Origin of the sequence: Arthrobacter sp. SAFR-044, assembly GCF_051965175.1 — a bacterium.
GTDB lineage: Bacteria > Actinomycetota > Actinomycetes > Actinomycetales > Micrococcaceae > Arthrobacter.
The window spans coordinates 396,459-450,124 of record NZ_JBQCMK010000003.1 but is presented as its reverse complement, the minus strand read 5'-3'; the positions used below and the strand labels follow the sequence as shown (position 1 = coordinate 450,124).

Below are 53,666 nucleotides of genomic sequence, written 5' to 3'. Positions count from 1 at the left end.
CGGCGCCAACCTGCCTTGCATCCTGCGGACTACCGCGCCTTTCGCCTACGTCCGCCTTCACGGGCCCGACCACGAGCACTTGTACGGCGGCTCCTACTCCGACGCGGATATGCACTGGTGGGCAGAGCGCATCCGCGAGTGGGACGGTGCGGGCATCGACGTGTACGCCTACTTCAACAACGACGGCGGCGGGAACGCTGTGCGGAACGCCGAGACCCTGCGCGGGATCCTGGGCGCCGGCTGATGCCCGCTGCCGCCCTGTGGCAGAGTTAGGGCATGGACACGGCTCCGCAGAACCCAGCCCAGGACACGGCACACGCACCGCGGCAGAACAAAAAAGGCCAGTACGCCCTGTCGGGAAGCCAGTTCTTCCGGCTGGCGCACCGACTCTCTGATGCGGTCAACGATGTCCGGATCACACTGGCCAAGCGGTGGAAGTTCTCGCCGCAGACCATCGCCTACCAGGGCTACGGTTCCACCACCCGGGTCCGGGTGCTGGGGAGGGTCCTTTTGACCCAGCAGCCGCTGCCGGGAAGCAAAGCCGAGCACGCAGCGAAGAACGGCAACCAGAACATCAGGGGCTGGCGTGCCTTCACCGGGGTGCCGCTGCAGTTTACCGACGTCGAAATCACCATCGGCGACGTGGTCACCCACGTCACGGCGGACCGGGGCGGCCTCATCGACACCGAGGTGGATGTGCAGCTGTCCCCCGGCTGGCACACCGCGGTGCTGCGCGCGGAAGGAACCGAGCCGGCAGAGGCGTTGATCCAGGTGATTGCCCCCGGCGTCGATTTCGGCATCGTCTCCGACATTGACGACACCGTCATGGTGACAGCCTTGCCCAGGCCCTTCCTGGCGCTGTGGAACACCTTTGTGCTCAGCGAACGGGCCCGCATGGCCACGCCGGGAATGGCAGTGCTGCTGGACCGGCTGACCATCGAGCACCCCGAGGCCCCCGTCATCTACCTGTCCACCGGCCCCTGGAACGCCGCCCCCACGCTGGGGCGCTTCCTGACCCGCAACATGTACCCCAAGGGCACCCTGCTGCTGACGGACTGGGGCCTCACCCAGGACCGCTGGTTCCGCAGCGGCCAGGACCACAAACACCGCAACCTGGAGCGGCTGGCGCAGGAATTCCCGGACATGCGGTGGCTCCTGATCGGCGACAACGGCCAGCATGACGAGGCCATCTACTCCGCCTTTGCCGCCGAAAACCCGGAAAAGGTGGCAGCGATCGCCATCCGGCAGCTGTCCGTCAGCGAGTCGGTGTTTGCCGGCGGCCACTCCGAGGACGGCGACCACACCACATCCAGGGTGCCGTGGATCTACTCCCCTGACGGCGCCGGCATCGCCAAGCAGCTGGCCATGCTGGACCTGCTCCGGGGCTGACCCTTCCGGGGCCAGCCCCTCACGTCCTACGCGCCGGCACCCAGTGATGCGCCGTCGTCGGGCGCTGCGTTGCCCACCAGGTCCTCACTGCCAGGGAGATCGTCGCTGCCGGCAAGGTCGTCACCTTCCAGCAGGTCCGGGACGACGGCCTGGGCGATGGCGGCGTCAGCAGCGGCCGCCAGGTCACGTTCCTCGATGAGCTCCTGGAACCAGAAGTAGGATGCCTTGGGCGTGCGCTCCAGCGTTTCAAAGTCCACGTGGAGCAGGCCGAAGGGCTGGTTGTAGCCGGCGGACCACTCGAAGTTGTCCAGGAAGGACCACACGTAATAACCGCGCAGGTCCACGGACTCTGCCACACCGCCGGGCGCGGTGGCGCGCAATGCCGTTTCCAGATGGTCGGAGAGGTACTTCAGCCGGCGCTCGTCCGGAATGAACCGGGTGTTGGTGGACTTGTCGCGGACGATGATGTCCTCGAAGCTCGCCCCGCCCTCTGTGATGATCACGGGTGGAAGGTTTGGATACCGCTCCGCCATCTCCTTCAGGGCCACGGCCATGTACTCCGGCTTGACCGGCCAACCGTAGGCGGTGATGTCCGCTTCCGGCCAGGCCTCCACGTGGAACGGCGTTGTACCGCTGCCCGTTGCGCTGAGGTCACTGCCCATGGCCTCCGCCATGCTTGACGGAACGGTACCGCCGCCGGGTCCCGCCGCCACCTTGGTGGGCATGTAGTAGTTCAGCCCGTAGAAGTCCAAGGGCTGGGAGATGACCTCCATGTCCTCTTCAGGGTGTTCGAAGGAACTGAAGAACTTGGCGGCACGGATCAGGTCAGGGTATTTGCCCGTGAGGACCGGGTCCGCGTACAACCGGTTCTGGCCCAAGTCCATGATCCCGGCGCTGATCTTGTCCAGCGGGTTGATCGAGTTCGGCACCATGGGTGAGTACACGTTGGTCATCCCGATCTCACCCGGCACCTTCGCGGCGCGAAGCGCCTGGACGGCGAGCCCGTGGCCCAGCAACTGGTGGTGGACGGTGGGAAAGGCGCCCAGGGCAAGTTCCTTGCCTGGCGAGTGCAGGCCAAATGCATAGCCGTTCGCGCTCACGGTTGCCGGTTCATTGATGGTGACCCAGCGGGCCACCCTGTCCCCGAACGCCCCGGCCAGCAGCGCGGCGTATTCGCCCAGCCGGTACGCGGTGTCCCGGTTCATCCAGCCGCCCTCGTCATCCAGCTCCAGGGGCGTGTCCCAGTGGTAGATGGTGGCCATGGGCGAGATCCCATTGGCCAGGAGCTCGTCCAGGAGCCGGTCATAGAACGCCAGTCCTGCACGGTTGGCAGGGCCGGTCCCGCCGGGCTGGATGCGGGGCCAGGAGAAGGAGAACCGGTAGGAATCGACGCCCAGCTGCTTCAAGAGGGCAACGTCCTGCGGCATCCGGTGGTAATGGTCCGTGGCCACCACAGGGCTGTGGTCCTCCACGATGGCTCCCGGCCTTGCGGCGAACCTGTCCCAGCCCGAGGGTCCGCGCCCATCCTCATCCAGGGCCCCTTCGATCTGGAACGCTGCGGTTGCCACGCCAAGCGTGAACCCCGGAGGGATGAGCGCTGCGAGGTCCTTGGCGGTGATGTGCATTGGGGTCCAGCCTTTTGGTCACGGTGGTTCGGGTACGTCCCAGAATGTCACAGGGCAGGACGGCTGACGAGCAGCAACTCCGTAGTGGCACCGGCATCTACTGTGAACCGAAAAGGAACTCCTTCGCGTGCGCCACTGCCTTGCGGAACGCGTCATTGCGCAGCGTCACCAGGTGCTCCGTGTCCCCGTCCGACGGTTCAAGGTATCCGGTGTAGCCGGGGCGCAGCACCCAGATGTCCCCCGCCGGCGGCAGGTAGAACACACCGAAGGAACGCTGCTGCCTCTCGTCCGCCGTCCAGACCGGGACTACCGCCAGGGCAGCACCGGTGGCCGGGTTGAGCCACTGCGCCCGCGGCAGCGGCTGTTCGTGCGCCTCGGGGTCCAGGAAGGGCGCGGTTCCCGGACCCCAACGCTGCTCAAAGCGCTCATGGAATGCGGGAATGAGGTGTGAATCGTAGCGCCGCCAGTCGCTCATGCAGCTTTCCGCCTCCTTTGATTAATGGCACGGCCATGGTCTACTTCCCCGGCTTCACGGCCGGCGGGACTCCAAGGCAGAATCCGGCTTCAGGACCGGGGCCGCTTTCAGGCCCACGGCCCGCTTTCCCACCGCACCGGGGTAACACGGATGGCAGGCCCGGACGGTCCGCCGGTGCTGCGGACTCTCCGGACCGGAATGATGGTGGGCGCACCTGCCGCCAGCCGCCTGTCATAGTCGGCACGGCGCCCGGGGTCGCACAGCACGTTGAACGCCTGCATGATCCGCAGGAGTTCGTCACGCTGCCCGGGGTTGCCCGTCGAAGCGGATTGGTTCCCCCTTGCCTGGTTGTCCCCATCCGCCTGCCCGCCGTCCATGTCCGGATGATGGCTGCGCATGAGGGCCCGGTACGCGTGGGAAATCTGCTGCCGGGTGGCATCCCGGCCCACCCCCAGGATGGTGTAGTAATCGGGGACATCCGTCATCCCAGCCTCCCGTTCCGCCGGTGCCCCTGCCGCGGCCGGCAGGGGCACACGCAGGAAAGCCCTAAGTGCTGATCTGCTGCATCCCGCCCTGCTGGGTCTGGATCTCGATCTTGCGCGGCTTGGCCTGCTCGGCAACCGGAATCCGCAGGGTCAGGACGCCCTGGTCGTAGCTGGCCTTGATCTTCTCGGTATCCAGCGTGTCACCCAGGATCAACTGGCGGCTGAACACGCCACGGGGACGCTCCGAGGCCACGAGCTCCACATTGGGCTGCGTGGGGTCCTGCCGCTCAGCCCTGACAGTCAGGACGTTCCGTTCGACATTCAGTTCCAGCGAGTCCACCTTCACGCCGGGAAGGTCGAACGCCACCACGAACTCGCCGTCCTCCTGCCAGGCATCCATGGGCATGGCTGCCGGCCGGGCGGCGGTTCCAAAGACCTGCTGCGTGAGCCGGTCCAGCTCACGGAACGGGTCAGTACGCATCAACATCATTTCCCACTCCTTCAGCTTCCACGTGTTGGATCTGCGCATTTCCACCACCATTAATCTATGGTGGTGGATATAGATTTTTTATAGCACCCGTGGGACACTGAAGCAAGACACCGGGCAAAGTAATTTTTGGGAGCAGACATGGCAGAACCTGTTGCGGGACGGCCCCCGCGTTCCCCCGGTTCACGTGCCCTTTACGCCATCTCCGTGGCCGCGGAACTCACGGGAACCGGGCAGCAGAACATCAGGCTCTACGAAACCAGGGGGCTGGTGACACCTTCCCGGACGGCAGGCGGTACGCGCCAGTACAGCGATGATGACATCGCCGTGCTGCAGCGGATCGGCGAACTCCTTGAGGAGGGGCTGAACCTGGCAGGCGTGGCCAAGGTCCTTGAGCTCGAGGCAGCGAACGTCAAACTGCACCGGGCCTTGAAGCGCGCCAGGTCCCGGCCGCAGTGAAGCAGCTTCCCGCCCGGGAAGGTTCCTACTCCCGGGCGGATTCTTCCTTCGACAATTCTCCGGTGATCGGTTCGCCAGGGATCCTCGCGGTCCGCCAGGTGTCCAGCGCGATGACTGCGCCCAGGATGAGCAGCGACAGCGAGAACGACGCAAGGGTATCGGTGGGCCAGTGGTAGCCCAGGTAGAGGCGGCTGGCGATGGCGAGGACAATCCCGATCCCGGCCCCGATGAATCCGAAGACCGCTGCCCGCGGGTTCCGGCGCCGGGAGAAGATCAGGTAGGCCCCCACCAGCAGGAAGTCGCAGGCCCCCAGGACGTGCCCGGACGGGAACGAAAAGGTCTGGTCCGCACCGAACAGCATCTGGTCCACGGGGGGCCGCGAACGCTGCACGATGTGCAGGATGATCTGCGAAATGATCACCCCCGTCAGCATCGCGGACGCCAGCAGGATGGGGCGCCAGGCGTGTTTGGCGGCGAATCCCCAGATGAGGATCACCACCAGCACGATGATTGGCAGGGCAATGGGACCGAAGAACACGGCCAGGAAAATCATGATGGCAGTGACTGCTGCTGAACGCGTTGTGAGCAGCCAGTCATGCACAGGATGGTCTGCGACCGAAAAACCGTCGGCCTGCACCACGCTGACCAGCGTGGCGATGAAGAGTGCCAGCCCCACGACGGCCAGGATGACCGACGCACGGTAAAGGCGCCTCCGGTCGGCAGGGTCGATGTAGCGCTCCTCCACCACGAACTTTTCGTGGAAGGTGTGCCACCTGCCGGAGTTCCGTTCCGTGACTGCGGAACCTGCTGATTTTTGTGCCAATCTGCCCGTCCCTGCGCCCTGTTCAATGCACGCCGCATATGCGTGCCGTGTGGAATGCCTAGGCTGAAGATTATCCCCGTGAAATGCCATTCACTCCATCGCGGGGCCGGTTTCGGCGGCTAGAACGAGCCGGTGGTGAACTGCCAGCTCAGTCCGGTGAGGGTGTTGCCCGCTGTGTCGCGGATTCCGGCAGCCCCTCCCGTCAGCGTCACGGTGTACCGGGTCTTTGCCGCCAGGGTGCCCTGGGGGTCGAGGATCCACTGGTTGGTGGTGCCGTTGCGGTAGGCGGAAGCTGCCACTACAGCCCCCGTGGAAGCGTTTTTCAGCGTGAAGGTCGCTGTGCTGACGCCTTGGACCGCTTCGCTGAAGGTCGCGCTGACGTTGCTGCTCCTGCGGACCAGGAGCGCGTTGCTGCCTGGGCTGTAGCTGCTGACGGTGGGCGCAGGCCCGGTAGTGAAGGTCCAGCTGGTGGTGGCCAGCGGCGTGCCTGCGGCGTCCCGGATGGCCGAGGGTCCGCCCACCAGGGTGGCCGTGTAGGTGGCGTCGGCAGCGAGGTTCGCGGCCGGGTCAAGGGTGGCGGTCCTGGTGGTGGAGTTGTAGGTGACAGTGGCGGCAACGGTGGCCCCTGCAGCGTTCTTGAGCACGAAGGTCCCGGTGGAGACGCCCTGGACAGCGGCACTGAAGACTGCGGTCACGTTCGTGCCCATGGCTACTGCCGTGGCCTTGGCGGCCGGCGAGACCGAGGTGAGGGTGGGCGCAGGAGCGGGAGCCGGGGTGGGAGCCGCAACGTCTGTTCCCGTGTACAGCAGGCGGTTCGGGGTCCCCGTGGTGGCCCCGGCAATCACTCCGGGCGTGGCATTGGCTACCAAGGCAGCGGCGACGTCGGCCGGTGCCAATGCAGGGTTCTGCGAGAGAAGCAGGGCGGCAGCGCCGGCAGTGTGCGGGGCGGCCATGGAGGTTCCGGACATGGATGCCGTGGCCGTGGCGGAGGTGTAGTAGTCGGAGGTGATGCCGACGCCGGGAGCGTACAGGTCGACGCAGGATCCAAAGTTGGAAAACGATGCCTGCTTGTCGGCGGAGTCGCTCGCTGCCACGGTGACGGCTCCGGGGACGCGGGCAGGTGAACCGGTGCAGGCGTCCACGGCGGAGTTGCCTGCGGCAACCACGGTGGTGACGCCGTCGTTCAGGACTGCCTGGATGGCGTTGTCCACGGTGCTGCTTGCGGCTCCGCCCAGGCTGAGGTTGGCCACAGCGGGCGTTCCCGCGGCATGGTTCGCGGCGATCCAGTCCAAGCCGGCCACCACGTCAGAGTTGTAGCCCGAGCCGCTGCAGTCCAGCACCCTGACCGGCACCAGGGTTGCACTCTTGGCGACGCCGTACGTTGACCCGGCCACGGTTCCGGCCACGTGGGTGCCGTGACCGTTGCAGTCGGTGGTGCCGTTGCCGTCTGCCACGGCGGTCCAGCCCGCTGCCACCCTGCCGCCGAAGTCGGTGTGGGAGGCCAGGATGCCGGTGTCCACGACGTAAGCGGTCACGCCGGCGCCGGCCCCGGTCCACGAGTAGCTGCCGGAGAGCGGCAGGGCCCGCTGGTCGGCGCGGTCCAGGCCCCAGGGGGCGGGCTGCTCGGTCCCGGAAACCTTGACGGCGGCGTCCGGCTCCACTGACAGCACCTTCCCCGACCTGGCAAGTGCTGCCGCCTGGGCGGAGGTGGCGGTGACAACGGCGCCGCGGATTGCGTGCTCAAAGGTGCGGCCGACGGCGAGGCCCTGGCCGCGCAGCCCGGACACCTCCGCGGCGACGTCGGCAGAGGGCACGTACTGGACGATGTAGCGGCCGGCTTCGCTGCCGGCGCCGGCGGGCGGGCCAGCGGCGGGAGCAGCGGCAGCGGGCAGGGACGCCGTGGAAAGGGCGACGGCTGAGAGCAGAGCCGTGAGGGCAGGCAGCACGAAGTGTCGGGTACGAATTTGGGGGTCCTTTTGGTGGTGGAGCGGGCCCACTCCCGGGACGCGGAATCCGCCGCGGGAACAGGCAAAGGATGGCTGTACCAAAAGGATAGGAGCCGGAAGCGTATGGCTTCCGGCTCCTTGGATGATCCTGTGCCAACCCTTGGCGATTGCTGCGGACCGGGTTAATGCAAACCCGGCCTTACCCCTGGCTTCCTCCAGTGGTGGAGCCGGCTGCTGCGTGGTTCCGCCAGCTGTGTTCGGGCTCGTATCCCAGCAGGCGCCGTGCCTTGTCGATGGAGAGCATCGTTTCATGCTCTTCCAGTTCCTTGGTTACCTTGACGCCGGGGAACACCTCGGCGGCGAGGCTGGCGCTTGACCGGCTCATGACAGTGTCGGCGTTGGCGATGATGAAGGCCTCAAATCCCGGTTTGGCATTCTCCAGCGCCCGCGCCACGGCCTGCGCGCCGTCCCTGCCGTCGATGTATCCCCACAGGTTCCACTTCCGCAGCGTCGCATCCCCGTCGAAGGAGGGGAACTTCGCGTAATCGGCTTCGTCCATCACGTTCGAGAAGCGGAGCCCGGTGATGCTCAGTTCCGGGTCCCACCGCGTCATCTCCACGGCCATCTGCTCCTCCAGGGTCTTCACCAGGGAGTAGGTGCTTTCCGGCCGCGGCGGGTATTCCTCGTCCACGGGAATGTAGGGAGGGTCGACGTCGAACGGCAGCCCCAGCACCGTCTCGCTGGACGCGTACACCACCTTCTTGATGCCGGCGCGCCGCGCGGCCTGGAAGACGTTATAGGTGGACAGCATGTTGTTCTCGAAGGTGGCTGCGTCCGGAAGGATGCCCGGGGCGGGAATGGCACCCAGGTGCACCACGGCGTCGAACCCGTCATGCCGGTCATCGACTCCCAGCAGCGCGTCCACAACCTGCCCGTAGTTGCGCAGGTCCACCATCAGGAGCCCCGGGCTGCGTTCACCCGCACGGTCCAGCGTGAGGACCTGGTGGCCGTCGTCGGTGAGCCGGCGCACCACGTGCCGCCCCAGTTTTCCGTTTCCGCCTGTAACGGCAATTCTCATCAGGGTTTCCTTCTGTTCGAGTGCTTCTCCGTGCGGTGTTCCGGTCAGGACGGGGGTCGGGGGCTGCGAGGAACTGTTCGACGGCGGCGATCGCCACGGCGGTAATTCCGCCCGGATCGCCGCTGCCGTTGACGGACACCAGGATGCCCCGGCCCGCGTACACCGAGACTACTTCATGCGTCTGCCGGTGGTAGAGGTCCAGCCGGCGCCGGAAGACGTCCACGGTGTCGTCGGTGCGCCCCTGTTCCACAGCACGCAGCTGCATCCGTTCCTCCAGTTCCGCGTCCGGCGCCTGCAGTTCTATGACGGCGTCCAGCGCGTGGCCCTGGGCTGCGAGCATCCTGTCCAGTTCCGTCGCCTGCGGCGCCGTGCGCGGGTAGCCGTCCATCAGGAACCCGTGCATGGCATCGCTCTCCAGGAGCCGGTCCTTCACCAGTGCATTGGTGAGGTGGTCCGGTACGAAATGTCCGCCGTCCAGGTACTGGGCAGCCTGGTTCCCCAGATGCGTCTTCCGGGTGACGTTGCTCCGGAAGATGTCGCCGGTGGAAACGGCGGGGACCCGGAAGTGCCGCGCCAGGTGTTCGGCCTGCGTTCCCTTGCCGGAGCCCGGTGGGCCGATGATGAGAAGCCTGGTCATGTTCGTGTCCTTCCGCGGCGGGACCACAGTGAATGGGGCGGCGGAGGCAGCAGCACCGGATCCCCGCTTCATTGTGCCGGTTGCTCCTTGTCCGGCGCCAGCAAACCGCGTTACGGCCGGGGCCGGGATGGGCATCGCCCGGCCCTGCAATGTATATACTCTGGATATCGGTTTAGCAGCAGGCCGTTGGAAAGTTCGTCGATCCAGCGACCATCACCGGCTCCCCGCCACTCCCGGGGCGCCTATGTGTTGCAGGCTCGTTTTGACCTGAACGAATGGCACCAAGAAACCGTGGCCGGCGAGTCAACAGCAAAAACCGATACATCCATAACCGAGCACCTGCATGAACTGGTCCTCAACAGCTCCGACGTTGAGGACTTCCTCAACGAACTGGCACAGGTGTCCGCCCGTAACCTCTCCGAACCCGGCGACGAGATGCTGTGCGCCATCACCCTGCTCAGGCAACGGAAAACAGCGACGATTGCCAGCAGCAGCCGGGAAGCAAAGTCCATCGGACGCCTTGAGCACGGGTTCTCCGAAACACCCAGCCTGACGGCATTCACGGTGCAGGAGACTGTCCACGCTCCGGACCTCGAAGGGGACGGCCGCTGGCCGGAATACTCCACGGCAGTTGTAGCACAGGGAGTGAGGTCGGTCGCGGCACTTCCCTTCCGGCTTGAAGGGGAAACCAAGGCTGCGCTGCTGCTGTACTCCCGCCGGGCCCACCGGTTCGAGGAGCGGGTGCTCAAGTTTGCCGAAGACTTTGTCAGCCAGACCTCACTGGCGCTCCGCCTTGCAGTGCGCTTTGCGCATTACAGCGAAACAGCGGCAAACCTCCGCGCCACGCTGGAGTCCCGCACGGTCATCGATATGGCGGTGGGCATCATCATGGCACAGAACCGGTGCAGCCAGCAGGACGCTTTCGACATCCTGAAGGCCGCCTCAAGCACCCGTAACACCAAGCTGCACGATGTGGCCGCTGCGGTGGTGAATGCGCTGGGGCAGGGACCTGTGCGTACCCATTACGACGGGTAGGGCGGCCGTCAGCGGCAACGCATCCGCCACCAGTAGACTGGTGCCAACTTTTCGCCGGGGGGCTCAAATGGAACAGCAGCGTGTTTGCCTTGTCGTGGAGGATGACGACGATATCCGGGGCCTGATCTCCGTGGTCCTGTCGCATGCGGGATTCGAGGTCAGGGCGGTGGGAACAGGTGCCGAGGGCATCGCCGCAGCGGCTGACCCCGCCATTGCGTTGGTCACCCTGGACATTGGGCTTCCCGACATGGACGGGCACGTGGTGGCCCATGCCATCCGCGCCCTCACCACCGCACCCCTGCTGTTCCTGACGGCCCGCTCCGAGGAAGACGACGTGCTGGCCGGCATGGCGTCGGGGGCTGCCGGCTACCTCACCAAGCCTTTCCATCCGAAGGAACTGAAAGAGCTTGCCGGGCAGCTGTGCCCGGCAGCGGATGTTTCACAGGAGCCACACATACCGGGCAAATCCCACTGCTAAGTTCGCCGCCTAGAAATGAGGCATGACTCCTCAGCAGCGATCACTACGCAAACCCGGACGCTTCCGCCGGGCCGTCACGGCAGGGGCGGTGGCGTTAACGCTGTCCGCGGGAGGGGCGGCCGCCTGGGCAGTTGACCGTTATGTGGTCCCGCACGTCGAGATCTCCGACGTCTCCGCCTACCAGGCCGGCCAGGCAGGCACGACGGCGAACACCTCCGAAGCTTCCAGCGGCACTACCGGCGCGGTCACCACCGCCACCTCTTACGTCTCCGGCTCATCCACCATCTCGATCTCCAAGGTGACCACGGGCAGCGGCGACAGCACCGTCACCTACTATGCTGCCGACGTCGAACTCTCGGACGCCACGGCCCTGAAGTCCGCATTCGCCAACGACAGCTTCGGTGCGAACATCACCGAAACCACCTCCGCGATCGCAGCCGACAACAACGCCGTCTTTGCCGTCAACGGGGACTACTACGGCTTCCGGGACACCGGGATCGTGATCCGCAACGGTGTGGTGTTCCGCGACGCCGGTGCCCGCCAGGGGCTGGCGTTCTACCGGGACGGAACCGTGAAGGTCTATGACGAAACCACCACTACGGCCGCGCAGCTTGTAGCCGACGGCGTCTGGAACACCCTCTCCTTTGGTCCGTCCCTCCTGGACGGCGGCCAGGTTGCCGCGGGCATCGAGGGCGTGGAAGTGGACACCAACTTCGGCAACCACTCCATCCAGGGCGACCAGCCGCGCACCGCCGTCGGAATCATCGACGAAAACCACCTGGTGTTCGTGGTGGTGGACGGCCGCAGCCCCGGCTACAGCGCCGGCGTCACCATGACCGGGCTCGCCGAAATCATGCAGGGCCTGGGCGCCACCACGGCCTACAACATCGACGGCGGCGGCTCGTCCACCATGTACTTCAACGGATCGCTGGTCAACAACCCGCTGGGCCAGAACAAGGAACGCGGCACCTCCGACATCCTTTACATCGGGCAGTAGGACGCCATGGTCATCCTGATCCCCGCCTATGAGCCCGACGGGCAGCTTCCCGCCCTTATCCGTTCCATCCGGAACGTCCGGCCACGGGCCTCCATCGTGGTGGTTGACGATGGCAGCGGACCCGCCTTCCGGGACGTGTTCGACGACGTCAGGTCCCTTGGGTGCCATCTGGTCAGCTACGCCCGCAACCGTGGGAAGGGCTTCGCGCTCAGGGCCGGATTCGGTTTCATCGCGGACAAGCTTCCGGGCCGGGACGTAGTGTGTGCGGACAGTGACGGCCAGCATACTGTGGCGGACATCCTTCGCGTGGCGGACCGCCTGCGGGAGAACCGGGTCCTGCCGTGGGGGCAGGCCACGATGGTGCTGGGCAGCAGGAGCTTCGCCGGGAACGTCCCCGCGCGGAGCCGGCTGGGCAACGCTGCCACCGGGCTGCTCTTCACCCTGGCCACCGGCGAGCGCATCCCGGATACCCAGACGGGGCTTCGTGGCTACCCGGCCGACCTGCTTCCCTGGCTCCGCTCTGTGCGCGGGGACCGCTACGAATTTGAGCTGAACCTGCTGCTTGAGGCAAAGACCAACGGCTATGCCATCGACCCCGTGGATATCGCCACCGTCTACCTGGACCACAACTCCGGCTCCCACTTCCGGCCGCTGGCTGACTCAGCCCGGATTTATGCCCCGCTGCTGAAGTTCCTTGCGTCCTCCTTCACGGCCTTCCTCGTGGACACCTTGGTGTTCGTCCTGCTCACCGTGGCCATCGACTCCCTGCTGCTGGCAGTGGTCGGTGCCCGGGCCGTGAGCTCGGCGGTGAACTTCCTGGTCAACCGGCACCTGGTGTTCGCCCATGGCAGGGAGCAGCCAGCCCATGCGACCGGAATACGCTACTTCGCCCTGGTTGCCGTGCTGCTGGCCGCCAACTTCGGGTTTGTCTGGGCCCTCCAAGCCATGGCAGTGCCGGCTCTGCCTGCCAAGCTCCTCGCAGAGATCGCGCTGCTTGCCATCAGCTTTGCCGTACAGCAGCGCTTCCTGTTCACCGGTGGAGCCACCATGCACGCCACCGGCGGTCCACGGCGGACCCGCACTCATATTCGGGCCTAGGGAACAGCACAGCGCCGGCACAGTTTGGCCCGGCATTGTCTTTCCCAGACCACCAGAACCATCCGGAGAAATCACATGAACACACTTCTTTTCATCGTCGCTGACCTTGCGGCCATCAGCCTCCTCACCTTCGCCCTGTACCTGCGTCGGCACCGGCGGCGCGACCTGGTGGTGTCCTACCTGGGCATGAACGTGGGCGTACTGGCCGTGGCCACGGCACTGTCGGATTCGGCAGCGGGCCTGGGACTGGGACTGGGCCTGTTCGGTGTCCTGTCCATCATCCGGCTCCGCTCCACCGAACTGTCCCAGCACGAGGTGGCCTACTACTTCTCCGCCCTCGCCCTTGGCCTCATCGCCGGGTTGGGCATCGAGCCGGTGTGGCTGACCGTTTCCCTGATGGGGCTCATCCTGCTGGTGATGTTCGTGGGCGACCACCCGCGGGTGCTGCCGTCCTACCGGCACCAGACCGTGATTCTTGACCGTGCCATCTCCGAGGACCGCGAGCTCTGCGCCCGCCTGGAAGAGGTTCTCCACGGCAAGGTCCATTCCGCCACCATCTCGGAACTGGACCTGGTCAATGACAAGACCGTTGTGGACGTCCGGTTCGCCTACATCCCCGCCGGACACGCTGCCGTACCCGCCGCGCATGATGTACCGGCAGTAACCGCGACGGAACGCATCCACGCAGGTGCGGCATGACCGCCGCTGCGGACGCCGCCGTCGGCCAGCTCCGCCTCCTGCCGCCCGTGAGCCTGGACGAACTCAATGCAGAAGTTGCCCTGCAGACCCGGATTGACCGCAAGTACATTGTGCCGCTGGAGCTCGCCGGCAGGCTCCTGGCCTCGGCCGGCACCAGCATGCGCGTCCTGGACATGGACGGATCCCGCCGCTTCGCCTACGACTCGGTCTACTTCGACACCGCGGACCTGGACAGCTACCTGCTGGCCGCCCACGGCAGGCGCCGGCGGTACAAGATCCGCACCCGGACCTACGTCGACAGCGCCGTGAGCTTCCTGGAGGTGAAGACGGAAGGATCGCGCGAGGCGACGGTGAAGGAGCGCATCCCGTACCGGCTGGAAGACCGGGCCCGGCTCACTCCGGAAGGCCTGGCCTACGTCCGGGAAACCCTCAGCGCCTCGGGAAGCAACGTACCGGCCCTGCCTTTGGAGCCCGTGCTGGAAACCCGCTACGGGCGGACCACTCTCTACCTCCCCGAGTCCGGCAGCCGCGCCACGATTGACACCGACGTAACCTGGCAGCGCCCCGGCCACCAGCCCTGGGTCCTGCACGGTGCCGTCATCCTTGAAACCAAGTCCGGGTCCACGGCCGGCCCGCTGGACCGGCACCTCTGGGCAGCGGGCGTCAGGCCGTCCCGCATCTCGAAGTTCGCCACCGGGATGGCGGCCCTCCGTCCGGGGCTCCCCGCCAACCGCTGGAACCGGACACTGCGCCGCATGGCACTCCGGCCTGTTCCGCTTGCTGCGTAGCCGCCGGCCCGCTGACCACCCCCCAAACTCCAAGGAAACCTCATGAAAAAGCTCCGTTCCTATCTTTCCGTGGCCGCCCTGGCCCTCTCCCTCGGCCTGGCAGGCTGCGCCACCGCAGGAACCACCACGGGTGTTTCGGCGGTCACCGGATCGTCATCCACGGCGACCACCGGGACCACGGCCGCTGTCGCCGTGGACACCTTGGCGGAGGACACCCATTTCGATTCCAATGACCTCACGTGGGATGCCGCCAGTGAAGTGGCCGTGACCCTGGCCGACGGTGCCAGCACCGTTGCCCCGGGCTCTGACAGCCTGAAGGTGGACGGCGACACCGTCACCATCAGCGCCGCCGGGACCTACCGCCTCAGCGGCTCCCTCACCAATGGCCGCCTTGTGGTAGCTGCCGGAGAGAAGGACACCGTCCGCATCATCCTGGATGGAGCCCGCGTCTCGAACTCCAGCGGCTCCCCCTTCATGGTCCAGAGTGCCGATGAAGCCATCGTGTACCTCGCGGACGGCACCACGAATTCGCTCAGTGACGCCTCCAGCTACGCCGACCAGGGCACCGACGCCCCCAACGCGGCGCTGTATTCCAAGGCGGACCTGACCATTGCCGGCACCGGGTCCCTTGCCGTGGACGGCAACTTCAAGGACGGCATTTCCGCCAAGGACGGCCTGGTCCTCGCTTCAGGCCACGTCACCGTCAAGGCCGCGGATGACGGCATCGTAGGCAAGGACTACGCCGTGCTGCTGGACGGGGCCTACCAGGTGACAGCCGGGGATGACGGCTTCAAGTCGGACAACGACACGGATGAAGGCCGGGGCTGGGTGCTCCTCAACGGCGGCACCCTGAATGTTTCGGCGGCCGATGACGGGGTCAAGGCCTACAACACGCTGACCATTGCCGGCGGCACGGCCACTGTGGCCAAGTCGGAGGAGGGCCTGGAGGCCCAGCACATCGTGGTCTCCGGCGGCACCACCACCGTCACGTCGAACGACGACGGCGTGAACGCCTCGGGTGCCTCATCCTCCTCCGGCGGGGGCGGCATGGACGGGGGCGGCATGGAAGTGGGCGATTACAGCGTTGACGTCACCGGCGGCGCCCTGACCATCAATGCCCAGGGCGACGGCCTGGATTCCAACGGCAACGCCAGCATTTCCGGCGGGACCGTGGTGGTGAACGGCCCCACCGCCAGCAACAACGGCGCCCTGGACGTCAATGGCAAGCTGAAGGTGACAGGCGGCACCGTCGCGGCGGCCGGCAGCTCGGGCATGGTGGTGACCCCGGGCGACTCCTCCACCCAGTCAGGGGTGCAGGTGGCGCTGGGTTCGTCGGTTCCGGCCGGGACCGTCATCCAGGTGGCTGATTCCTCGGGCAAGGTGGTGGCCGCTTTCACCACTACCAAGGCGGCGGCTTCGCTGGTGTTCTCCTCACCGGACATCGCCAAGGGCCAGCAGTACACCGTCTACACCGGCGGCACGGCAACCACCACTGCGAGACTCGGCGGTGGAAGCCTGGACGGCGCCAAGCAGGTGGGAACGGTGACGGCGGGCCAGTACACCGCGGCGCAGGGGCCGGGCGGCGGCGGACCCCGCTGGTGACCGCCGCTTTTCCTGCCGCGTCCGACGGCGGCGCGTGCCGCCGTCGGACGCGTGCTTTTCCTACTTCCGCAGGAAGCCGAGCAGTGCCTCGTTGACTTCCGCGGCGTGCGTCCACAGCAGGCCGTGCGGTGCACCCTCGATCTCCACGTACTCGGCGCTGGGCAGGGCCTTGGCGAAGAGGCGGCCGGTGGAGTCGATGGGCAGGATGTTGTCGGCGGTGCCGTGCACGATCAGGGCCGGGACATCGATCTTGGGGATGTCCTGGCGGAAGTCCGTGAGCCAGGTGGGCTGGGCGGCAACAGAAGCCGTGGCACCGGCGCCGGAGGCCAGGTTCCAGCCGGCGTTCATGACTTCCTGGCTGAGGCGCGGGGTGCCAAGGAACGTGTTTGAGTTGTAGAAGTTCTTGAAGAACCCGGTGAAGAAGGCGTAGCGGTCCGCGGTGACTGCTTCCATGAGGCCGTCGAACACCTCCTGCGGGACGCCGTCCGGGTTGTCGTCGGTCTTGAGCAGGTAGGGCTCAAGGGATCCGAGGAACGCGGCGCGGGCCACCCGGGCGGAGCCGTAGGTGCCAAGGTAGCGGCCCACTTCCCCGGTGCCCATGGAGAAGCCCACCAGCACCACGTCGTTCAGGTCCAGGGTGGTCAGCAGGGTGTTGAGGTCCGCCGCGAAGGTGTCGTAGTCGTAGCCCTCGGTGGGCTTGCTGGACTTGCCGAAGCCGCGGCGGTCGTAGGTAATCACGCGGTAACCGGCATCCAGGAGGGCCGCGGTCTGCTTCTCCCAGGATGACCCGTCCAAGGGGTAGCCGTGGATCAGCACCACGGGCTGGCCCGAGCCGTGATCCTCGTAGTAGAGCTCGATATCAGTGCTGTTCTCAGTACCTACGGTGATGAAGGCCATCGGGGTAAATTCCTTTCGAGACTGACCAGGCGGCAGGCAGAGCGCCGTGCCCGTGCACCTCCCACTCTAGGGTGCGCGGCCGTACCCCAGCAGTCTGCCAGCAACGACGGATTCAACGTGCACGGACCCTGAAGCTATGACACTATATGCGCATGAATGCAGATAAGAACACTTGCTCGCTGGGAACGGACAGCCAGTACGTGGAGTTGGCCGTGGAGGTGTTCGCCATGCTGGCTGACGCCACCAGGGTCCGGATTATTTTGGCGCTCCGGGACGGCGAGATGGCGGTGGGCGCCCTGGCGGACGTTGTGGGCAAGTCACCCGCCGCCGTGTCCCAGCACCTGGCGAAAATGCGCCTGGCCCGGATGGTGTCCACGCGGCAGGACGGGACGCGTGTGCTCTACCGGCTGGAAAACGAGCATGCACGGCAGCTGGTGGCGGATGCGATCTTCCAGGCCGAACACGCCCTTGGCGGAGAGCCGGCACACCACCGCATCACCAACCATTCTGCGCAAAGGAGTGCCTCATGAGCGGGCCGCACCAGGAGTCAACGCATACCCACAGCCACGCCCATGCGGAGGGGCACGGCGGGCACGACCACGGTCATGAGCACCCCACCGAGCATGACCACGACCACGGGCACCACCACGACCACGACCACGGGCACGGTCATGACCACGGCCACCATCACCATTCCGGGTTCAAGGGCTGGCTGACCGAGCTGTTCGTCCCGCACACGCACGATGCCGCAGATTCCATTGACGACGCCATGGAGGCCAGCACCGAGGGCATCAGGGCGCTGAAGATCAGCATGTTCGTCCTGCTGGCCACCACCGTGCTGCAGTTCCTGGTGGTCCTGTTCAGCAGCTCGGTGGCACTGCTGGCGGACACCATCCACAACTTTTCCGACGCCCTGACCGCGGTCCCCCTGTGGGTTGCCTTCATCCTGGGACGCAGGGCCGCCAACCGCCGGTACACCTACGGCTACGGCAGGGCGGAGGACCTGGCAGGCCTGTTCATCGTGGCCGTGGTGGCCCTTTCCGCCGTCGTTGCCGGCTGGCAGTCAGTGGACCGGCTGATCCATCCCCAGCCGCTGCAGAACCTGGGCTGGGTCATGGCAGCGGGCCTGATCGGCTTCGCAGGAAATGAAGCCGTGGCGATTTACCGCATCCGGGTGGGCCGCAGGATCGGTTCCGCGGCGCTGGTGGCTGACGGCGTGCACGCCCGGACCGACGGCTTCACCTCGTTGGCTGTGGTGATCGGCGCCGTCGGCGTCATGCTCGGGTTTCCGCTGGCGGACCCCATTGTCGGCTTGGTCATCTCCGCAGCCATCATGGTGCTGCTCTGGGGCACTGTGCGGAGCATCGGCCGGCGGCTCATGGACGGCATCGAACCAGACTTGGTCGCTCGCGCACAGGTGGCGCTGGAGGAGACGCCGGGCGTCCTCGCGGTAGGAAACCTGCAGCTGCGGTGGTCCGGCCACCGGCTCCAGGGATCGGCACGGATCGAACTCGCTGACACGGAGTTGTCGCAGGCGGAAGAGATCCTTGACCGCGCCGGGCACAGGCTTCGGCACGCACTGCCCAAGCTTGACCACATGCTCTTGGCTCCCGCCACCCGGCGGTAGCAGGCACCAAACGCAGAAGTGGCCCTGCCAGCCGGCGGGCCACTTCTGTGTTGATGGATTTCCGGCTCCTAGCCCGTGGCGGCCTTGCCGGGCAGGGCCAGCTTGAAGACCTTGGCCCAGGACGAACCAACCTGCTTCAGCAGCGGCCCGGTGGTGTACTTCAGGCCGTAGCGCTGGCAGATCTCGCGGACCCTGGGCGCCACCTCTGCGTACCGGTTGGAGGGCAGGTCCGGGAAGAGGTGGTGCTCAATCTGGTGGGAGAGGTTGCCGGTCATCAGGTGCATGAACTTGGAGCCTGAGATGTTGGCGGACCCGATCATCTGGCGCACGTACCAGTCGCCGCGGGTTTCGCCGTCCACCATTTCCTCCGTGAAGGTGTCCGTTCCTTCGGGGAAATGGCCGCAGAAGATGACCGCGTGGGCCCAGACGTTGCGGATGGCGTTGGCTGCGATGGTGCCGAACAGGGCCTGCTTGGCGGAGCCCGTCAGCATGGCCAGCGCGGGCGTGGCGGCATAGTCCTTGGTGAACTGCGTGATGACCTTCTTGCCCAGGGCCTTGAGGTCCTTGAGCAGGGCTTCCTTGGACTTGGTGCCTTCCTTGTACTCGGTCAGTTCGAGGTCGTAGATGGCAATGCCCCACTCGAAGACGGGCGCCAGGATTGCGTTGAACAGCGGATTGGCCAGGTTGATGGGCTTCCACGGCTGCTGCTCATCCATGCGCAGGAGGTTGTATCCGACGTCGTTGTCCTTGCCCACCACGTTGGTCCAGCGGTGGTGCAGGTCATTGTGGGTGTGCTGCCACGACCGCGATGGCGTGACGAAGTCCCATTCCCAGGTGGTGGAGTGGATGTCCGGGTCCCGCATCCAGTCCCACTGGCCGTGCAGGATGTTGTGTCCCAGTTCCATGTTTTCGAGGATCTTGGCCAGGCTCAGCAGCGTGGTGCCCGTGACCCAGGCGGCCTTGTTCTTGCTGACCAGCAGCGCAGCACGGCCGGAAAGTTCCAGGCCGCGCTGGATCTTGATCATGCGGCGGATGTAGGCGGCGTCTTCCGCGCCGCGTTTGCCCAGGATCTCGTCCCGGATGGCGTCGAGTTCGCGGCCCAGCTCAGCCACCTGTTCGTCGGTGAGGTGGGCGGCGGCCGGTGGCCGGACGCTGGGGCTGCCCGATTCGGCCAGCTTTCCGGGGCGCGTCCTGGAGGTGCCGGCGTTGGCGCCTGCTGCGGCGGTGGTTTTCGTGGGTGAGATGACAGTCATGCGGTACTGCTCCTCAGAGTTCGAGGTTGACGGGTCCGGCGGCTGCCGAAACACACGTTTGGATCAATTGGCCGGGTTCGCCGTGGATTTCCCCGGTGCGGAGGTCCCGGACCTGCCCTGCCAGCAGAGGCGTAAGGCAGCTGTGGCAGATTCCCATGCGGCAGCCGCTGGGCATCAGCACCCCGGCGTCCTCGCCGATGTCCAGGATGGGGGTGTCGCCGTCGGCCTCCACCTCGCGGTCGGAGGCTTCGAAGGTGACCAGGCCGCCGTCGTGCCCCACCCCGGCGTTGAACGTAGTGTTAAAGCGTTCAATCATCAGGTTGCCGGCGTCTCCGGCCACGGCGACATCGGTTCCGGGCGCGCGGGTGGTCAGGGCCGCGCGCTTCCACAATGCCTCGGCGTCGTCCAGGAAGCTGTCCGGACCGCAGGCGTAGGCTGCCCGTTCCTTCCAGTCGGGGCAGATGGTGTCCAGCTCCTTGGTGCTGGAGAAGTCCATACGGCCTTGCTCGCCGGTGTACCAGTGCGCCAGCCGGAAGTTGGGGAACTGGTCCGCCAGCTCCGCGAGCTCCTCGCGGAACAGGCTGTCGCCGGGGGTGCGGGCCGAGTGGACCAGCACGACGTCGGCATCGGGACGCCGCGGCACAAGGGTACGGATCATGGACATCACCGGAGTGATGCCGCTGCCGGCGGTGACCATGAGGAGGGGGCGTGGATGCTCCGGAAGCACGAAGTCCCCCTGCGGCGGGGCCAGGAACAGGACATCGCCGGGCTTGGTGGTGCGCACCAGGGTGCCGGAGACGGCACCGACGTCAGTGACGGTGATGGCCGGGTCTTTGCCGGCGGGGGCGCTGAGCGAGTATGAGCGCCAGTGGCGTACCCCGTCGAGTTCGACGCCGATGCGGGCCCACTGCCCTGCAAGGTGCGCCTTCCAGCCGCGGCCGGGACGGAAGAAGATGGTTGCCGACTGGGCAGTCTCCTGGACCACGCGGGTGACAACGCCGCGCAGCTGACGGGCCGAGTAGACAGGGTTGAACAGAGCCAGGACGTCCTCAGGCGTCAAAGGCGTGGTGAGGACCGAGGCCGCTTGGGCCAGCTGCCGTAGCCGGATCATACGGTTAAGCCTAGGGCGGCGCGAGCCATATTTCTCTCTCTCCGTCATATGACCGTTCCGCAGTCACACACTTGCTTGATAGGGCGCGAAGTCCCCACGCCGCACTTTAAGAGTAACGGTTCGGTCTCACAAAAGGTTCCCAGCGTCCTATCGGCTCCATCCCAGGGGCGGGGCCACGAATTGCGCGACGTTGCCCAGGAGCTTGGCGTTGAAGTCCACGCCCAGCTGGTTGGGAACGGTGAGCAGCAGGGTATCCGCGGCCTGCACCGCAGTGTCGGCGGCGAGCTGCTCGGCCAGGAGGTCCGGCGGGCCCACGTAGCTCTTGCCGAAACGTGAGGTCAGTCCGTCGATGACGCCTACCTGGTCGCGGCCGTCGCGGAGGGCACTTCCCGCGAAGTAGTAGTTGTCCTCCTCGTCCACGATGGGAAGCACGCTGCGGCTGACAGAGACCCTTGGCTGATGGGGGTGGCCGGCCGCCGCCCATGCGTCCCTGAACAGCTGGATTTGTTCGGCCTGGAGTTCATGGAACGGCACGCCGGTGTCCTCGGTGAGCAGCGTGGAGCTCATCAGGTTCATGCCAAGTTCTGCAGCCCATACCGCAGTCTTCCTGCTGCCGGCGCCCCACCAGATCCGTTCTGCCAGTCCCGGGGACTGCGGCTGGACGGGGAGGAGGCCGGTGGCAGCCCCGGCGTACCGCGGGTCTGCCTGGGCCATTCCGGCGCCGGTAATGGCCTTGCGGAAGACGGCGGTGTGGCGGCGGGCCATGTCAGCGTCGGTCTCGCCCGGTTGCGGGCGGTAGCCAAATTCCGACGCCCCCTCCCTGGCCGGTTCGGGTGAGCCGCGGCTGATCCCCAGCTGCAGCCTGCCGCCGCTGATCAGGTCAGTCGCTGCAGCCTCCTCTGCCATGTACAGCGGGTTCTCGTAGCGCATGTCGATGACGCCGGTGCCGATTTCGATGCGGCTGGTGCGGGCGGCAATGGCTGACAGGAGGGGGAAGGGCGATGCCTGCTGCCGGGCGAAGTGATGGACGCGGAAGAACGCACCGTCCACTCCGAGCTCTTCGGCGGCAACCGCCAGTTCGATGCCCTGGAGCAGGGCGTCCGCCGCTGTCCTGGTGCGGGAACCCTGGCCAGGGCCCCAGTGGCCGAATGAAAGGAATCCGATGCGCTCCATACCTCCCCCAACTGTCCAGCCAGCAGCTGCATTCCCGGCTGGGATGATGGCTGCGTGGGTATTCCGGATGAAACTGTCGCTGTCGCCAAGACCATCGTGCTCTTCGTGCTGGCCGCTGCCGCCGAAATCGGGGGTGCGTGGCTGGTGTGGCAGGCCGTCCGCGAGGGCAGGGACTGGTGGTGGGCCGGACTCGGCGTGATCGCCCTGGGTGCTTACGGCTTCGTGGCCACGCTCCAACCCGACGCGCATTTCGGCCGGATCCTTGCCGCCTACGGCGGAGTGTTCGTAGCCGGCTCCCTGGCGTGGGGCATGGCCTTTGACGGCTTCCGCCCGGACCGCTGGGACATCGCCGGGTCCCTGGTCTGCCTGCTGGGCGTGGCCGTGATCATGTTTGCACCCCGCAGCGGAGGATAAAGCAGCGGGAGGGTGGCTAAAATCTAGCCACGACGAAAGGCGGGACCTGTGGAGCGGGTGGACTACTGCGTTATTGGCGGCGGGATCGTGGGCCTGGCAACGGCCTATCAGTTGCTGCAGAAGCAGCCGGGAGCCTCCCTGGTTCTGCTCGAGGCCGCGGATTCCCTGGCTTCACACCAGACCGGACACAACAGCGGCGTCATCCACTCGGGGATCTACTACGCCCCCGACAGCCTCAAGGCGCGGTTCAGCAAGGCCGGCGCACAACAGACCAAGGAGTTCTGCCGGGAGCACGGCATCAGGTACGCCGAGCCGGGGAAGCTGCTGGTGGCCACCTCGGCCGTGGAGCTGGACCGGCTGGGCCGCCTTGAGGAACGCGCGGCCGTCCATGGGCTGGACTGCGAGCGCATCGATCAGACCGAACTCAACCGGCGCGAGCCCAACGTTTCAGGCCTGGGCGCGTTGTTCATTCCCAGCACCGGAATCGTGGACTACCGGGAGGTGGCGCGGAAGCTGGCCGATCTCATATCCGCTGCGGGCGGACGGGTCATCACCGGAGCCAAAGTGGGCTCGATCGTGGAGCATTCGGACGGCGTGGACGTTGGCACGGACCATGCCCTGTACTCCTGCCGCCGCCTGGTGGCCTGTGCGGGCCTGCAGTCGGACCGCTTGGCGGAACTTGCCGGAATGAAAATCGACGTCCAGATCATCCCCTTCCGTGGGGAGTATTTCGAGCTGCCGGACACCAAGTCGGATTACGTCACCCACCTCATCTACCCCGTACCGGACCCCGAGCTGCCTTTCCTGGGGGTGCATCTCACGCCCACCATCTACGGCCGCATCACCGTGGGGCCCAATGCCGTGCTGGGCCTTGCCCGGGAGGGCTACCCCAAGTTCTCCGTGGACCTCAAGGACGTGGGCCGCTATGTGCGCTTTCCCGGCCTGTGGCACGTGGCAAGGTCCAATGCTGCCACCGCGGTGCGTGAAGTCCGGAACTCGCTGTTCAAGGGAAGCTACCTGCAGGAATGCCGCAAATACGCCCCCGGCCTGGTCAAAGCAGACCTGCTGCCGTACGAGGCAGGCATCCGGGCACAGGCTGTCCGCCGGGATGGAACGCTGCTCCATGATTTCCTGCTCGCGGAGACGGACAGGATGATCCATGTCCTGAATGCCCCCTCCCCCGCCGCAACTGCAGCCCTTCCCATCGGCGAACACCTGGCCGCCAAAGCCGCGCTCCGCCACGCTTCCTGACGGTCAGGCCGGCAACCGGCCGCGGCTAAACTGGCCCGGTGACCAACAGTGAGCAGCCGCACAAGCCGATGGTGCCGCCGTCGCGCGGAAGAATGGCCGAACGGCTGCTGCCCGGCGGGGAGGAACCGGACCCGCGCTTCACGCTGGCGAACGAACGCACCTTCCTTGCCTGGATCCGGACCTCGCTTGCGCTGCTGGCGGGTGGCATTGCCATCGAGGCGTTCACCTCCGGCCTTTTCATTGAACCTGTCCGGAAAGGCCTGGCCGTCCTGTTGCTTCTGCTGGGCATGATGCTCAGCGGTGGTGCCGCGGTACGGTGGCTCCGGGTGGAGCGCAGCATGCGCAACAAGGGCCCGCTGCCGCTGCCGCTCTTTGTGCCCCTGTTGGCCGGGGCAGGCGCGCTGGCTGCCGCCGTCGTCCTGGTCTTCATCCTCTGGCGCTGATCCGGTGGCATCCCGCGCCCCCAAGCCCCACGGCGATCCCGGCCTCCAGCCCGAGCGGACTGCCCTCGCATGGGGCCGGACCATGCTGGCGCTGGTGACAGCGAGCGCGTTCTTCCTCCGCTGGCTCCCTACCTACGGGCCGCCCATCCTGGTCCTGCCGGTGGTTTCCGGCGGGGCCGCGCTTGCCATCTACCTCACCCAGCGCCGCCGCTACCAGGCCAGGTCGCACGGCCTGGCAGGCGAAAGCATCGAAGCCGACCTTCCCGCCGTGCTCTGGACCGCGTTTGCTGGAGTCGCCCTGGGGTGCCTGGGCATTGTGGTGGTCTTGGTCAGCTGAACTGTTTTGGCGAGCTAGAACATGGGCAGGACGAAGCCGGCCAGCAGTGCCACCGCGCCGATCGCCGTCAGGCAGCGGCCCAGGACCGAGGCCGTCCTCCCGGCCTCCTCCGGCGTGGTGGTTTGCCACTGTGTTGGGCGTTTGGGGTGGTAGTAGATGGGCAGGGTGTCTCCCGGCGCCATGTCCTTGATGTCGTAGGGGGACATCGGGGCGTTGTGGACCTGGTGCTTCCGGTCGAACCAGCGGAAGCCCACGCCGGTGGAATCTGAATAGACCACGGCCTCGGCCACGTCCCAGGGATGCACGAAGCGGCGGAGGAATCCGGTGTAGAAGAGCAGTCCCAGCCCGGCGGGCAGGCAGAGCCAGGTGAGCACTTCCAGGATGGGACCTGCCATATCGAGCGCAGTGGGCATGAAGTTGATGGTACCGCCCAAGGGCTGGCCCCTTCAGCACCGACTACGTACGCTGAAGGAGACCGGACCGGAGTAAGGGGAAACCATGAATGATCAGGATATTTTGACGCACATCCAGGCCCTTGTGGAGGAGGAGCACTCGCTGCGCGAGGGTCCCGGGGACGGGCAGGCGCCGGACCAGGCACGGCTCAAGTTCGTGGAGGAAAGCCTGGACCAGTGCTGGGACCTGCTGCGCCAGCGGCGGGCCAAGAAGGATTCAGGCGAAAACCCGAACGACGCCGAGGCCCGGCCCATCAGCGAAGTGGAGGGCTACAGGCAGTAATGCGTATTGCAGTAGCGCAGATCATCAGCAGTGCCGACACCGCCGCCAACCTGGAGCTCATCTGGGAATATGCCGCCCAGGCCAAGAACGCCGGTGCGCAGCTGGTGGTCTTTCCCGAGGCGACCATGCGCGCCTTTGGCCATTCCCTGAAGGACATTGCCGAGCCCGTCGAGGGCCCGTGGGCCAGCGAGGTGCGCAGGATCGCCACGGAGCTGGACATAACGGTCGTGGCCGGCATGTTCACTCCGGGCAAGGATGGCCGGGTCCGCAACACGCTGCTGGTCACCGGGCCCGGGGTGGAGGCGTCCTACGACAAGGTCCACCTTTTTGACGCCTTCGGCTTCACGGAGTCCAGGACAGTGGACGCCGGGGAAGCACCGGTGACGTTCGAGCTGGACGGCACCGTGTTCGGCCTGGCTACCTGCTACGACGTCCGCTTTCCGGGCCTGTTCACCGCCAACGCCAACGCAGGTGCCCAGGTGAACATCGTGTGCGCATCGTGGGGCGCGGGTGAAGGCAAGGCAGAGCAGTGGGACCTGCTGGTGCGCGCCCGGGCGCTGGACAGCACCACGTTTGTGGTCGCCTGCGGACAGGGTGATCCCGAAACGGTGGGCGCCGGGCCGGCGGGCACAGCGCCAACCGGCATCGGCCACAGCGCCGTGGTCACCCCCCTGGGCAAGGCCGTGGTGGCGCTTGGCGGAAAGCCGGAACTCGCCGTCGTGGACATTGATCCCTCAACGGTGGACGACGTTCGGGCCAAGCTGCCGGTCCTCGCCAACGCCCGCAGGTTCTGACCGGGTGAGGTGCCGTTCATAGCTTCGAAACAGACGGCACAAAAGCGTACGACGGCGGACCTCACCTGCCGCGGGGCCCGTACGGCCCGCGGTGGCGCGGAACGCCGGGGCCCAAGGCTGCTGTGCGCGGCACCAGGGGGAGCCGCTGTTTACATGCCCGAAACATAGGCGATACGTGAACTTCACGCGGGAGCGATTTGTGTAACGTGGCGGCAACTTTAAGCGGCATTGGCTGAAACACACGACGCCAAAAATGGAACCCGGGGGAAATGCCACGGGGCCAAACGGGCCCTGCACCACATTCACGTTGCGAAGGGACCCACCGGTGGAAATCACTGCCCAACACGTCTGGCTGATGATTTCGGCCGCCATGGTACTGCTGATGACCCCCGGGCTTGGCCTCTTTTACGGCGGCATGACCCGTGCCAAGGCCGCCCTCAACATGATCATGATGAGCTTCATCTCGGCAGGGATTGTTGGCGTGGTCTGGGTCCTGTGGGGCTACTCCATGACCACCGGCACCGGCGTCCTGGGCCTCTTCGGCAATCCTTTCACCAACTTCGGGCTGCAGAACCTGATGGGTTCACCGGACCTTCTCAAGGCAGGGTTCAGCGCGACGTTTGCCATCATCACCGTCGCGCTGATCAGTGGCGCTATCGCCGACCGTGCCAAGTTCGGCGCCTGGGCCCTGTTCGTGCCCGTGTGGATCACGGTAATCTACTGCCCGCTCGCCTACATGATTTGGGGTGGCGGGCTGATGAGCGCAGGCGGCGCCGTCACGGAAATCTTCGGCCAGGTCATCGACTTCGCCGGCGGTGCTGTTGTGGAAATCAGCTCGGGTACGGCTGCCCTGGTGCTGGCCGTCATCGTTGGCCAGCGCCACGGGTTCGCGAAGGACCCCAACCACCGCCCCCACAACCTGCCCTTCATCATGCTCGGTGCGGCGATCCTGTGGTTTGGCTGGTTTGGCTTCAACGGCGGGGCCGCCACCAGCGTTGAACAGGCCGGCCTCATCTGGATCAATACCCTGGTGGCCCCCGCGGCCGCCATGCTCAGCTGGCTGGTCACGGAGAAGGTCCGCCACGGACACCCCACGTCCCTGGGCGCTGCCTCCGGCGTGGTTGCCGGCCTGGTGGCCATCACCCCTTCGTGCGCCAACATCAGCCCGGTGGCCGCTATCGGTCTGGGCCTGGTGGCCGGCGCGGCCTGCTGCGTCTTCGTGGACCTCAAGTACCGCTTTGGCCTGGATGACTCCCTGGACGTGGTGGGCGTCCACCTGGGCGCCGGCCTCATCGGCACCCTGTCCCTGGGCTTCATCGCCCTTCCCGTGAACGGACAGGGCGGCGGGCTCTTCTACGGCGGCGGCGTCCAGCAGCTCATTGCCCAGACGGCCGCCGTCGTCATCACCCTGCTGCTGTCCGGTGTTGGAACCGCCGTCATTGCCCGGATCATCAACAAGACGGTGGGCTTCCGGGTCAGCCACGAGGCCGAGACCGCCGGCGTGGACCTGTCCGAGCACGCCGAGACCGCCTACGCGTTCGGTGAGATGGGCTCCGGTTTCAGCAGCCTGGGCCAGATGCTGGCACACCACACAACCGCCTCCGTCCCTGCCGCTGCCCGCACTGAACAGCACGCCAAGGAAGACTCATTCGCGTAGTTTCCCGGCCACGTAGGTTCCGGTTGGACGGTGCCGGACAGCAAGGCCCGTCCAACCGGTGTCCACGCCGACACTAGTCCGCAAGGATCTTGTAAAGAGCGCGGCGGGTTTCATCCATCTTCTCGACGGCGGCGGCGCGCTGCTCCTCACTGACGCCTGCGCGGAACTGATGGATGGCGCCCATGAGTTTGGCAATGCTTTGGTGGAAGTCCCGGTCCGCACTGTCCGGTTCCGCGTTCCAGGCGTTCTCCATCTCCTCCGCGTGCTCCGCCACATAGGCCCGGCCCGCCTCCGTCAGGGCAAACTCAGTCCCGCGGCCTTCGCTGAGCGCCTCGATCAAGCCTTCGTCAACCAACTGCTGCAGGGTGGGATAGATGGATCCGGGGCTGGGGCGCCATGTTCCGCCGGTCTTTGCCGCGATGGTCTTGATCAATCCGTAACCGTTGGACGGCGCCTCTCCCAGGAGCGAGAGGATGGCTGCGCGGACGTCACCGCGGCTGGCCCGCCGGCCGCCCCTGCCAAACCCTGGGCCGAAACCAGGACCAAAACCCGGGCCAAAGCCTGGCCCGAAACCGGGTCCGAAGCCAGGACCAAAGCCAGGCCCCCTGTGCCCGTGCGGCCCCCTGCGTCCCCTTCCCCTTTCAAAACGTCCTTTTCCGAACTCTGGGCCGGGATGTTTGTCGTCGAATATGCCTTTCATGGTGGCATCGTCCTTTCCATATCAGGATAATCGCTGCTTCTTCAGCGATAGTTAACGATATGTCGCTATCTATCGCTTCGTCAACGGTTCGGCGTGACCAAATCCTGACCTTTCCGGATCTGGTTCACCCCTTGGCAGGGGCGTATTCTGGTCCCACCTTCGAGGACGAGGGCTGAGCGATGGGGAAGAAGCGGAAGCGCAAAAGCGGCTTCAGCGCGGCCTTGGGAAGGATCCTGGGGTTCCTGGCGGCAAGTATCATGTGTGGCATCCTGGCGGCCAGCCTGGTGGTCCCGGCCGTAGCGGCTGCAGGAATGGGGGTGAGTTCCTCCATTGGTTACTTCGAGAAACTGCCGGGCGACCTCACGGTCCAGCCGCCGTCGCAATCCACGAAAGTGCTCACCTCCGACGGACAGCAGATCGCCACCTTTTACGCCGAGAACCGCGTGAGGGTGCCCCTGGACCAGATGTCACCCTTCATCAAAGACGCCATTATTGCCATTGAGGACAGCAGGTTTTACGAGCACGCGGGCGTTGACCCCCAAGGGATCCTGCGGGCGGTTGTGTCCAACCTGACCAGGGGCGGGGAACAGGGGGCGTCCACCATCACCCAGCAATACGTCACGAACGTCCTGAACGAAGCCGAGCTCTCGCAGGACCGGCCGGATGAGGTGGTGCTGAACGGCCAGAAGACGATTGGTGACAAGCTGCGGGAGATGAAGCTGGCCATCAGCCTGGAGAAGAAGTACTCCAAGGACCAGATCCTTGAGGGCTACCTCAACATTGTGTTCTTCAGCAACAACGCCTACGGCATTGAATCCGCGGCACGCTACTTCTTCAGCACCAGCGCCAAGGACCTCACCCTTCCGCAGGCAGCCCTGCTGGCAGGCGTGGTCAACAGCCCCACCCTCTACAATCCCGCGACGAATCCGGACAAGTCGATCGTGCGCCGGAACCAGGTCCTGTCCGAGATGCTGCGGCTGAAAAAGATCACCCAAGCCCAGCATGATGAGGCGGTGGCCACCCCGATCCAGCTGAAAATCACGCCGCAGCAGCAGGGCTGTGCCAATGCCGCCATGGCTCCGTACTTCTGCGACTACATCTCCCATCTGATCCTGAACAATCCGGCCTACGGGCCTACCGAGGCTGAACGCGAGCGGAGGCTTTACCGCGGCGGCCTCACCATCACCACCACCCTGGACAGCAGGCTTCAGGCGGCTGCCCAGGCCCAGGTGGATGGAACTGCCGGCGCGAACCCGGACCGGTGGGCGGCCTCGCTGCTGAGCATCCAGCCCGGCAGCGGCAAGATCCTGGCCATGGCCCAAAACACGGTGTTCCTCCCGCAACCCGGCAAGTTCGATACCAACCTGAACTTCAACGTTGATGCCAAGGATGCCCAGGGCAACGACCTGAACGGCGCCGGCGGGTTCCAGCCCGGGTCCACCATGAAACCCTTTACTTTTGCGGAGTGGCTGAACGAGGGCAAGTCGCTAACCACCGAAGTGGACGCCTCCCGCCGGGTCTATCCGCTGGGGTTCCCGTGGAAGGACAGCTGCGGGAAGGTGCTGGGCGCGTACAGCACCGCGCAGGCAAACCCTGCCCTTGGTGCTGCCGATGACCTGCAGAACGCGGAGGACGGCTTCTACCGGCCGATGCCGGTGAACTACGGCCTGTACAACTCCATCAACACCGCCACCTTCGCCTCGGCAGCCCAGCTCGACTTTTGTGGCATCCAGAAAATGGTGGACGCCGTGGGCCTGCACAGCGGCCTGGACAGCGCCCCGGTCAACATGCACCAACTGGGCAACCTCCTGGGCGGCACCGGCGTGGCACCCCTCACCCTGGCAAATGCCTTTGCCACCTTTGCCACGGACGGCCGCTACTGTGCGCCGATCGCATTGGCTGAGATTACCGATGCGGCGGGGGCAAAGCTGCCTGCCCAGGCCCCCGACTGCCACGACGCCGTCAAACCCGATGTTGCCCGCGGCGTCAATTCCGTACTCCAGGACGTCCTCAAGAAGGGTTCCGGCGTCTGGATCAACCCGAAGGTGCAGGACAAAGTTCCTACCGCTGCCAAGACCGGCACCTCGAACAACAACGGGTCCACCTGGGTGGTGGGCTACACCACCGGGCTGGTTACGGCGTCCTTCTTCGGTGACGCACTGGAAGGCCAAAAGCGGGCAGGACAGAACGTGACCATCAACGGCACTTTCTACCCCCGCCTTGACGGGTACATGATTGCCGGGCCGCAGTGGGCCAACTACATGCTCAAGGTGGCTCCGCTCTATCCCGCGGGTCCGTTCGCGCCGCCGCCCGCTTCAATGATTGGGCCCAACCCCAACTACAGGCCGTAGGCCGGGGGTACTACAACGCCGTGTGCGAGCTGTTCGAAACGGCCGGCCCTTCCGCTAGTTAGCGCCCTTCCACAACCGCTTCCACCAGGAGCGTTCCGGCTCGGGTTCCACAGGAACCTCCACCACACGGGCGGCCCGGCGGCTGCGCCAGCGCTCCACTTCCTCCTCCACGTCACGGGTCTTGGTGACCACGGGCGGGCCGCCCTGCAGTTGGCGGCGCGCGTCGATCACCCGCCGGTTGAAATCCTGCAGGATGTCCCGCACCTGCTGCTCCGTGTACTGGCCGTCCAGCCTGGCGTCGAGTTCCGCGTCCTCACTGCGGAGCAGGATGGCCGCCGGACCCAGGCCGCTGATGTTCTCCCGCTGGATCAGCCCCTTCACCCACCAGTCGGGATCGTTGGATTCGCCCAGGCCGGGAATCGGTTTGCCCGCGTACTTCAGGTTGTCGAACTTGCCCTGCGCCATGGCGTCGCGGACCAGGTATTCGGCGCGGGCGGCGTCACTGACTTTCCTGCGCTTTTCCCGTTCCTGCGCGTCAAGGGCGTCAAGCGCGGCTTCCTCTTCGGCGCTGATGCCGGCACCACGGTAAGACCGGACCTCTGCCGCGCGCTCCAGGCGCTTGCGGAAATCCCCTGCCCCGCCGCTCATCGCTGCCACCGCCTTCCCTCACTGTCCCAACTTCCAGTATTCAGCGGGAGGCTTGCACGTTCAACGCCCAAGGTGGGCAGACGACGGCGGCACGTCCCGCCGTCGTCCGCCCACCTGGCGCCGTGGCAAAGTCGGTGGTTGTTGCGCTGTCAGGCGTTGGCGTGCTCGGCAAGGATGCTGTCGATCTGGCCGACTGCTTCCTTCAGTCCTTCCTCCATGCCCATCTGCATCATCTGCTCCAGCTGTTCCTCGGACTCGAAGATCGACAGCATCGTCATCCGGGTCCGCTCCCCCAGCGGTTCCAGGGTCACCGTGGCGTGGCTGATGCCGAACTCCCCGGTGGGGTTGCCGTCGCTGTCCGCGAAACCGTCGTTGAACTGGAGCTCCCGCGGGGGCTCGATGGAGGTAAATTCCCACCAGCCGTGGGCCTTGTCCCCTTCAGGGCCGGTCATGTAGTAGCTGGCCTTGCCACCCGGAACGAAGTCGTGCCTGTAGAAAGTGGCAGGGTAGGTGGGCGGTCCCCACCAGCGCTCCAGCTGGCGCGGGTCTTCGAAGAGCTCCCAGACGCGTTCCACGCCGGCGTCGAACTCGGCGACGAGGGTGAGGCTCAGGGCCTCGGGGTTCTTAGCCGTACTGATGACTGTCATGGCAATGCCTTCCTAACCTTCAGCGAGAATATCGGCCATCCGGGCGGCACGCTGCCGCCAGATCTGTTCGTAGTCATCGAGCAGCCGCCGGGCTTTCTGCAGTCCTTCGTGATTGCCCCGCACGATCTGCTCCCTTCCGCGCTTTTCCTTGGTGACCAGGGATGCGCGCTCCAACACCGCCACATGCTTTTGGACGGCGGCAAAACTCATGGCGTAAAGGGCTGCCAGACCGGAGACCGAGTACTCGCCCACAGTGACCCGGCGGACTATGTCCCGCCGGGTGGAGTCGGCGAACGCCTGGAAGAGGCGGTCGATTTCGGTCGCGCTTAGCTGTTCTACAACCATTTGGTTGTACGTTAGCCCTGCGGGGCGTACAGGTCAAGGGTTTCTTCCACACAATCGGCTTCAAGACCCGAGCCGGTATCTTGAACTTCATGAGCATCTTCCTTGCCGGGGCCGGCCCGGACGCGGCGGGTTTTCCGGAAGTCTTTGACCGGTTTGAGGAGATGGTCCGGCAGCATGCCACGCCAGGCCGGACTGCCCGCATCGCCGTGGCCGTGCATCATCGGGAAGGAAGCCTGCAGGATGTCATGGAGGCCTGCTCGGGCCCCCTCCGGGCCAGGCTTGATTGTGCGATCCTGCCGGTCACGCTGGCAGCAGGCACCCGGGCAGATCCCGCTGCGTTCGGAGGTGTGGACGGCGTGGTGGTGGGGGGCGGCTTGACGCCGGCGTATTGGGAGGGCCTCCGCCCGGCAGCCGAAGCCATTTTGCGCCTGGCCTCGGCCGGCATGCCGTATCTGGGGTTCTCCGCCGGAGCCATGGTGGCCCCAGGCCACGCCCTGATCGGTGGGTACCGGATCAGCGGGGTGGAAGTGTGCGGGGAGGAGTGCTCCGAAGGCCTGGATGCAGTGGACATCCGTGAGGGCCTGGGGCTGGTTCCGTTCGCGGTGGATGTCCACGCCGCCCAGGCGGGGACATTGAGCCGCGCGGTGGGCGCTGTGGCCGTAGGCCTGGTGGAATGGGCGGTCGCCATCGATGAGAACACGGCGGTGGTGCTGGAATCAGTTGGCGCCACGGACTACAAGGTCATCGGCAGCGGTAGCTGCTGGGACATCCGCCGGTCAGGCGGCAACGCCAGTGTGTCCGTTCGGACCGCTGGCTGACCCGATCGGAACCGGCTGGTGGTTTCGGCCTATGCGTCGAAGTGGGTCTGGATGTTGCTTCCGGACAGCTGTTCGATCAGTTCCTTGGCCACGTCCCGCAACTTCCGGTTTCGGTTGCTGGAGACCTTGGTGAGGATTTCCATCGCTTCTTCCTGCGAACAGCGGTTCTGCGCCATGATGACGCCGCAGGCGAGGTTGATGGCGGTCCTGCTCTCCAGGGCAGCCTCCAGGTCATTGGCCCGGTTCTGCGCAGTGTGGATGCGGACTGAAAGGTGCAGCGTGTTGTGGGCAGCGGCGGCGAAGCCCGCCGCTTTGTCATAAACGTCTGGTGTGAACACACCCGGCTTGGTGGCAAAGAAGTTCAAGGCAGCACTGGCATCGGCACCGATCTCCAGAGGGACACCCAGGGTGCTCTGTACCCCCCGTCGCGCCAATTCCTGGCTGTACATGGTCCACCGGGTATCCCGCGCGACGTCGTCAATCAGCACAGGCGCCATCTCACGCAAGGCACGGATGCAAGGACCATCCCCCAATGCCTGCTCAATGAGGTCCAGTTCCACGGCCCTGGCACTGCTGCCGGCCGCAGTTGCCGGGCGCCGCCTGAGCTTGAGGGTAACCGCGCACTCAATTGCGTCACTGGCGACTTCGGATACTGCCGCTGCCGCCATCCCCGAGAGTCCGGAAAGGAATTCCACGGCGTTCTCGGCACCTACCAGGACCTCCTGGAGGTGCTGGACGGTCACATTGTCGGCAGGATTCAACATGGGGTTCATCTTACGGGGGCCGGACCTCGCGCGGCAGCGGAGCGGGCATTTAAGGGGGCTTATGCTGAAAGGATGGCGCAGCAGCTTCCCCTTGACGAACTCAGTACAGTCATTGCGCGCATCCAGGGCCTGCTGCTGACCGAGGAAAAGGTCACCAGCGCCGTGCAGTTCCTGGCCCTCGCCGCCAAGGAATCCGTGGCGGGAACCATCGGCGCGGGAGTGTCGCTGCTGGATGCCAGGGGCCGGCGTACCAGCAGCGGCTACACGGACAGGACCGTGGAACTGGCGGACGCAGCACAGTACCAGCACGGCGAGGGCCCCTGCCTGACGGCCTGGGCCACGGAGTCGCCGGTACTGGTGGAGGATCTCCCGGGAGATGGGCGGTGGCCGGCGTGGGAGGAAGCTGTCCACCACCTGCCCATCCGCTCAGTGGTCAGCGTCCCCCTGCTGGCAGGCAAGGAATCCATTGGGGCACTGAAACTGTATGCCGCAACCGCCGGTGCCTACGGTCCGTCCAGCCCGGGCCTTGTCCAACTCTTCGCAGCCCCCGCCGCCACACTGATCTCTCACATCCAGGCCAGTGAAGCTCCACACAGGATGACGGAAGCCCTGCAGGCGTCCCTCTACAGCCGGGACCTGGTCAACCGCGCATGCGGAGTCCTCATGGAACGGCTCGGACTTACCCACCAGGACGCTCTTCAGCGACTGATGCGGACGGCACGTGAAACCGGCAGCCCGCTGCAGGACGTCAGTGCCTCGATTCTGGCCGGGATGCCGGCTCTCGGGGATTAGGAACGGCTCTGTGGGCTTCGATCCGAACGAGCCGGAACAACGGCGGAGGCTCCGTGCGGCAATGAAATCAGCCGACATTTCCATTTCCGCATTGTGGCTGAAGTATTTCAGCCTGTCCGGCGACGCCGGCGAATACGAAGTGGAGGCCTACCTTCAAGGCCTTCTCTCGTTGCCGGCAATCCAGCGCGACTTGCTGGCTCTGGCTGCGAATGAATTGATAGACGACTTGCCCCGCCCCCACGCTCCGTACTCCGATGACCTCACGGGCCAGTCACAGGATGGCTCCAACACGAGCCAGCCAGACACAGGCCAGCCAGACGATGAGGACGGCAGGCCCTGCCCGGAGGCGGAACGCGACGGCGAGGGCGGCGGCGAGCAAGGGACGATGACGTCGGGCCCGTAGGCCGCCGGGGCTGGCGAACGAAGCCAGGCGCTATATCAGAAACCTCCCCCAAAGGCGTAGTGTCAAAGGTAGGAGATTTCGGGATGGCGACAGGATCCGGAGGTTGAATGAATGGGCCCACCGTGCCAAGAGCGGCGGCCGCCAGCCAGGATAAGCAAAGCCTGGCGCAACTACGGATCGAGGCCACATGGCCGGGAATAGCGCACTGACCACCGCCAACGAGTATCAGGACCTGCTTCTGGACAGCCCCGGATTCCCCGAGTTCCTCCTTGGGCTGGCCACTATTACTGCTTCACGGCTTCGCGGGGACGGCAGCCCCTTGGAGTGCTCAATAACCGTGGAGCGCGACGGCGCGCCTTCCACGGTTGCCTGCAGCAGCGAGGAGGGGCACAAACTCGATGAAACGCAGTACGCCCTGGATGCCGGCCCCTGCCTCACCGCCCTGCGCGGGCAGCGGACAGTCCTGGTCAATGACTTCCCTAACGACGACCGTTGGGGACAGTATCTGGACCTCATCGCCGAAGACGATGTGCACTCAGTGCTGGCTGTCCCCATCGTCACCGCCCCCGCCTCCAAGGCCGCACTGAACTGCTACGCCCGCACCATGCACGCATTCGATCCAGCCGTGGTGGTCCTCATCTATTATCACGCCGCGTCGATGTCACGCATCCTCCGACTGGCCCTGAGGCTGCACGCGCCGGAGGTGTTTCCAGACGGCCTGCGCGCCGCGCTGAAGTCCCGTGCCCTTGTTGACGCCGCAGTCTCGTTGGTCATGCTCCAAACCCGTGGCGGCAGGGACGACGCCCTTGGCCTCCTCCAGATAGCCGCCACGTCAAGCAACCGGCGGGTTCAGGAAATTGCGCGTGAAATCGTGGATGGCGGATCTTTCCCCGTCCCGCCAATGGGACGGCAAAGGTGAACGCCGACTGGACCGGGGGCCCTGACCAACTGCTGGAGGCCGACGAACAGCGAAGGGATGTGGCCCGGCGTTTCCGTAACACCCAGCTTCCGATGATGAAACTGTGGACGTACTACTACGGCCTCGGCGGCGACGCCGACGAAATGTCCTTTGACGCCTACCTCAACGAAGCACTCCACCTTCCGGCCTCCCAGGTGGGGCTGATTGCCACGGCCATGAGGGAACTCTGCGAGGGTGGGGACCGATGACCGGCAGTCAGGAGCAGCCGTTCCAGGAACACGAGGGACTGCCTCCGGAAGCAGCGGAATTGTCGCTGCAGCAATTGGTGCTGGACAGCCCCGACATCAAGGCGTTCCTCACTGAACTGGCAATCCTGGCCAGTACGCGGTTGTCCGGCCCCGGGAACACGATCCATAGCGGTGTCACAGTGCTGCGCCACAAAAGACCCCAGGCCGTGGCGGCAAGTGATGCAGCGGCAAAGGCCCTTGACGAACTGCAGAACGGATTTGGCCAGGGCCCGTGCCTTACCGCACTCCAGCAGGGAACCACCCTCCTTGTGCCGGACCTTGCTGCGGAAAGCCGCTGGGAACCCTATGTGCAAACCGCCGTGCAGCACGGCGTGTCCTCGATCCTTGCCGTCCCACTGGATCTGGAGGGGGATGCAGAAGCAGTGCTGAATCTCTACTCGGGCCGCAGCAACGGCTTCTCCGGCGAGGACATCGCAACCGTGGAGTCATTCGCGGCCCAGGCCGCCATTTCACTGCGGCTGATCCTGCGGATCTCGCAGCTGAGGGAAGCCCGAAATGATTTAACCGCTGCAATGCAGTCACGCACCGTCATCGACATGGCAGTAGGGGCCGTTATGGCCCAGAACCGCTGCGACCGGGATACCGCCTTCAGCATCCTCACGCGCGCTTCGAGCACCCGGAACATCAAGCTCCGGGAAGTGGCAGCAACCGTCATCACCTCAATTTCCGGGGAACGAAGGATTACGGCCTACTTCGACGAGTAGCTGTGCCGCCGGTCACACGTGATGAGATTCACTCGCAATAAATGCGCGATTTGGTTGAGTCGGCTCATCCGCCACGGGCACTATGGATAGGCAGGGCCGGAAACATCCGCCCTTGACATCCTGGTGACGCAACGAGGCCCACCGGTGAGCAGAGGCCACCGACCCTCCGAGCGCGGACAGGCCATTGCCGGACACCAATCCGGCTTGACACAGGAAAGTACTGAACAATGACGTTTAACACTGCCGAATCCGTGACGCTGAAGATCTGGGACCGGGCTTCCCTCCACGAAACCCTCGATTCCGCGGTCTCGGACCTCTCCTCGCGCCACAACACCACCAGCTGCCGCATCGCCGTCACCTGCAGCGGACCCAACACCTTCACTTTGAGCGTGCGCGGGAATGAGCCGGCCCTGGCCCTCTAAGCGGACCACCCGTAAGGGCGCTGACGACGGCGGGACCACCCGCCGTCGTGAGCGCCTTTTTTGGGCCTTGCCACGTCGAACGGCGGTACAGACGGGCGTAGCATTCGTCAGGTAAAGACAAGCGACGGGAAGGGCACATGGCTACCCAGCAGAAGGGCACCACATTCAGGCTTGAGTCGCTGGCGCTGCCCGTCATCCAGGCACCGATGGCCGGCGGACCCTCCACCACGCACCTGGCCGCGGCCGTCAGCGAGGCCGGCGGGCTGGGCTTCCTTGCGGCAGGCTACAAGACCGCGAAGGCTGTGCGTGCCGAAATTGAAGCAGTCAGGGGACAAACGGCTAAGCCCTTCGGTGTAAACCTGTTCGTGCCCCAAGCGTCCGTCATCAGCCCGGCGTCCCTGCAGCAGTACGCCGATTCGCTGGCCCCTGACGCTGAACGCTTCGGGGTGACCCTGGGCGAGCCGAAGCATGACGATGACGACTGGAACCAAAAGCTCGAAGTATTGCTGGACCTTGCACCTGCCGTTGTTTCGTTCACCTTCGACGTCCCCGAATCCAGCGTGGTGGAAGCCCTCCAGCAGCGTGGAATCTATGTGGTCGCCACAGTCACTGACCGGGAGGAAGCGCTGCAGGCCCTTGCGGCGGGCGCCGACGCCCTCTGCGCCCAGGGGCCGGAAGCGGGCGGCCACCGCGGAACTTTCAAGGCGGATGTGCCTCCTCCCCTGGTGCCCCTCCACGGGATCCTCGGCGAGCTGTCTGACCTGGAGGTGCCCCTGATCGCAGCGGGCGGCATTGCCACGGCAGAGCACACCCGGGCCGCGCTGGCCGTCGGTGCAGTGGCGGTCCAGGCGGGAACCGCGTTCCTCTGCGCGGATGAAGCAGGAACCAAGGCCGCGCACCGGGCGGCGTTGTCCTCGTCGGACCGTTTCACCACCACGGCCGTCACGCGGGTCTTCTCGGGCCGCAATGCCAGGGGCCTGCACAACGAATTCATGCGCCGCCACGACGGTGAGGCCCCCTACGGCTATCCCGAAATCCACCACCTCACCACCCCGTTACGCGCCGCAGCGGCGGCGGCGCGTGAGCCGGACTGGCTGAATTTGTGGGCCGGCATCAACTACCGGAACTGCGTGGCGGGCCCGGCGGCATCAATTCTGGCGAGCCTTCGGCCGTGAGGCCTGGCACGCCGTGGTCCGCTTCTTAACGCCCGACGGCGGGCCGGCTCCTTGTGGGGCCGGCCCGCCGTGCGTGCCGTGAAAGGGCGGTGGTGCTTTAGAGGGTGGCGGTGTCGATCACGAAGCGGTAGCGGACGTCCGAGGCGAGGACGCGCTCGTAGGCTTCGTTGATCTTGTCGGCCGGGATGACCTCGATCTCGGCGCCCAGGCCATGCTCGGCGCAGAAGTTGAGCATCTCCTGGGTCTCCCGGATGCCGCCGATCATGGAACCGGCGAAGGAACGCCGGCCGCCGATCAGGGCGAAGGCGTTGACGGGAAGCGGCTCCGCGGGGGCGCCGACGTTGACCAGGGCGCCGTCGAGCTTCAGCAGGCCCAGGTAGGAGCTGATGTCGATCGAGGCGCTGACCGTGTTGATGATCAGGTCGAAGGAGCCGGCGAGTTCGGAGAAGGTGTTCTCGTCGCTCGTGGCGAAGTAGTGGTCGGCGCCGAGCTTCAGGCCGTCCTCCTGCTTCTTCAGCGACTGCGACAGGACGGTCACCTCGGCGCCCATGGCGTGGGCCTGCTTGACGGCCATGTGGCCCAGGCCGCCGAGACCGACGACGGCAACGTTCTTGCCGGGTCCGGCACCCCAGTGCCGCAGCGGTGAGTAGGTGGTGATACCGGCGCACAGCAGCGGTGCGGCGACATCGAGGTCGATGCCCTCAGGGATGGTGACGACGAAGTCTTCCGTGACCACGACATGGGTGGAGTAGCCACCCTGCGTGATGGTGCCGTCGCGGTCAACGGCGCCGTAGGTACCAATGTTGCCCTTGAGGCAGTACTGCTCCTCGCCCTTCTGGCAGTTGACGCATTCCTTGCAGGAGTTGACCATGCAGCCGACTCCCACCCGGTCGCCCACAGCGTGCTTGGTGACCGCGGAACCCACCTCTGTGACGATGCCGGCAATCTCGTGGCCGGGAACCAGCGGGTACTGCTGCGGGCCCCAGTCACCGCGGACGGTGTGGATGTCCGAGTGGCAGATGCCGGCGAACTTGATCTCGATCAGGACGTCGTGGGGACCCACCTCGCGGCGCTCGATGGTGGTAGCCACGAGGTCCTCCGTGGCGGACGGGGATGCATAAGCCTTGACGGTAGTCATGGTTCTCCTGTGATCTGTTGGGGGACTTTAAAATGCTACCGGGGTTGTTCGGAGCAACCCCGGAAAATACGGGTGCCAAGGTGGCCCTGTTGTGACTGGTCTTGCGAGTCCTACCCTTGGGCACTGTGGTGGGCAGGGTGTTGCTACGGGCGCAGGAGTACTTTGATGGCGCGGCGTTCGTCCATGGCCTTGTACGCGTCTGCCGCCTGCTCCAGCGGGAGTTCGAGGTCAAAGACCTTTCCGGGATTGATCGTGCCGCTGAGGATCAGGTCGATCAGTTCAGGCAGGTACTGCCTGACCGGGGCCGGACCGCCATGCAGGTGCACGTGCGAGTAGAACAGGTCCCGGCCGGGCAGCGCCACGTCATGGGACACACCGACGAAGCCGACATGGCCTCCTGCCCTGGTGGCGTGGATGGCCTGCAGCATCGACTCCTGCGTGCCCACCGCTTCGATAACGGAGTGCGCCCCGAGGCCACCGGTCAGTTCCTTGATCTTCTTCACGCCCGCGTCACCGCGCTCCTCCACGATGTCCGTGGCACCAAACTCGCGGGCCAGGGCCTGCCGGTCCGCGTGCCGGGACATGGCGATGATCCTCTCGGCCCCCATCTGCCTGGCTGCGAGGACGCCCAGAAGTCCCACGGCGCCGTCGCCTACTACAGCCACGGTCTTGCCGGGGCCCACCTCGGCCGCCTTGGCGGCAAACCATCCTGTGCCCAGGACATCGGAGGCCGCGAGCAGCGACGGTATTTTGTCGGCGTCGGGCATGCCCGGCGTGGCCACCAGGGTGCCGTCCGCCAGCGGGACGCGGAGGTACTCTGCCTGGGAACCGCCCACGCCCTGCCGGTGGACGCATCCGCTCTGGTAGCCGGAGCGGCAGATTTCGCAGGTGTTGTCCGAGGCAAAGAAGGATCCGACGACGAACTGGCCCGGCTGGACATTCTTCACGTCGGCGCCGACTTCCTCGACGATTCCCACATACTCGTGGCCCATCGGCACAGGCTTGGAGAGTTTGTCGGCGCCGCGGTAGGGCCACAGGTCGGACCCGCATACGCAGGCGGCAACGAGTTTGATGACCGCATCCGTTGGCTGCTGGATGGCTGGCTTGTCACGATCCTCGACCCGGACGTCTCCGGGCGCGTGCAGGATGGTTGCGCGCATGCTGGGTCCTCCAAAGGTGAAACGGCTGAAAGGGACATTCCCATCAAACCCGTCCCCGGCACCGTTGGCGAGGGCCCTGCTGTAACTGGTTCTGGCAGAACCTCCTTAGGGCCGTGCCATTGGTCGTAACGTGTTCCCTATGGATAACCGAGCCGAGGTACGGCAGTTCCTGTCCTCACGCCGTGGGCGGATCACACCGGAGCAGGCGGGCATTGAACCCTACGGCGGCCGCCGCCGCGTACCAGGGCTCCGGCGTGAGGAAGTGGCGCGGCTGGCAGGCGTGAGCGTCGACTACTACACGCGCCTGGAGCGGGGGAACCTGCACGGTGTTTCGGACAGCGTCCTGGACGCCATCGCCGGTGCCCTGGAACTGGACCGCGCCGAGCACGACCACCTCTATGACCTGGCCCGGGCAGCCAACACCTCGGGCCGCAAGAGTGCCGCGCGTGCCGGCGGCTCCGCACCGTCAAAGGTCCGGCCGGAGCTGCAATACCTCCTGGACGCCATCACGGAGGCGCCCGCCTTCATCGGCAACAACCGCCTGGACATCGTGGCCGCCAATACCTTGGGCTATGCCCTGTATTCGGACATGTACCGCAATCCGTCGAGGCCGGCCAACCACTCCCGGTTTATCTTCCTGGACCCCCGCGCCCACAACTTCTACACCGACTGGGACCGGGCGGCCAACACCAACGTGGCCATCCTCCGCCGGGAGGCCGGCCGCAATCCCCATGACAAAGGCATTGCCGAGCTCATTGGCGAACTGTCCATGCGCAGTGACGAATTCCGCACGCTCTGGGCAGCCCACAACGTCCGCCGCCACTACGCCGGCACCAAGTTCTTCCAGCATCCCGTGGTGGGGCTCCTTGAGCTGAACTACCAGGTGCTGGGCCTGGAAGAGGACCCGGGCCATACCCTCACCGTCTATCCCGCCACCCCCGGCAGCCCCTCCGAGGAAGCGCTGAAGCTCCTCGCCTCCTGGGCGGTTACGGAGAACATTGCGGGGTCGATACAGGGGCAGGTCAGCGCCTGAACCTGCAAACAGTGTGATACCAACGCTCCAGGCGGGTAGTCCCTAGACTGGCCAATGGACGTTGTATGCCGGGAATGACGAAGGAGCGAAACGATGAGTGGAGTAGTTGTAGTAGGAGTGGACGCCAGTCCGTCGGCACGGAAGGCGGCGGAAGTGGCCCTGGGCTTGGCGGAGTCGCTGGGGGCCTCGCTCCATGTGGTGACCGCCTTTGAGGCCGAGAACGCCGAAACCTTTGGGGTGGGCTCGGACAAAGTGAGGATCTCCAACGCGGACAGTTCGGAGATGGTGGCGAAATCCTTGGGCGCATCGCGGCCGGGAGTGCAGATCACCCACTTCGCCGCCCGCGGCAAGCCGGCTGATTCGCTGATCAAGGAAGCCATCCGCCTGGACGCCCGGGTGATCGTGGTGGGCAACCGGAGGATGCGCGGCATCGGCCGGCTCCTGGGCAGCGTCGCCAACAGCGTGGCGCACAACGCCCCCTGCGACGTCTACATCGCGAACACCTACGAGGACTAAGCTGCCACGCAAGAAGGTGGGCGGACGACGGCGGTACCTCCCGCCGTCGTCCGCCCACCGTCGTTAAGGGTGGTCAGGCCCCGTATTCTTCATCAGTGACGTGCTGGAGCCAGGTGACCACCTCGCCGTTTTCGTCGGCCTCGTGCATGGCGACGTGGGCCATGAACCGCTCCGGGGTTGCCCCGTGCCAGTGCTCCTCCCCCGGCTCGATGTAGACCACGTCGCCGGGGCGGATTTCCTGGACCTGCCCTCCGCGCCGCGCCACCAGTCCGATGCCGTCAGTGACGTAGAGGGTCTGGCCCTTGGGATGGTGGTGCCAGGCGGTGCGGGCACCGGGGGCGAAGCGGACGTGGGCGCACCCGACCGCTGACTGTTCATCGGGGTTGCGGATGCCGTCAATCTGCACGGTTCCGGTAAACCATTCCTTCGGCCCGGCTCCTGTCTGGCCGCCGCTCTTGGTGTACTTCATGTTCTCCTCCTGCTGTTTTGGGTTACTTCAAAATCTGTTGGATGGTCAGGCTGTCCGGTTTGTGACCCGGGAGGTCACGAACGCCAGGACCGACGAGACCGCGAGGACAGCGGCGGCCACCAGGAAGGCGCCGCCGTGGCCGGCGGAGTCGAACAGGACGCCACCCAGCGTTGATCCGACGGCGATCGAGGTCTGGACAACGGCCACCATCAGGCCCCCACCGCCCTCTGCGTCGTGGGGCGTTGCCTCCGCGATCCAACTCCACCAGCCCACCGGAGCGGCCGTGGACAGCAGCCCCCAGACCCCCAGGAAAACCACGACGGCGGCCAGCCAGCCGCCGGTGGGGACCAGGGTGGCGGCGATGACCGCCATGAGCGCCGGGATGGTGACCAGCGTCCGGTACAGGCCCTTCCCCAGGAACCGGCCAATCAGCATGGTGCCTGCAAACCCGGCTATACCCATCACCAGCAATACGAGCGACACCGTGGCCACCTCCACGCCGGTCACCCGCTCCAGGAACGGACGGATATAGGTGAACAGGACGAACTGGCCCATGAAGAAGGTGCCGCAGGCGGCCATCCCCCAGGCGACAGTCGGGCTCTTGAACGCCGCGAAGATTCCGAGGACGTTTCCGGAAGTCCGCTTTTCCACCGCCATGGAAGGAAGGCTGATCCACTGCCAGACCAGGGCGAGCACCGCCACCGGAACCAGGCAGAAGAACGCTCCTCGCCACCCGATGAATGAGCCCAGGTAGCTGCCCAGCGGCGCAGCCAGCACCGTGGCCAGGGCGTTGCCGCCATTGAAGACCGCCAGCGCGCGCGGCACCTGGTGGGCCGGCACCAGCCGCATGGCGGTGGCAGCGGACATCGACCAGAACCCGCCGATGACCACGCCGATGAGGGCGCGGCCGACCATAAAGAGCAGGTATCCCGGGGCCAACGCCACCAGGGCACCGGAGACAGCCATCACCGTCGTCAGGCCCAGCAGCAGGGTCTTGCGGTTCAGGCTGCCGGCCAGCGTGGAGACCGACAGGCTGGTGATGACGGCGAACAGGCCGGAGATCGCGATGCCCTGCCCCACCATCCCCTCGGAGACCCGGAGTTCGGCGGCCATCGGGGTGAGCAGGCTGACCGGCATGAATTCGGAGGCGATCAGCGCGAAGACGCACAGCGACATCGCGAAGACGCCTCCCCAGTGAGCATGGTGCTGCGCTTCTGGTTTTTGGGGCGCGCTGGTACGGGTGACAGTTGTTTCGGGGGCCATGCCTTCCATCAAACCGTTCTCCGGAAGTCCTAGCGAGGGCCCTGGTGTAACGGGTCTTGGCAGACCCCCTTTATGGCAACAACGCCGTGGGACTACGCACTGGTCCCCTGTTGCTGCAGGTTTTGCGGGCTCTTCCGCAGGTCTTTTTCAAGTTCTGCCAGGCAGTAGTCCTTGAACCAATGCCTGATGCGCAGCGGCAGCATGGGGTAGGCCACCGCAAGGACCCGCCATGTCCGGTCGTAGCGGCGCTGGTGGCGGTCGCTCCAGGCGAGGCCGAAGTCCTGCCGCAACTGCTCCGGCAGGAGCCCTGCGGTGAGGAACCTAGCGGAAGGCATGATGGCGCGGTACCAAAGTGCAGTGTGCTTGGGGAACAGCAGGCCGCGTCCCACGCGTACGCCTTCTTCCTCGGCACGGAGGGTTGAAAGCTGCTCCTCCCAGTAGCGGCTGAACGCCGCCCTGTCCTTCGGCCACATGTCCGCTGGAAGCTGCAGGGCGGTGCCGATCCGCGCGTAGTCCCGGTACATCGCATCGGCCGCGCCGTCGTCGAGCGGTCCCTTGATCTTCTCGACGATGGTGAGCGCGGTGTCGTAGAGCGTTGCTGCCACCCAGAGCTGCGGCACCGGATCGTAGGCGTTGTAGCCTGCAGAGGATTCGTCGGGGGCCCGGCGCACCGGAACGTGCGCCTGGTTGACCCTGCGGCGAACCTCCCTGGCCTGTTCCTCGGTTCCGTACACAATGCCGTAGACGTAGGTGAGGGTGCCCTTGAGGCGGTTTACCGGGCGTTGGGTGAACGTGCTGTGCGCCGCCACCCCACGTCCGATCTCAGGGTTGGCAAGCTGCAGCAGGATGGCCCGTCCTGCCCCGGCAAGCAGGATGCCTTCGGCCCGGAAATCGGCATCTCCCTGCACCATGTGAACAGGGTACCCGAGTGGATTGCCCGCTGGACGGGGCCTTTGGCCTGTTGTCCCGGCGGACCTCTGGATTTAACATCCAGCTAGCGGTTTACCGGCCGCAGTGACGTGATCATCCTCTTGATATCGGCGTATTCGGCAGTCTCCCGGTACTTCCGCGCGAGTTCCAGGTAGGGCAGCGTCGGGTCGCCGGGAGTTGCGTTGAGGGCGGGGTCGTAGGACGCACCGAACATGGCAGCATTCGGTGGCCACCTGAAGAACTGGAAGATTGGGCAGGTGTCAGGCCCGGAAGGCGCAGGACCGGACGTGATGCCGTAGCCTGCCGCGGGTGTCTTGTACAGACCCGGCGTCGTAGCGTTTCCACGTGTTTCGAAAAGGAACTGGGGCACCGTGCCGCCCTGGACCAGCGCCGGGATGTCGGCAGCATCCAAAATTTCGTACGGATATCTCTCCGTGCAGGTGGAGCCGGTGGCCATGTTGGTGCGCAGCGTCGCCATGACCTTTCCGGCCTGGTTCCGCACCTCCGCGAAAGCCCCGCCACCTTCGGCCAGTTCCCCTGCCGGATCCTTGACGCTCCAGGTGGCCGGCACGTCGAACGCCATGGTGCCGTCCGCCGTCGTAAACGTGGTCCACTCCGCCGCGCCGGGCGCAGTACTCCCGGGCGCAGTACTCCCGGTGGCAGCCGACGGCGGGAGGCTGGGAGCGCCCGACGGGCTTGGTGCCGTGGGCGGGCTGGTTGCCGTTGCCGGGGTACTGGCAGCGGCGGAGGATGACTGCGGCGGCGGGCTTCCCGGCTGAGGCGAACACCCGGCGAGGGCAAGGGCGACCATGGTTAGGACTGCCGGAAACCTGCGCACCACATCCTCCTTGGGCCTGGCGGTGACCCATTAAGTGTGGCGCGGCGTTCCCGGACGGAGGAGGGCCGGAAGACCCGGCCTGCCTCCTCCCCCGCCCGACGCGGGCGTTACCGCCCTGGCTTTGAATTACCGCTCGAGCAGGGACACGTCGCGGACGGCGCCCTTGTCCGCGGAGGTTGCCATGGCCGCGTAGGCGCGCAGGGCGGCGGATACCTGGCGGTCCCGGTCCTTGGGCTTGTACCCGCCGTTGACCAGGAGTTTCTCGCGGCGTTCGGCCAGGATCTCCTCCGAAACCTCCAGCTGGAGCGAGCGCTGGCTGATGTTGATGCTGATGATGTCGCCGTCCTCTACCAGGGCGATGGCCCCGCCGGACGCAGCTTCCGGGGAGATGTGGCCGATGGACAGGCCGGAGGTGCCGCCGGAGAAGCGGCCGTCCGTGATCAGCGCGCACTTCTTGCCCAGGCCGCGGCCCTTGAGGAAGGACGTGGGGTAGAGCATCTCCTGCATGCCCGGACCGCCCTTCGGGCCTTCGTAGCGGATGACCACCACGTCGCCCTCCTTGACCTGCTTGTTCAGGATCTTCTCTACTGCTTCGTCCTGGGACTCGCACACCACGGCCGGACCGGAGAAGGTCCAGATGGACTCGTCCACGCCGGCGGTCTTCACCACGGCCCCGTCCACTGCGACGTTGCCGCGCAGCACGGCCAGGCCGCCGTCCTTGGAGTAGGCGTGCTCCACGGAGCGGATGCAGCCCTCTGCGGCGTCGGTGTCCAGGGAGGTCCATTCGTTCGACTGCGAGAACGCGGTGGACGAGCGGACGCCGCCGGGGGCCGCGTGCCACAGGGCTTTGGCTTCCTCGGTGGCCTTGCCGCCGCGGATGTCCCAGTCGTCCAGCCAGCCGTCCAGGTCGGCGGAGTGCACGGAGTGGACGTCCTTGTGCAGCAGCCCGCCGCGGTTCAGTTCGCCCAGCAGGGCGGGGATGCCGCCGGCGCGGTGCACGTCCTCCATGTAGTACGTCTTGTCCTTGGCGACGTTCGGGGCCACCTTGGCAAGGCAGGGCACCTGGCGGGACTTGGCGTCCATCTCTGCCAGCCCATAGTCCACGCCCGCCTCCTGCGCCGCGGCCAGCAGGTGCAGGATGGTGTTGGTGGAGCCGCCCATGGAGATGTCCAGGGCCATGGCGTTGTCGAAGGCCTTGGCGGTGGCGATGGAGCGGGGCAGGACGGAATCGTCGTCGCCGTCGTAATAGCGCTTGACGAGCTCGACGACGGTCTCACCGGCCTTCTCGTACAGCGCCTTGCGCGCGGTGTGGGTGGCCAGCACGGAGCCGTTGCCCGGCAGCGAGAGCCCGATGGCCTCGGTGAGGCAGTTCATGGAGTTGGCGGTGAACATGCCGGAGCAGGAGCCGCAGGTGGGGCAGGCGTTCTCCTCGATGAGGTTGATGTCTGCGTCGGAGATGGACTCGTCCACGGCGTCGGCGATCGCGTTCACCAGGTCCAGGGAGCGGACGGAGCCGTCGGTCAGGATCACGCGGCCGGCCTCCATGGGGCCGCCGGAGACGAAGACCACGGGGATGTTCAGGCGCAGGGCCGCCATGAGCATGCCGGGGGTGATCTTGTCGCAGTTGGAGATGCACACCAGGGCGTCGGCGCAGTGGGCGTTGACCATGTACTCCACGGAGTCGGCGATCAGGTCGCGGGACGGCAGCGAGTAAAGCATGCCGGAGTGGCCCATGGCGATGCCGTCGTCGACGGCGATGGTGTTGAACTCGCGCGGCACGGCGCCGGCGGCGAGGATCGCGTCCGAGACAATCCGGCCCACCGGGGCGAGGTGGGTGTGGCCGGGGACGAATTCTGTGAAGGAGTTGGCCACGGCGATGATCGGCTTGCCGATGTCCGAGTTGGCGACGCCGGACGCGCGCAGCAGTGCGCGGGCTCCGGCCATGTTGCGGCCGTGGGTGACTGTTTTAGAGCGAAGTGCAGGCATGCTTACCATCCTGCGGGTTCGGCCGCCGCGGTGGAAGACAGCACTGCTACTAGTAGTAGGAGTACCAGAGTAATAGTATTTTGGGGTGAACAATCCCGGGCGGCGCAAAGAACTTGGCCTTTTCCTGCGGGCCCGGCGTGACCAGGCGCTGCGGGCCGACTATGGCCTGCCGCCCGTGGGACGCACGCGGGAGCGCGGTCTCCGCCGCGAGGAAGTGGCTTTCCTTTCCGGCGTCAGCGTCACCTGGTACACGTGGCTGGAGCAGGGAAGGGACATCAGCCCCTCCCGGCAGGTTTTGGAGGCCATCAGCCGCGCGCTGCATCTTTCCAGCACGGGCCTTGGCTATGTGCTGTCACTGGGCGGCTACGCCTCCGCAGCCCCTGCCGGGCCGGCAGCCGATACTGCCCCGCCCCACATCCAGCGCCTCCTGGATGCCCTCGATCCCAATCCGTCCTTCGCGTTGTTCCCGGACTGGGGCGTGGCTGGGTGGAACAGGGCCTACGCGGCGCTGTATCCCAACATCGCCAACGTGCCGGCTGCAGACCGGAACCTGCTGTGGCTGGTGTTCACCGATCCGTATGTCCGGAGCCTGCTGCCGGACTGGGACACCACCAGCAAGCGGTTCCTCGCAGAGTTCCGGGCCGAGACCGGGCAGCGGCTGGGCGATCCGGACATCCAGTACCAGGTGGAACGGCTCAAGGAGGCGAGCCCGGAGTTCCGGCAGGGCTGGGACCTCTACGACATCCTGGGTTTCGAATCCCGCGAACGCCTCTTCCACCACCCTGCCGTCGGAGTCCTGCAACTGGAGCACCACCAGGTGTCCCCGTCGGACCGGCCGGACCTGCACATTGTGGTGTATACGCCAGCCCCGGGCAGCGATGCCGCGGCGCAGATGATGTCCCTGCTGTCCGGAGCCTAAACGGCTTCCGCCGCGAGGTAGGCAAGCGCGGCTGCGGCCTGGGCCCGGGTGGCTGTGCGGAGGGTGGGCTCCACGGCGGGCAGGAACGACGGCGAGTGGTTGGCGGGGATGTCAGCGTCCACCGTGCCTTTTGCCACGGCCCGCCGGTAGGTCTCCGGGGGCACGGAACCGACGATCCAGTAAACATACGGAATGCCGAACGCGTCAGGGATCCGGCTGAAGTCCTCCGATGCCGTCTGCGGGGCGGTGCGGTAGACGGCGTCCGGGCCGAAGGCGTTGGTGAAGGCTGCGGTGACCTTGGCGTTGGCCTCCGCGTCGTTGCTGGTCAACGGGTACTGGTCGTAATACTCAAACTCCGGTTCCTGTGGAGAGCCGGCCGCTGCGCACTCGCCCCGGACGATCCGCTCGATCGCGGCCACCATGTCGGCCCGCAACGCAACGTCGTAGGTGCGGAGGTTGAGCAGCAGCTCAGCCCGGTCCGGAATGATGTTGGCCGTTGCTCCCGCGCTCACCGATCCAACAGTCAGCACGGCGAACTCCCCTGGCGTCGTTTCGCGGGACACCACTGTTTGGAGGCGGAGGACAATCGAGGCGGCCAGCACCACCGGATCTACGGACTTGTGCGGCATGGAGCCGTGGGCGCCGCGGCCGTGGACGGTGATCCGTACCGAGTCGCCTGCCGAGAGCACAGGGCCCGGGGTGGTGCCGATGGTTCCCGCTTCGGTGGGCATGACGTGCTGGGCCAGCGCGACGTCCGGCTGCGGGATTCCGGCGGCCAGGCCGTCGTCGAGCATTGCCTGCGAGCCGGCCGCCGTCTCCTCTGCTGGCTGGAAGAGGGCGGTGTAGGTTCCCCGCCACGCCTCCCGGTGTTCTGCCAGGTACTTTGCCGCCCCGAGCAGCGCCACCACGTGCATGTCGTGCGCGCACGCGTGCATCACTCCCGGAACCGTGGAGGCGTAGCTTGCCCCGGTCGCCTCGGTGACTGGGAGGGCATCCATATCCGCCCGGGCCAGGACTCCCGGGCCGGCGCCGTTGGCAAGGACCCCCACGACGCCGGTGCCGCCAAAGTGCCGGACATCGAAACCCCAGCCGGCCAGCTTCGCCGCAACGGCCGCGGAGGTCTGGTGTTCGGCGAGGCCGAGCTCCGGATTCCGGTGGAACTGCTCGTAGAGCGGGACCTGCCAGGCCAGCTCCTGCTCGATGCCGCTGTCTGAGACGTCCATGTGCGTACTCCTCCCGGCCGGTTGCCCCGGCCCTTCCGGCTACTTTAGGCCAGCACCCCCTGCCGCACTATGGCCGGCTTGAACTGTGCACCCGCGCCCGGGAATACCGGCACCTCGATCCGCGCGTGGGTGTGGACCTCGGTGACCGTGGCTTTGGTGTGCCGGGCGATGTTCTCCATGGTGGTCACCCACATGCCGTCCATTGCCTTCACCCGCTCCATCAACTGCTCCAGCGCTACGGCCTTGGACGGCCGGCCGGAGATGAACGGGTGGTTGGTGAGGACGAAGCAGCTGCCCTGGGAGTGGTGGGCCTGGGCTTCGAGGGTCCACATTTCCAGGACCTTGGCCGGGCTTTCGATCACGCCGCTGCCGGTGACCCCGGGGTAGAAGGCGTACTGCTCCCAGTCGTCCAGGGTCCAGTCCACGGGAATCTCCACGATGTCCCGGGGATCGTCCGCGGCGACGGCGCAGCGGTAGGGGGCGTCGCCGTCGAGCAGGCTCGAATCGTAGAGGAAGCCGCGGTCCGCCAGGAGGCCCGGGGAGTGCCAGTTCAGTTCCCACCACGGTGCCCGATAGCCCACCGGCCGGACCCCTGCCACCTTCGCCAGGGCTTCCAGGCCGCGGTCAATGTAGCTGGCCTCGGTGGCGGCGTCGATCCCCTGCATGGGTTCGTGCAGGTAGCCGTGGTGCGCCACCTCGTGCCCGCCGTCCACGATCTGCCGCACAACGTCGGGGTAGGACTCCGCGGTGAAACCGGGGATGAAGAAGGTGGCCTGGATGTCCTGGCGGGCCAGGATGGCCAGGAGCCGCGGGACCGCGATCTTGGGGCCATAGGACTGGTGGCTCATCAGCGACATGCGCCGGGTGCTGGTGGGATCGTGGGCGATGGTGCAGGACTCGGCGTCCACGTCGAAGGTGAAGGACGCTGCGGCCTTGAAGCCCTCGGGCCAGGTGATGGGGTGCAGGGCGTCCGCGATGGCGGGCTTGTTCACGGGAAATCCTTTCGGCGGGCGCTGTGTGCGCCCGCCAGGGTTTGTGGAAGAGGAGTAGTGCCGCTTAGAGGGCGGGAAGGGCGGGGCTGCCGGCCGGCTCGGCCTGGGCGACGGTGCGGGGCTCAAGGGCGAGGTAGCGGATGTGCTGGCGCGGGCCGAGGATGGCGTACACCGCGGCGCTGGTCAGTCCACCGGCCAGCCAGGACAGGTCCCAGCCGCCCAGGGCCACGGCGATGGGGCCCTGCATGATGGGGATCAGGCCGTACATGAACAGCCACGTGGTGAAGATCCCTGCCACGAGTGAGATGACGCCGGCAAAGTTGACCACCGGAAGCCGCTTGGTTCCCACGCCGTCGAACAGCCGTTCGGTTCCGCCGGGCCAGCGCTTCTCCAGCCAGAAGTAGTGCACCAGCATGATTCCGCCCCAGGCGGCCACCCAGGCCACCAGGCCGATCAGCCAGGCGTCGAGTACCGCTGCGAAGTCCTCCTGGAAGATGAAGAAGACGACGGCGGCGAGCGAGAAGACGCCGACGAACAGGTTGAGTTTGCGGCGGCTGATGGAGATGTCCAGGGCCTGGGTGGCCACGGAGAAGGTGTAGATGTTCAGGATGTTGGTGGCGATGGGGCCGTGGAGCACCATCAGCAGTACGGGCAGCGCCATGGCGCCGAAGTTCAGGACGATGAGCTTGCCGGGATCGATCTCGCCGCTGTTGGTGGCAAGGCTGGCGCCCAGGACGCCGAGCCACACCACGGGGATGAACTGGCCCAGCACTGAAGCGAGGTAGACCTTCTTCTTGGGGACGCTGGTGCTGACGAACCGGGAGTAGTCCGCGGCGTAGGTGAACCAGGTGATGCCCCAGCCAATGCCGATGGCGGTCATCACGGCGCTCATGGCCGCGATGCGATCGGAACCTTCCAGGACGGCGCCGGCAGGACCGGCATAGCTCCAGTTGATGTCCATGCCGAACCAGGCCACCTCGGACATGACGGCGAGGATGAGGATGGTGGGCGGTACGGTCCATTTTTCGAAGGCGGCGATGGCCTTGTAGCCGAACCAGGCAATGGCAACCTGGAGGGCCATGATGAAGGTGGCAACGCCGATCTTCCAGGCGTAGTTGGGGGCTTCCGGGTCAACCCAGCCAAGGGTTCCGAAGAGCGCCATGACCAGGTCCAGGATGATCCAGGTGTTCACCGCGCACCAGCCGATGACCAGCAGGGCCTGGATGGCGGCCGGCAGGTAGTTGCCGCGCCGTCCGAATGCGGCCCGGGCCAGGACCATGCCGGTGGCTCCGGTCTTCTGGCCCAGGAGGACAAAGCAGCCGAAGAGCAGCATGCCGATCAGGTTGCCCAGCACCAGGACGGTGATGGTGTCCGCGAGCCCGAGTCCCAGCTGGATGCCGAGTGCCCCCAGCACCCAGTTGATGGGTGCCAGGTTGGCGCCCGCCCAGATCCAGAACTGGCCGGATACCTTGCGCGTTCGTGCTGATTCGGGGATGGGCTGCAGCCAGGCTTCGTGGTCCACGGCGCTGTGGTCCTGCGTGGCCTGGTCAGGTTGGCCGTGCGTGGCTGTAGAAAGCTTTTCTTGCATGGGGGCCTCCGTGAGGTGGATAAGTACCAACAAGGCTATGTGGCCCCCATCACAAGCAACAAGATACAATCTGTCGAACAAATCCTCCTACTACGTTACGGACTGTCGTGTCAGTGTTTCTTGGCGAAATACTCGCCCACCCCGCCCTCGCCGCCGCCGATCCCGTGGTCCACCCGCAAGGAGTGGTGGCTGATGCGCAACCGGTCCGCTGGGTCCACTCCAGTGAGGTGCTGGACATCGCTCCCCTGCTCCGCGGCGGCGAGCTGCTGCTCTGCGGCGGGATCACGCTGGCCACCGCCGCCCCGGCCAAACGCGCAGACTACGTCCGTGAACTGGCCCAGCGCGGCGTTGCCGCCCTGGCCATCGAGACGGGCGGTGCACTGCCGGAAATCCCTGCCGACATGCTTCAAACGGCGGAGGAGTACGGCCTTCCCGTGGTGGAACTGCGGAAGGTGGTGCCGTTCGTCGGTGTCATGCAGGCCATCAACTCGATGCTTGTCAGCGAGTCCGTGGGGCACCTGCAACAGGCGGACGCCGCAACGCGCGCCATGGCTGCAGAGCTGGCCCACGGCGCCTCGCTCGACAAGATGCTGGGCGTGCTGGCGGGCATCACCGGCTCCGCCGTCAAACTCACTTCCCCGTGGGGCGTCACCATGGGCAGCGCGGTCCCGGAAGGCTGGAGCAACGGGGTGGACGCGCACGCGGGCGAAGGAACAGGGGACGACGACGGCTCCGGGCCGGACGCGCACGGCGGCTTTTACGCCGTGGCCGGCGGAACGGTCATCACCGTGGACATCCCGGTGCGCGGGGTCCTCATGGGGC

61 protein-coding genes (2 of these 61 cut by a window edge) are annotated in these 53,666 nt (G+C 66.0%); 33 read left to right on the top strand and 28 right to left on the bottom strand.

The window, feature by feature from the left end; all coding sequences use genetic code 11:
- Together ACTHQS_RS07215 and ACTHQS_RS07210 are read left to right on the top strand one after the other, a co-directional pair.
- On the top strand, positions 1-244 hold the end of the coding sequence (locus ACTHQS_RS07215; protein ID WP_440167369.1) for a DUF72 domain-containing protein. Its footprint begins 488 nt before the window's first position; the window shows 244 of its 732 coding nt (coding positions 489-732); its start codon lies beyond the left edge, outside the window; the stop codon is at positions 242-244.
- Between the two features lie 32 nt (positions 245-276).
- On the top strand, positions 277-1,389 hold the full coding sequence (locus ACTHQS_RS07210) for an App1 family protein (protein ID WP_440167368.1): 1,113 nt from the start codon (positions 277-279) through the stop codon (positions 1,387-1,389).
- 26 nt (positions 1,390-1,415) lie between these two features.
- On the opposite strand, the gene ACTHQS_RS07205 is transcribed toward ACTHQS_RS07210, so the two are convergent.
- The 4 genes from ACTHQS_RS07205 to ACTHQS_RS07190 all read right to left on the bottom strand — a co-directional run bounded on the left by ACTHQS_RS07205 (position 1,416) and on the right by ACTHQS_RS07190 (position 4,461).
- Positions 1,416-3,014, bottom strand: a complete 1,599-nt coding sequence (locus ACTHQS_RS07205; protein ID WP_440167366.1) for a glycoside hydrolase family 1 protein — start codon at positions 3,012-3,014, stop codon at positions 1,416-1,418.
- A gap of 97 nt (positions 3,015-3,111) precedes the next feature.
- Entirely contained in the window at positions 3,112-3,489 is a 378-nt protein-coding gene (locus tag ACTHQS_RS07200; protein ID WP_440167365.1) for a hypothetical protein, read from the bottom strand.
- 107 nt (positions 3,490-3,596) lie between these two features.
- Positions 3,597-3,974: a J domain-containing protein gene (locus tag ACTHQS_RS07195; protein ID WP_440167363.1), complete on the bottom strand. Its 378-nt coding sequence runs from the start codon at positions 3,972-3,974 to the stop codon at positions 3,597-3,599.
- Positions 3,975-4,035: 61 nt separating this feature from the next.
- Complete coding sequence (locus ACTHQS_RS07190; RefSeq protein WP_440167427.1) at positions 4,036-4,461, bottom strand: Hsp20/alpha crystallin family protein; 426 nt, start codon at positions 4,459-4,461, stop codon at positions 4,036-4,038.
- A gap of 141 nt (positions 4,462-4,602) precedes the next feature.
- Here ACTHQS_RS07190 and ACTHQS_RS07185 point away from each other — a divergent pair, with 141 nt between their 5' ends.
- Positions 4,603-4,920, top strand: coding sequence for a MerR family transcriptional regulator (locus ACTHQS_RS07185; protein WP_440167361.1), 318 nt, complete (start codon positions 4,603-4,605; stop codon positions 4,918-4,920).
- 25 nt (positions 4,921-4,945) lie between these two features.
- Here the strand turns inward: ACTHQS_RS07185 and ACTHQS_RS07180 are convergent, their stop codons facing one another.
- From ACTHQS_RS07180 to ACTHQS_RS07165, 4 genes are all read right to left on the bottom strand, one after another.
- Positions 4,946-5,743, bottom strand: coding sequence for a phosphatase PAP2 family protein (locus tag ACTHQS_RS07180; RefSeq protein WP_440167359.1), 798 nt, complete (start codon positions 5,741-5,743; stop codon positions 4,946-4,948).
- Positions 5,744-5,862: 119 nt separating this feature from the next.
- Positions 5,863-7,689, bottom strand: a complete 1,827-nt coding sequence (locus ACTHQS_RS07175; protein WP_440167357.1) for a S8 family serine peptidase — start codon at positions 7,687-7,689, stop codon at positions 5,863-5,865.
- 199 nt (positions 7,690-7,888) lie between these two features.
- Positions 7,889-8,767 (bottom strand): NAD-dependent epimerase/dehydratase family protein, encoded by an 879-nt coding sequence (locus tag ACTHQS_RS07170; protein WP_440167356.1) that lies wholly within the window; start codon positions 8,765-8,767, stop codon positions 7,889-7,891.
- Positions 8,664-9,404, bottom strand: coding sequence for an adenylate kinase (locus ACTHQS_RS07165; RefSeq protein WP_440167355.1), 741 nt, complete (start codon positions 9,402-9,404; stop codon positions 8,664-8,666). Before ACTHQS_RS07165 ends, ACTHQS_RS07170 begins: the two co-directional genes overlap by 104 nt.
- 291 nt (positions 9,405-9,695) lie before the next feature.
- Here ACTHQS_RS07165 and ACTHQS_RS07160 point away from each other — a divergent pair, with 291 nt between their 5' ends.
- From ACTHQS_RS07160 to ACTHQS_RS07130, 7 genes are all read left to right on the top strand, one after another.
- Positions 9,696-10,439, top strand: coding sequence for a GAF and ANTAR domain-containing protein (locus ACTHQS_RS07160; RefSeq protein ID WP_440167354.1), 744 nt, complete (start codon positions 9,696-9,698; stop codon positions 10,437-10,439).
- Positions 10,440-10,506: 67 nt separating this feature from the next.
- Positions 10,507-10,917, top strand: a complete 411-nt coding sequence (locus ACTHQS_RS07155) for a response regulator transcription factor (protein WP_440167353.1) — start codon at positions 10,507-10,509, stop codon at positions 10,915-10,917.
- Positions 10,918-10,939: 22 nt separating this feature from the next.
- Positions 10,940-11,914 carry a phosphodiester glycosidase family protein gene (locus tag ACTHQS_RS07150; RefSeq protein WP_440167351.1) on the top strand — a complete coding sequence of 325 codons (975 nt, stop codon included), beginning with the start codon at positions 10,940-10,942 and terminating at the stop codon, positions 11,912-11,914.
- 6 nt (positions 11,915-11,920) lie between these two features.
- Positions 11,921-13,012, top strand: a complete 1,092-nt coding sequence (locus ACTHQS_RS07145; protein ID WP_440167349.1) for a GtrA family protein — start codon at positions 11,921-11,923, stop codon at positions 13,010-13,012.
- Between the two features lie 75 nt (positions 13,013-13,087).
- Positions 13,088-13,711, top strand: a complete 624-nt coding sequence (locus tag ACTHQS_RS07140; RefSeq protein ID WP_440167348.1) for a DUF4956 domain-containing protein — start codon at positions 13,088-13,090, stop codon at positions 13,709-13,711.
- Positions 13,708-14,499 carry a polyphosphate polymerase domain-containing protein gene (locus ACTHQS_RS07135; protein ID WP_440167347.1) on the top strand — a complete coding sequence of 264 codons (792 nt, stop codon included), beginning with the start codon at positions 13,708-13,710 and terminating at the stop codon, positions 14,497-14,499. The genes ACTHQS_RS07140 and ACTHQS_RS07135 overlap by 4 nt, the downstream gene beginning before the upstream one ends.
- A 42-nt stretch (positions 14,500-14,541) precedes the next feature.
- Positions 14,542-16,101 (top strand): carbohydrate-binding domain-containing protein, encoded by a 1,560-nt coding sequence (locus ACTHQS_RS07130; RefSeq protein WP_440167345.1) that lies wholly within the window; start codon positions 14,542-14,544, stop codon positions 16,099-16,101.
- A gap of 60 nt (positions 16,102-16,161) precedes the next feature.
- Here the strand turns inward: ACTHQS_RS07130 and ACTHQS_RS07125 are convergent, their stop codons facing one another.
- Complete coding sequence (locus tag ACTHQS_RS07125; protein ID WP_440167343.1) at positions 16,162-16,998, bottom strand: alpha/beta fold hydrolase; 837 nt, start codon at positions 16,996-16,998, stop codon at positions 16,162-16,164.
- Positions 16,999-17,150: 152 nt separating this feature from the next.
- Here ACTHQS_RS07125 and ACTHQS_RS07120 point away from each other — a divergent pair, with 152 nt between their 5' ends.
- Together ACTHQS_RS07120 and ACTHQS_RS07115 are read left to right on the top strand one after the other, a co-directional pair.
- Entirely contained in the window at positions 17,151-17,528 is a 378-nt protein-coding gene (locus tag ACTHQS_RS07120; protein ID WP_440167342.1) for an ArsR/SmtB family transcription factor, read from the top strand.
- Complete coding sequence (locus tag ACTHQS_RS07115) at positions 17,525-18,625, top strand: cation diffusion facilitator family transporter (protein WP_440167340.1); 1,101 nt, start codon at positions 17,525-17,527, stop codon at positions 18,623-18,625. The genes ACTHQS_RS07120 and ACTHQS_RS07115 overlap by 4 nt, the downstream gene beginning before the upstream one ends.
- 68 nt (positions 18,626-18,693) lie before the next feature.
- On the opposite strand, the gene ACTHQS_RS07110 is transcribed toward ACTHQS_RS07115, so the two are convergent.
- From ACTHQS_RS07110 to ACTHQS_RS07100, 3 genes are all read right to left on the bottom strand, one after another.
- Positions 18,694-19,878 (bottom strand): fatty acid desaturase family protein, encoded by a 1,185-nt coding sequence (locus ACTHQS_RS07110; protein ID WP_440167338.1) that lies wholly within the window; start codon positions 19,876-19,878, stop codon positions 18,694-18,696.
- A 13-nt stretch (positions 19,879-19,891) separates the two neighbouring features.
- A complete protein-coding gene (locus ACTHQS_RS07105; protein ID WP_440167336.1) occupies positions 19,892-20,989 on the bottom strand; it encodes a ferredoxin reductase in 1,098 nt (365 codons plus the stop codon).
- A 147-nt stretch (positions 20,990-21,136) separates the two neighbouring features.
- Positions 21,137-22,162, bottom strand: coding sequence for an LLM class flavin-dependent oxidoreductase (locus ACTHQS_RS07100; protein WP_440167334.1), 1,026 nt, complete (start codon positions 22,160-22,162; stop codon positions 21,137-21,139).
- A 54-nt stretch (positions 22,163-22,216) separates the two neighbouring features.
- On the opposite strand from ACTHQS_RS07100, the gene ACTHQS_RS07095 reads away from it, so the two are divergent.
- The 4 genes from ACTHQS_RS07095 to ACTHQS_RS07080 all read left to right on the top strand — a co-directional run bounded on the left by ACTHQS_RS07095 (position 22,217) and on the right by ACTHQS_RS07080 (position 24,607).
- Positions 22,217-22,576, top strand: a complete 360-nt coding sequence (locus ACTHQS_RS07095; protein WP_440167332.1) for a YnfA family protein — start codon at positions 22,217-22,219, stop codon at positions 22,574-22,576.
- A 48-nt stretch (positions 22,577-22,624) separates the two neighbouring features.
- Positions 22,625-23,827: an L-2-hydroxyglutarate oxidase gene (gene lhgO / locus ACTHQS_RS07090; RefSeq protein WP_440167330.1), complete on the top strand. Its 1,203-nt coding sequence runs from the start codon at positions 22,625-22,627 to the stop codon at positions 23,825-23,827.
- Positions 23,828-23,895: 68 nt separating this feature from the next.
- Complete coding sequence (locus ACTHQS_RS07085; protein WP_440167425.1) at positions 23,896-24,270, top strand: YidH family protein; 375 nt, start codon at positions 23,896-23,898, stop codon at positions 24,268-24,270.
- A 4-nt stretch (positions 24,271-24,274) separates the two neighbouring features.
- Positions 24,275-24,607 carry a DUF202 domain-containing protein gene (locus ACTHQS_RS07080; protein WP_440167328.1) on the top strand — a complete coding sequence of 111 codons (333 nt, stop codon included), beginning with the start codon at positions 24,275-24,277 and terminating at the stop codon, positions 24,605-24,607.
- Between the two features lie 14 nt (positions 24,608-24,621).
- Here the strand turns inward: ACTHQS_RS07080 and ACTHQS_RS07075 are convergent, their stop codons facing one another.
- A complete protein-coding gene (locus tag ACTHQS_RS07075; RefSeq protein ID WP_440167423.1) occupies positions 24,622-25,020 on the bottom strand; it encodes a hypothetical protein in 399 nt (132 codons plus the stop codon).
- A gap of 85 nt (positions 25,021-25,105) precedes the next feature.
- Between ACTHQS_RS07075 and ACTHQS_RS07070 the strand changes: the two genes are divergently transcribed.
- The 3 genes from ACTHQS_RS07070 to ACTHQS_RS07060 all read left to right on the top strand — a co-directional run bounded on the left by ACTHQS_RS07070 (position 25,106) and on the right by ACTHQS_RS07060 (position 27,793).
- On the top strand, positions 25,106-25,342 hold the full coding sequence (locus ACTHQS_RS07070) for a DUF2630 family protein (RefSeq protein ID WP_440167326.1): 237 nt from the start codon (positions 25,106-25,108) through the stop codon (positions 25,340-25,342).
- Positions 25,342-26,136 (top strand): carbon-nitrogen hydrolase family protein, encoded by a 795-nt coding sequence (locus ACTHQS_RS07065; RefSeq protein WP_440167324.1) that lies wholly within the window; start codon positions 25,342-25,344, stop codon positions 26,134-26,136. Before ACTHQS_RS07070 ends, ACTHQS_RS07065 begins: the two co-directional genes overlap by 1 nt.
- A 325-nt stretch (positions 26,137-26,461) precedes the next feature.
- Positions 26,462-27,793: an ammonium transporter gene (locus ACTHQS_RS07060; protein WP_440167323.1), complete on the top strand. Its 1,332-nt coding sequence runs from the start codon at positions 26,462-26,464 to the stop codon at positions 27,791-27,793.
- A 73-nt stretch (positions 27,794-27,866) separates the two neighbouring features.
- Here the strand turns inward: ACTHQS_RS07060 and ACTHQS_RS07055 are convergent, their stop codons facing one another.
- Complete coding sequence (locus ACTHQS_RS07055; RefSeq protein ID WP_440167322.1) at positions 27,867-28,493, bottom strand: PadR family transcriptional regulator; 627 nt, start codon at positions 28,491-28,493, stop codon at positions 27,867-27,869.
- Positions 28,494-28,672: 179 nt separating this feature from the next.
- Here ACTHQS_RS07055 and ACTHQS_RS07050 point away from each other — a divergent pair, with 179 nt between their 5' ends.
- Positions 28,673-30,844, top strand: a complete 2,172-nt coding sequence (locus ACTHQS_RS07050) for a transglycosylase domain-containing protein (RefSeq protein WP_440167320.1) — start codon at positions 28,673-28,675, stop codon at positions 30,842-30,844.
- 54 nt (positions 30,845-30,898) lie between these two features.
- Here ACTHQS_RS07050 and ACTHQS_RS07045 read toward each other — a convergent pair whose 3' ends face one another.
- From ACTHQS_RS07045 to ACTHQS_RS07035, 3 genes are all read right to left on the bottom strand, one after another.
- Entirely contained in the window at positions 30,899-31,492 is a 594-nt protein-coding gene (locus ACTHQS_RS07045; protein ID WP_440167421.1) for a DUF1992 domain-containing protein, read from the bottom strand.
- A gap of 149 nt (positions 31,493-31,641) precedes the next feature.
- Positions 31,642-32,139 carry an SRPBCC family protein gene (locus ACTHQS_RS07040; protein ID WP_440167318.1) on the bottom strand — a complete coding sequence of 166 codons (498 nt, stop codon included), beginning with the start codon at positions 32,137-32,139 and terminating at the stop codon, positions 31,642-31,644.
- 12 nt (positions 32,140-32,151) lie between these two features.
- Positions 32,152-32,484: an ArsR/SmtB family transcription factor gene (locus tag ACTHQS_RS07035; protein ID WP_440167316.1), complete on the bottom strand. Its 333-nt coding sequence runs from the start codon at positions 32,482-32,484 to the stop codon at positions 32,152-32,154.
- Positions 32,485-32,573: 89 nt separating this feature from the next.
- Here ACTHQS_RS07035 and ACTHQS_RS07030 point away from each other — a divergent pair, with 89 nt between their 5' ends.
- Complete coding sequence (locus ACTHQS_RS07030) at positions 32,574-33,302, top strand: Type 1 glutamine amidotransferase-like domain-containing protein (RefSeq protein ID WP_440167315.1); 729 nt, start codon at positions 32,574-32,576, stop codon at positions 33,300-33,302.
- Between the two features lie 29 nt (positions 33,303-33,331).
- Here ACTHQS_RS07030 and ACTHQS_RS07025 read toward each other — a convergent pair whose 3' ends face one another.
- Entirely contained in the window at positions 33,332-34,066 is a 735-nt protein-coding gene (locus tag ACTHQS_RS07025) for a GAF and ANTAR domain-containing protein (protein WP_440167314.1), read from the bottom strand.
- Positions 34,067-34,138: 72 nt separating this feature from the next.
- Between ACTHQS_RS07025 and ACTHQS_RS07020 the strand changes: the two genes are divergently transcribed.
- The 7 genes from ACTHQS_RS07020 to ACTHQS_RS06990 all read left to right on the top strand — a co-directional run bounded on the left by ACTHQS_RS07020 (position 34,139) and on the right by ACTHQS_RS06990 (position 38,789).
- A complete protein-coding gene (locus ACTHQS_RS07020) occupies positions 34,139-34,858 on the top strand; it encodes a GAF and ANTAR domain-containing protein (protein ID WP_440167312.1) in 720 nt (239 codons plus the stop codon).
- 10 nt (positions 34,859-34,868) lie between these two features.
- Positions 34,869-35,261 carry a hypothetical protein gene (locus tag ACTHQS_RS07015; protein ID WP_440167311.1) on the top strand — a complete coding sequence of 131 codons (393 nt, stop codon included), beginning with the start codon at positions 34,869-34,871 and terminating at the stop codon, positions 35,259-35,261.
- Between the two features lie 187 nt (positions 35,262-35,448).
- A complete protein-coding gene (locus ACTHQS_RS07010) occupies positions 35,449-36,180 on the top strand; it encodes a GAF and ANTAR domain-containing protein (RefSeq protein WP_440167309.1) in 732 nt (243 codons plus the stop codon).
- Positions 36,177-36,428 (top strand): hypothetical protein, encoded by a 252-nt coding sequence (locus ACTHQS_RS07005; protein WP_440167308.1) that lies wholly within the window; start codon positions 36,177-36,179, stop codon positions 36,426-36,428. The genes ACTHQS_RS07010 and ACTHQS_RS07005 overlap by 4 nt, the downstream gene beginning before the upstream one ends.
- Positions 36,425-37,192, top strand: a complete 768-nt coding sequence (locus tag ACTHQS_RS07000) for an ANTAR domain-containing protein (protein ID WP_440167306.1) — start codon at positions 36,425-36,427, stop codon at positions 37,190-37,192. Before ACTHQS_RS07005 ends, ACTHQS_RS07000 begins: the two co-directional genes overlap by 4 nt.
- Before the next feature lie 227 nt (positions 37,193-37,419).
- On the top strand, positions 37,420-37,614 hold the full coding sequence (locus tag ACTHQS_RS06995; protein ID WP_440167305.1) for a hypothetical protein: 195 nt from the start codon (positions 37,420-37,422) through the stop codon (positions 37,612-37,614).
- 137 nt (positions 37,615-37,751) lie between these two features.
- Positions 37,752-38,789, top strand: a complete 1,038-nt coding sequence (locus ACTHQS_RS06990; protein ID WP_440167304.1) for a nitronate monooxygenase — start codon at positions 37,752-37,754, stop codon at positions 38,787-38,789.
- Between the two features lie 97 nt (positions 38,790-38,886).
- Here ACTHQS_RS06990 and ACTHQS_RS06985 read toward each other — a convergent pair whose 3' ends face one another.
- Positions 38,887-39,927 carry an NAD(P)-dependent alcohol dehydrogenase gene (locus tag ACTHQS_RS06985; RefSeq protein ID WP_440167302.1) on the bottom strand — a complete coding sequence of 347 codons (1,041 nt, stop codon included), beginning with the start codon at positions 39,925-39,927 and terminating at the stop codon, positions 38,887-38,889.
- Positions 39,928-40,070: 143 nt separating this feature from the next.
- Positions 40,071-41,087 (bottom strand): zinc-dependent alcohol dehydrogenase family protein, encoded by a 1,017-nt coding sequence (locus tag ACTHQS_RS06980; protein ID WP_440167300.1) that lies wholly within the window; start codon positions 41,085-41,087, stop codon positions 40,071-40,073.
- Between the two features lie 139 nt (positions 41,088-41,226).
- Here ACTHQS_RS06980 and ACTHQS_RS06975 point away from each other — a divergent pair, with 139 nt between their 5' ends.
- Together ACTHQS_RS06975 and ACTHQS_RS06970 are read left to right on the top strand one after the other, a co-directional pair.
- Complete coding sequence (locus ACTHQS_RS06975; RefSeq protein WP_440167298.1) at positions 41,227-42,120, top strand: helix-turn-helix transcriptional regulator; 894 nt, start codon at positions 41,227-41,229, stop codon at positions 42,118-42,120.
- Between the two features lie 93 nt (positions 42,121-42,213).
- Positions 42,214-42,636 carry a universal stress protein gene (locus tag ACTHQS_RS06970; protein ID WP_440167296.1) on the top strand — a complete coding sequence of 141 codons (423 nt, stop codon included), beginning with the start codon at positions 42,214-42,216 and terminating at the stop codon, positions 42,634-42,636.
- Positions 42,637-42,709: 73 nt separating this feature from the next.
- On the opposite strand, the gene ACTHQS_RS06965 is transcribed toward ACTHQS_RS06970, so the two are convergent.
- From ACTHQS_RS06965 to ACTHQS_RS06950, 4 genes are all read right to left on the bottom strand, one after another.
- A complete protein-coding gene (locus ACTHQS_RS06965) occupies positions 42,710-43,105 on the bottom strand; it encodes a (R)-mandelonitrile lyase (RefSeq protein ID WP_440167294.1) in 396 nt (131 codons plus the stop codon).
- 45 nt (positions 43,106-43,150) lie between these two features.
- Positions 43,151-44,368 carry an MFS transporter gene (locus tag ACTHQS_RS06960; protein ID WP_440167293.1) on the bottom strand — a complete coding sequence of 406 codons (1,218 nt, stop codon included), beginning with the start codon at positions 44,366-44,368 and terminating at the stop codon, positions 43,151-43,153.
- A 92-nt stretch (positions 44,369-44,460) separates the two neighbouring features.
- Positions 44,461-45,279 carry an oxygenase MpaB family protein gene (locus tag ACTHQS_RS06955; RefSeq protein WP_440167291.1) on the bottom strand — a complete coding sequence of 273 codons (819 nt, stop codon included), beginning with the start codon at positions 45,277-45,279 and terminating at the stop codon, positions 44,461-44,463.
- A gap of 83 nt (positions 45,280-45,362) precedes the next feature.
- Complete coding sequence (locus ACTHQS_RS06950) at positions 45,363-45,881, bottom strand: hypothetical protein (RefSeq protein ID WP_440167289.1); 519 nt, start codon at positions 45,879-45,881, stop codon at positions 45,363-45,365.
- Here ACTHQS_RS06950 and ACTHQS_RS06945 point away from each other — a divergent pair.
- Entirely contained in the window at positions 45,859-46,077 is a 219-nt protein-coding gene (locus tag ACTHQS_RS06945) for a hypothetical protein (RefSeq protein WP_440167287.1), read from the top strand. The two genes, ACTHQS_RS06950 and ACTHQS_RS06945, sit on opposite strands and share 23 nt — an antisense overlap.
- A 185-nt stretch (positions 46,078-46,262) precedes the next feature.
- Here ACTHQS_RS06945 and ilvD read toward each other — a convergent pair whose 3' ends face one another.
- A complete protein-coding gene (gene ilvD, locus ACTHQS_RS06940) occupies positions 46,263-48,122 on the bottom strand; it encodes a dihydroxy-acid dehydratase (RefSeq protein WP_440167285.1) in 1,860 nt (619 codons plus the stop codon).
- A gap of 85 nt (positions 48,123-48,207) precedes the next feature.
- Here ilvD and ACTHQS_RS06935 point away from each other — a divergent pair, with 85 nt between their 5' ends.
- Positions 48,208-49,041 carry a helix-turn-helix transcriptional regulator gene (locus ACTHQS_RS06935; RefSeq protein WP_440167283.1) on the top strand — a complete coding sequence of 278 codons (834 nt, stop codon included), beginning with the start codon at positions 48,208-48,210 and terminating at the stop codon, positions 49,039-49,041.
- Here ACTHQS_RS06935 and ACTHQS_RS06930 read toward each other — a convergent pair.
- From ACTHQS_RS06930 to ACTHQS_RS06920, 3 genes are all read right to left on the bottom strand, one after another.
- The gene (locus ACTHQS_RS06930) at positions 49,038-50,264 is read right to left on the bottom strand and encodes an amidohydrolase (RefSeq protein ID WP_440167282.1); all 1,227 of its coding nucleotides are present in this window, start codon (positions 50,262-50,264) and stop codon (positions 49,038-49,040) included. The genes ACTHQS_RS06935 and ACTHQS_RS06930 overlap by 4 nt on opposite strands.
- 44 nt (positions 50,265-50,308) lie before the next feature.
- Positions 50,309-51,256: a polysaccharide deacetylase family protein gene (locus ACTHQS_RS06925; RefSeq protein ID WP_440167280.1), complete on the bottom strand. Its 948-nt coding sequence runs from the start codon at positions 51,254-51,256 to the stop codon at positions 50,309-50,311.
- 64 nt (positions 51,257-51,320) lie between these two features.
- Entirely contained in the window at positions 51,321-52,844 is a 1,524-nt protein-coding gene (locus ACTHQS_RS06920) for a purine-cytosine permease family protein (RefSeq protein WP_440167278.1), read from the bottom strand.
- A 107-nt stretch (positions 52,845-52,951) separates the two neighbouring features.
- Between ACTHQS_RS06920 and ACTHQS_RS06915 the strand changes: the two genes are divergently transcribed.
- Positions 52,952-53,666 carry the beginning of a PucR family transcriptional regulator gene (locus ACTHQS_RS06915; RefSeq protein WP_440167276.1) on the top strand. Its footprint extends 887 nt past the window's final position, so only the first 715 of its 1,602 coding nucleotides appear in the window; the start codon lies at positions 52,952-52,954; its stop codon lies off the right edge, out of view.

Excerpts from the sequence above, each read along its gene's own strand:
- ACTHQS_RS06985 (WP_440167302.1), bottom strand. The coding sequence starts at position 39,927 with ATGACTACCGTCAAGGCTTATGCATCCCCGTCCGCCACGGAGGACCTC.
- ACTHQS_RS07185 (WP_440167361.1), top strand. The coding sequence starts at position 4,603 with ATGGCAGAACCTGTTGCGGGACGGCCCCCGCGTTCCCCCGGTTCACGT.
- ACTHQS_RS07055 (WP_440167322.1), bottom strand. The coding sequence starts at position 28,493 with ATGAAAGGCATATTCGACGACAAACATCCCGGCCCAGAGTTCGGAAAA.
- ACTHQS_RS06950 (WP_440167289.1), bottom strand. The coding sequence starts at position 45,881 with ATGGCGTTCGACGTGCCGGCCACCTGGAGCGTCAAGGATCCGGCAGGG.
- ACTHQS_RS07050 (WP_440167320.1), top strand. The coding sequence starts at position 28,673 with ATGGGGAAGAAGCGGAAGCGCAAAAGCGGCTTCAGCGCGGCCTTGGGA.
- ACTHQS_RS07120 (WP_440167342.1), top strand. The coding sequence starts at position 17,151 with ATGAATGCAGATAAGAACACTTGCTCGCTGGGAACGGACAGCCAGTAC.
- ACTHQS_RS07035 (WP_440167316.1), bottom strand. The coding sequence starts at position 32,484 with ATGGTTGTAGAACAGCTAAGCGCGACCGAAATCGACCGCCTCTTCCAG.
- ACTHQS_RS07155 (WP_440167353.1), top strand. The coding sequence starts at position 10,507 with ATGGAACAGCAGCGTGTTTGCCTTGTCGTGGAGGATGACGACGATATC.
- ACTHQS_RS06955 (WP_440167291.1), bottom strand. The coding sequence starts at position 45,279 with ATGGTGCAGGGAGATGCCGATTTCCGGGCCGAAGGCATCCTGCTTGCC.
- ACTHQS_RS07130 (WP_440167345.1), top strand. The coding sequence starts at position 14,542 with ATGAAAAAGCTCCGTTCCTATCTTTCCGTGGCCGCCCTGGCCCTCTCC.
- ACTHQS_RS07105 (WP_440167336.1), bottom strand. The coding sequence starts at position 20,989 with ATGATCCGGCTACGGCAGCTGGCCCAAGCGGCCTCGGTCCTCACCACG.
- ACTHQS_RS07165 (WP_440167355.1), bottom strand. The coding sequence starts at position 9,404 with ATGACCAGGCTTCTCATCATCGGCCCACCGGGCTCCGGCAAGGGAACG.
- ACTHQS_RS07205 (WP_440167366.1), bottom strand. The coding sequence starts at position 3,014 with ATGCACATCACCGCCAAGGACCTCGCAGCGCTCATCCCTCCGGGGTTC.
- ACTHQS_RS07010 (WP_440167309.1), top strand. The coding sequence starts at position 35,449 with ATGGCCGGGAATAGCGCACTGACCACCGCCAACGAGTATCAGGACCTG.
- ACTHQS_RS07210 (WP_440167368.1), top strand. The coding sequence starts at position 277 with ATGGACACGGCTCCGCAGAACCCAGCCCAGGACACGGCACACGCACCG.
- ACTHQS_RS07025 (WP_440167314.1), bottom strand. The coding sequence starts at position 34,066 with ATGTTGAATCCTGCCGACAATGTGACCGTCCAGCACCTCCAGGAGGTC.
- ACTHQS_RS07190 (WP_440167427.1), bottom strand. The coding sequence starts at position 4,461 with ATGTTGATGCGTACTGACCCGTTCCGTGAGCTGGACCGGCTCACGCAG.
- ACTHQS_RS06980 (WP_440167300.1), bottom strand. The coding sequence starts at position 41,087 with ATGCGCGCAACCATCCTGCACGCGCCCGGAGACGTCCGGGTCGAGGAT.
- ACTHQS_RS07020 (WP_440167312.1), top strand. The coding sequence starts at position 34,139 with ATGGCGCAGCAGCTTCCCCTTGACGAACTCAGTACAGTCATTGCGCGC.
- ACTHQS_RS07075 (WP_440167423.1), bottom strand. The coding sequence starts at position 25,020 with ATGCCCACTGCGCTCGATATGGCAGGTCCCATCCTGGAAGTGCTCACC.
- ACTHQS_RS06930 (WP_440167282.1), bottom strand. The coding sequence starts at position 50,264 with ATGGACGTCTCAGACAGCGGCATCGAGCAGGAGCTGGCCTGGCAGGTC.
- ACTHQS_RS07170 (WP_440167356.1), bottom strand. The coding sequence starts at position 8,767 with ATGAGAATTGCCGTTACAGGCGGAAACGGAAAACTGGGGCGGCACGTG.
- ACTHQS_RS07125 (WP_440167343.1), bottom strand. The coding sequence starts at position 16,998 with ATGGCCTTCATCACCGTAGGTACTGAGAACAGCACTGATATCGAGCTC.
- ACTHQS_RS07140 (WP_440167348.1), top strand. The coding sequence starts at position 13,088 with ATGAACACACTTCTTTTCATCGTCGCTGACCTTGCGGCCATCAGCCTC.
- ilvD (WP_440167285.1), bottom strand. The coding sequence starts at position 48,122 with ATGCCTGCACTTCGCTCTAAAACAGTCACCCACGGCCGCAACATGGCC.
- ACTHQS_RS07045 (WP_440167421.1), bottom strand. The coding sequence starts at position 31,492 with ATGAGCGGCGGGGCAGGGGATTTCCGCAAGCGCCTGGAGCGCGCGGCA.
- ACTHQS_RS07085 (WP_440167425.1), top strand. The coding sequence starts at position 23,896 with ATGGTGCCGCCGTCGCGCGGAAGAATGGCCGAACGGCTGCTGCCCGGC.
- ACTHQS_RS07115 (WP_440167340.1), top strand. The coding sequence starts at position 17,525 with ATGAGCGGGCCGCACCAGGAGTCAACGCATACCCACAGCCACGCCCAT.
- ACTHQS_RS06975 (WP_440167298.1), top strand. The coding sequence starts at position 41,227 with ATGGATAACCGAGCCGAGGTACGGCAGTTCCTGTCCTCACGCCGTGGG.
- ACTHQS_RS06970 (WP_440167296.1), top strand. The coding sequence starts at position 42,214 with ATGAGTGGAGTAGTTGTAGTAGGAGTGGACGCCAGTCCGTCGGCACGG.
- ACTHQS_RS06995 (WP_440167305.1), top strand. The coding sequence starts at position 37,420 with ATGACGTTTAACACTGCCGAATCCGTGACGCTGAAGATCTGGGACCGG.
- ACTHQS_RS07030 (WP_440167315.1), top strand. The coding sequence starts at position 32,574 with ATGAGCATCTTCCTTGCCGGGGCCGGCCCGGACGCGGCGGGTTTTCCG.
- ACTHQS_RS07145 (WP_440167349.1), top strand. The coding sequence starts at position 11,921 with ATGGTCATCCTGATCCCCGCCTATGAGCCCGACGGGCAGCTTCCCGCC.
- ACTHQS_RS07065 (WP_440167324.1), top strand. The coding sequence starts at position 25,342 with ATGCGTATTGCAGTAGCGCAGATCATCAGCAGTGCCGACACCGCCGCC.
- ACTHQS_RS07200 (WP_440167365.1), bottom strand. The coding sequence starts at position 3,489 with ATGAGCGACTGGCGGCGCTACGATTCACACCTCATTCCCGCATTCCAT.
- ACTHQS_RS07110 (WP_440167338.1), bottom strand. The coding sequence starts at position 19,878 with ATGACTGTCATCTCACCCACGAAAACCACCGCCGCAGCAGGCGCCAAC.
- ACTHQS_RS06990 (WP_440167304.1), top strand. The coding sequence starts at position 37,752 with ATGGCTACCCAGCAGAAGGGCACCACATTCAGGCTTGAGTCGCTGGCG.
- ACTHQS_RS07150 (WP_440167351.1), top strand. The coding sequence starts at position 10,940 with ATGACTCCTCAGCAGCGATCACTACGCAAACCCGGACGCTTCCGCCGG.
- ACTHQS_RS07195 (WP_440167363.1), bottom strand. The coding sequence starts at position 3,974 with ATGACGGATGTCCCCGATTACTACACCATCCTGGGGGTGGGCCGGGAT.
- ACTHQS_RS07040 (WP_440167318.1), bottom strand. The coding sequence starts at position 32,139 with ATGACAGTCATCAGTACGGCTAAGAACCCCGAGGCCCTGAGCCTCACC.
- ACTHQS_RS06960 (WP_440167293.1), bottom strand. The coding sequence starts at position 44,368 with ATGGCCCCCGAAACAACTGTCACCCGTACCAGCGCGCCCCAAAAACCA.
- ACTHQS_RS06920 (WP_440167278.1), bottom strand. The coding sequence starts at position 52,844 with ATGCAAGAAAAGCTTTCTACAGCCACGCACGGCCAACCTGACCAGGCC.
- ACTHQS_RS06965 (WP_440167294.1), bottom strand. The coding sequence starts at position 43,105 with ATGAAGTACACCAAGAGCGGCGGCCAGACAGGAGCCGGGCCGAAGGAA.
- ACTHQS_RS07100 (WP_440167334.1), bottom strand. The coding sequence starts at position 22,162 with ATGGAGCGCATCGGATTCCTTTCATTCGGCCACTGGGGCCCTGGCCAG.
- ACTHQS_RS07000 (WP_440167306.1), top strand. The coding sequence starts at position 36,425 with ATGACCGGCAGTCAGGAGCAGCCGTTCCAGGAACACGAGGGACTGCCT.
- ACTHQS_RS07070 (WP_440167326.1), top strand. The coding sequence starts at position 25,106 with ATGAATGATCAGGATATTTTGACGCACATCCAGGCCCTTGTGGAGGAG.
- ACTHQS_RS07135 (WP_440167347.1), top strand. The coding sequence starts at position 13,708 with ATGACCGCCGCTGCGGACGCCGCCGTCGGCCAGCTCCGCCTCCTGCCG.